Consider the following 55,022-nt stretch of genomic DNA (forward strand, 5'->3'; position numbering starts at 1 on the left):
GAGTTCCCGGACTACCCCACCAGCGAGTCCCTTCGCGACCGGGCGGAGGGCACGCCCGACCACGACCGCGAGTACGCCCCCGGTGCCCCGGGCTCGGGCGGCGGTGCGGCGCGCGGCCTGCTCTGGGTGCTCGGCGCGGCGGCGCTGGCGGTGGTGGTGCTGCTCGGCGTGCAGGCCACCGGTCTGCTGCCCGACTTCCGCAACCCGTTCGCCAAGGAGCAGACCGACCGCAGCCAGCCGCCGCTGCTCAAGTCGATCCGTGACCTGAGCCGCTACGTCGCCGCCGAGGGCAACTTCCAGGTCGTGGTGGACGTGCAGAACGACAGGCGCAACGTGCCCGACTTCCTGCTCAACGAGCGCACGCTGTTCGTCGGGGCGGGCCGGGTCGAGGCGTACGTCGACTTCACGAAGATCGCCGACGGTGCCGTGGTGGTCTCCGAGGACGGCAAGTCCGCCGAGATCAAGCTGCCCGCGCCGCAGCTCGGCGAGACCGATCTGGACATGGACAAGAGCTACGTGTTCGCCGAGCAGCGCGGTCTGATCAACCGGCTCAACGACCTGGTGGCGGGCGACCCGAACCGGCAGCAGCAGATCTACAAGCTCGCCGAGGACCGGATCACCGCCGCCGCCCGGGACAGCGGGCTCACCGCCCGCGCCGAGGAGAACACCCGCAAGATGCTCGAAGGGCTGCTGCGCTCCCTCGGATACGAGAAGGTGACAGTCACCTACGCGGCACCCTGAGCTTCCTGCTCTGACGCCGCGCGCCCGCCCCGAGGATCCGGGGCGGGCGCGTCGCGTGTGTGCCGGCGTCCCGGCTCGTGTCGCGTCAGCGGGTGGCGAGGTAGCGGTCCTCGTTCGGCATCAGGACCCACAGGACCAGGTAGATGATGACCTGCGTGCCGGGCAGCAGCAGCGACAGCAGGAACAGCAGCCGGACCATGCCGGCCGACATGCCGAACCGCTGCCCCAGGCCGGCGCAGACACCGGCGATCATGCGCCCCTGGCGGGGCCGGACCAGTTTGCGACTCATCGTCGTCTCCCACTTCTGCGGCGATCCGCCGCGCTGATTCCACGGTAGAAAGGGGTACGCGCCGCGCCCTCAGCCCCGAGGAGGATCGGCGACCCGGGCACCCGTAGGTGCTTACCCCGGCCCCTCCCCGCCAACGCACCCCCGCTCCCCGCCCCGCTCCCCGCCCCCCGCCTCCCGCCCTGCTCCGCTTCCGCGATCTTGCAGTTGCGGCCCATGTTCTGCCCCATTCGCGCCCTTTCTGAGGGCCGCAACTGCAAGATCGCGGGATTGGTGGGATGGCGCGGCGTTCGGCTGGACCGCTGCGTCGAGCGCGTTCCGCCTCGCCGGGAGCCGGGATGGATGCGTCGATCTTGGAGTTGTGGCACCTCGCGAATGCCGTTAATCGGGCATCCTGGGCGCCATAACTCCAAGATCGACCGGGCGGGGCGGGGCGGGACGGGGCGGGAGGGGGGCGGCGGGTCGGGTATGTGGCGGAGTGGGGGCGGGTATTCACGGGGGCGAGGTAGGCTCGCCGGTCGGGCGCCCCCACCCCGGGCGCCGGCCGTCTACCCGCCCGGCGGGCGCGGCACCTACGCACCGGCTCGGATCCGCACAACGGGGACGACGGCGAGGAAACAGCAAATGATCAGTGTCTTCGATCTTTTCAGTGTCGGTATCGGGCCGTCCAGCTCGCACACCGTCGGGCCGATGCGGGCCGCCCGTACGTTCGTGGCGGGCCTGAAGGCCGACGGGCAGCTCGCCGACGTGGCGCGGGTACGGGCGGAGCTGTTCGGTTCGCTCGGCGCGACCGGGCACGGGCACGGCAGTGACCGGGCGGTGCTGCTGGGGCTGGAGGGCGAGGTCCCGGAGACCGTCGACACCGACTCGGTGGGGCCGCGGGTGGAGCGGATCCGCACGCAGCGGCGGCTCGACCTGTTCGGCAGCCAGGGGATCGACTTCGACCCGGACACCGATCTGGTGCTGCACCGCCGGCGGTCGTTGCCGTACCACCCGAACGGGATGACGTTCGCGGCGTACGACGCGGCCGGGAACGAGGTGCGGACGCGCACGTACTACTCGGTCGGTGGCGGGTTCGTGGTGGACGAGGCGGCGGCCGGGGCGGACCGGATCAAGGCGGACAGCACCCGGGTCCGGCATCCGTTCCTCACCGGCGCGGAACTGCTGACCGTCACCTCCGAGACGGGTCTGTCGATCAGCGAGGTGATGCTCGCCAACGAGTTGTCCTGGCGCAGCGAGGCGGACGTGCGGGCGGGGCTGCTGGAGATCTGGCGGGTGATGCGCGAGTGCGTGGAGAGCGGCTGCACCCGCGACGGCGTACTCCCGGGTGGGTTGAAGGTCCGGCGGCGCGCGGCGGAGATGCGGCGCGGCCTGGAGGCGGAGACCGGCAGCGGGGATCCGCTGCGCGCGATGGACTGGGTGACGTTGTTCGCGTTGGCGGTCAACGAGGAGAACGCGGCCGGCGGGCGGGTGGTCACCGCGCCGACGAACGGGGCTGCCGGGATCATCCCGGCCGTGCTGCACTACTACACCCGGTTCGTACCGGGTGCCTCCGAGGAGGGCGTGGTCCGGTTCCTGCTGGCGGCGGGCGCGATCGGTGTGTTGTTCAAGGAGAACGCGTCGATCTCCGGGGCCGAGGTGGGCTGTCAGGGCGAGGTCGGTTCGGCGTGCTCGATGGCGGCGGCCGGGCTGGCCGAGGCGCTCGGCGGTACGCCGGAGCAGGTGGAGAACGCCGCCGAGATCGGCATGGAGCACAACCTGGGGCTGACCTGCGATCCGGTGGGCGGCCTGGTGCAGATCCCGTGCATCGAGCGCAACGCGGTGGCGAGCATCAAGGCGATCACCGCGGCGCGGCTGGCGTTGCGGGGCGACGGGGTGCACCACGTGTCGCTGGACAAGGTCATCAAGACCATGCGGGAGACCGGCGCGGACATGAAGGTCAAGTACAAGGAGACCGCGCGCGGCGGGCTCGCCGTCAACGTGATCGAGTGCTGACCTCGTTGGGGTGATCCCGGCCCGCACCCGGCCCGGGAGCGCGACTGACAAAGCGACCATCATGCGGTGACGTCAGGCGTCGCGGCGCTCTGGTCCGCCCGCACCTCGCTGCGCATCCTGGTCCGCCGGGATCTCGCGGTGAAGTACCAGCAGTCGGTGCTGGGCTACTTCTGGTCGCTGATCGAGCCGCTCGGCATGGGCCTGATCTACTGGTTCGTCTTCGGCGTGCTCTACTCCGGCGCGACCCGGCGGCACCTGGGCGAGGCGGCCGGGTCGTACCCGCTGTTCCTGATCACCGGCATCTTCGCCTGGATGTGGGCGAGCTCGGCGCTGACCGAGGCCGCGAACGCGCTCACCGGGCAGTCCCGGCTGATCACCACGATGAACCTGCCTCGGCCGATCTTCCCGATCGGGCGGGTCGCCGGCCGGTTCGCCGAGTACCTGGCCGGGTTGCCGATCCTGGCCGCCGTCGCGGCGATCTATGCGAGCCAGGGGAAGATCCGCCCCGGCTGGAGCCTGCTCGCCCTGCCGCTGGCGGTGTCGGTGCAGTTCGTGCTGCTGGTGGGCCTGGCGTTGCTGCTGTCGGCGGGCAACGTGCTGATGCGCGACATCGAACGCACCATGCGGTTGATCATCCGGCTGCTGTTCTACGCGACGCCGATCATCTATCCGCTCGGCCTGGTGCGGGAGTCGGGCATGCCGGGCTGGCTCAAGATCGGGTACGAGCTGAACCCGCTGGTCGGGATCTTCCAGCTGCACCACGCGGTCTGGTATCCGGACGAGTTCCCCGATGCCCGGCTGCTCACGATCACGGTGTCCGGCAGCGTGCTGGTGCTGGCGCTGGGCTGGTGGGCGTTCCACCGCCTCGAACCGGCAGTGCTGAAGGAACTCTGAATGGCTCCGATCATCGAGGCGGACGGGCTCGGCATCCGGTTCGTCCGCAACCGGCGCCGTCAGCTGCGGCTGCGGGAGCTGATCGTGCACCGGGGCGCCCGCGACCCGGACGCGGGCCGGTTCTGGCCGCTGCGTGACCTGTCGTTCCGGGTCGAGCCGGGCGAGACGGTGGGCGTGGTGGGCCGCAACGGCACCGGCAAGAGCACGCTGCTGCGGCTGATCGCCGGTGTGCTCATCCCGGACGAGGGCTCGATCCGGGTGCACGGCCGGGTGGCGCCGCTGCTCGAACTGTCCGCCGGGTTCTCCGGCGACCTGACCGGGCGGGAGAACCTCTACCTGGTGGGCGGGCTGCACGGGCTGTCGTCGGCGTACCTGCGGGAGCACTTCGACGAGATCGTCTCGTTCGCCGGTGAGCAGGTGGAACGGGCCATCGACACGTCGGTGCGGCACTACTCGTCGGGGATGAAGGTGCGGCTCGGGTTTGCGGTGATCGCGCACCTGCCGCACCCGGTGCTGCTTGTGGACGAGGTGACAGCGGTCGGGGACGCGGAGTTCCGCGCGAAGTGCTATGCGACCATCGAGCGACTTCTCGCGGAAGGGCGCACGCTGGTGCTGGTGTCACACAACGACAAGGACCTCACCCGGTTCTGCCGTCGGGGGCTGTACCTCGACGCCGGACGGCTGATCGTCGACGGGACGATCGACGAGGCGCTGGCGGCCTACGCCGACGCGGCGAAGCGGTGACGCTCGCGATCGTGCTCGCCGCCGAACCGGCGGCGGGCCACCTCACCGAGCCGCCGGGCCGTCCGGCCGAGCCGGGCCGTCCGATCGAGCCGACAGCGGGCCGACCTGCCGGGGAACCACTCACCGAGCGGCTGGCCGCGCAGTGGCGCCGGGCCGGGGCGGACGACGTGCGTATTGCCGCCGACCTGACCGAGCTGGCCGACCTGGTGGCCGGCGCGACCGGGCCGGTGCTGGTGAGCGGCGCTGACCTGGTGGCGCACACCGCCGTACTCAAGCACCTCGCGACCAGCCCGGTGGGGCCGACGGTGGCGCTGGTGCTCACCGATCCGCCCGCTCCTGGGCAGGCCACGGTGCGCGAGGAGCGCGGGCAGGTGGTCGAGGTCGGCGCCGCCGACCCGAGCGGCGTGTTCGGCGGCGCGCTGCGGGTGGGCGCGGCCGACCTGCCCGCGCTCGCCGAGGCCGCCCGCCGCGCCGCGGGTACCGTCCCCGACGTGCCGCCGTCCGACCTGGCCGCCCCGGCCGCGCCCGGCACCGCCGGGGGCGGGCCGCTGGACGCGGTGGACCGGCTCGTGGCCGGCCTCGCCGCCCGCGGCACGCTGATCTTCGCCCACCGGGTACGTCTGCTCGTGGCGCACCGGGTGGGCGACGAGGCGCAGCGGGCGGCGGCCGAGGCGGCGGTGGCCGCCGTCGACGAGGACCGCGCCGAGTTGAAGCTGTCGGTGAAGGAGCGGGACGACTTCTTCACCACGTTCTTCGTCAGCACCTGGTCCCCGTACGTCACCAAGGCGGCGGCACGCATCGGGATCGGTCCGACCGGGGTCACCCTGGTCTCGGTGGCGTTCGCGGTGGCCGCGGCGGTGCTGTTCGGCACCGGTGGACGGCCGGCGCTGGTGGCCGGTGCGGTCCTGCTCTACCTGGGTTTCGTGCTGGACTGCGTGGACGGGCAGCTCGCCCGCTACACCCGGCACTTCAGCGCCTGGGGCGGCTGGCTGGACACGATGGCCGACCGGTTCAAGGAGTACGTGGTCTACGCCGGTCTCGGCTTCGGCGCCACGCATGCCGGATTCCGCTACGGCTGGGCGCTGGCGCTCGCCGCGATGACGTTGCAGACCGTGCGGCACATGACCGACACCTGGTACGGCGCGCTGCACGACGAGGCGGCCCGGCGGCCGAAGGTGGTGAGCGCCGACGCGGGCGGCATCGGCGGGAAGCTGAACGCCGCGTCGACCCGGGTGCAGGCGGACACCGGCTCGGTGTCGTACTGGCTGAAGCGCACTGTGGTGTTCCCGATCGGGGAGCGGTGGGCGCTCATCGCCATTGCCGCCGCGCTGTTCGGGCCGCTGGTGGCGCTGGTCGCGGTGCTGGTCTGGGGGACGCTGGCGTTCGCGTACACCGGGGGGTTGCGGACCTTGCGGGCGCGGTGGATGCGGGTGCCGGTGATGGCCACCGTGGACGCGGCTCTGCACCGGGACGACGGCCTGCTGGCCCGGACGCTGCCGGTCGCACGACGGCCGCTGCTGCTGGCGGTGCTCGGCGCGCTCGGCGCGGCCGGGACGCTGGTGTGGGCGCTGCTCGCGGTGCACGGCGGCGGCGACCTGCCGATCTGGGTGCCGGTGCTCGCGCTGGTGCTGCTGCTCGGTGCGGCCCAGGGCTCGCGGGCGTCGCACGACGGGTCGCTGGACTGGCTGGTGCCTGCTGCGCTGCGAGCCGCCGAGTACCTGTTCGCGATCGCGATCGGCGTGGCGGGCCGGGCGCCCGCGTGGCTGATCTTCGGGTACGTGCTGGTGCTCACGCTGCTGCACTACGACCTGACCGCCCGGCTGGAGAAGCGGCAGTCGGCGCCGCCGTTGCACGCCGCCACGCTGGGCTGGCCGGCACGTTCGGTGTTGCTGGTAATCGGGCTGATCGCCGGATATGCGAGTATCGCTCTGGCTACACTCGGTGCGTACCTTCTCGTGGTTTTTGTCGCGAGCGTGGTCCTCGCCTGGGTGGTCCTGCCGGCCCGCGCCCGTGGGGGTGTGCGCTCGCCGGGCTGACGGAGGGCGGGCCGGGGTGACCTTGATCAGCTTCGTCGTGCCGGCCTTCAAGGTGCAGGGCTACCTGCGGGAATGCCTCGACTCGATCCTCGACCAGCCGTTCGGCGACATCGAGGTGATCGGTGTCGACGACGCCTCCCCGGACGACAGCGGCGAGATCCTGGCCGAGTACGCGCTGCGTGACCCCCGGGTCCGCCCGGTGCGGCTCGCCGAGAACGTCGGGCTCGGTCCGGCCCGCAACATCGGGCTGGACCGGGCCGTCGGCGAGTACGTGTGGTTCGTCGACGGGGACGACTGGCTGGTGCCCGGCTGCCTGCCGCACGTCGCGGACCGGCTCCGCGACACCGCGCCGGACGTGCTGATCGTCGACCACGTCCGGGCGCACTGGAACAACATCGGCACCCGCAGCGCGATGCGCGACGTGTTCCCCGACCCGCCCGGCGCGACGACGTTCACGCTGCGGGACCGGCCGGAGACGCTGAAGCTGCTGCACACCGCGTGGAACCGGGTGGTACGCCGGGAGTTCCTGCTCGAACGCGGGCTGCGCTTCGAACCGGGCTGGTACGAGGACGTGTCGTTCAGCTATCCGGCGCTGATGGCCGCCGGGCGGATCGGCGTACTCGACCGGATCTGCCTGAACTACCGGCAACGCCGCACCGGCGCGATCACGAAGACCCGGGGGGACCGGCACTTCGAGGTCTTCGCGCAGTGGCACCGGGTGTTCGGGCTGATGGACCGCTGGCAGGTGACCGGACTGCGGCCGGCCGTCTTCGAGCGGATGATCTGGCACTACCTCACGGTGCTCGGCAACGGCGACCGGATCGCGCCCGAGCTGCGGGCACCGTTCTTCGCCCAGATGCACGCCGACTACGTGCGGTTCCTGCCGTCCGAGGGCTACCCGGTCCCGCCCGGCCCGGAAGGGCTCAAGCACCGGCTGGTGGCGGCCGGGCGCTGGCGGACGTTCAGCGCGTTGCGCGAGGCGCACCAGGCGGGGGAGACGGCCCGGCGGACCGCCCGGCGCGCCCGGCGGCGGATGACGCCTGTGGTGCGGCGTACCGCCCGGCGGGCGCGTGACCTGGCGCTGGGCGAGTACTACCGGGCCGAGTTGCACCGGCCGATCGACCCGACACTCGCCGTGTACGCGGCCTACTGGTACCGGGGCTACTCGTGCAACCCGGCGGCGATCTACGAGGCGGCCCGCCGGCTCGCGCCGCAGGTACGCGGCGTGTGGGTCGTCCGCCGCGACCGGGTGGCCACGTTGCCGCCGGGCGTCGAGTACGTGGTGGCCGGCAGCCGCGAGTACCACCGCGTCCTGGCCCGCGCCCGCTGGCTGGTCAACAACGTCAACTTCCCGGACTTCGTGCGCAAGCGGCCCGGGTCGGTGCACGTGCAGACCCACCACGGCACGCCGGTCAAGGTGATGGGCCTGGACCAGCAGCGCTACCCGGTGGGAGCGATGGGGATGAACTTCGCCGGCCTGCTGCGCCGGGTCGACCGCTGGGACTACAGCATCACCTCGAACAGCTTCTCCACGCAGATGTGGGAGCGGGCGTACCCGGCGGACTACACCACGCTCGAGGTCGGCTACCCGCGCAACGACCGGCTGGCGCTGGCCACCGCCGAGGACCGCGGCCAGGTCCGCGCGGCGCTGGGCATCGCACCCGACGAGTACGTGGTGCTCTACGCGCCGACGCACCGGGAGCACCTGCCCGGGTGGCGGCCGCCGTTCGACCCGGACCGGATGCTCGACGTGCTCGGGCCCCGGGGCCGGCTGCTGATGCGCAGCCACTACTTCCACGACCGGGAGCGGCATCCCCGGGGGCCGGCGGCGGACGGCGTGCTGGACGTGAGCGCGTACGAGCGGGTGGAGGACCTCTACCTGGCGGCGGACGTGCTGGTCACCGACTATTCCTCGGCGATGTTCGACTACGCGGTGCTGGACCGGCCGATCGTGGTCTACGCGCCGGACTGGGACGCCTACCGGGTCGCCCGTGGCGTCTACTTCGACCTGCTGGCCGAGCCGCCCGGCGCGGTCGCGCGGGACTTCCCCGGGCTGCTCGACGTGTTCCGTTCCGGCGCGGTCGACGACGAGGCGGCCGAGTTGGCCCGGACGGCGTTCCGGTCGCGGTTCTGCGCGCTGGACGACGGCCACGCCGCCGAGCGCGTGGTGCGCCGCGTGTTCCTCGGCGAATCGCCGTAAAAGGGGTTACCGGCAGGTCACTTAACGACAGAGACCGGCGAATACCGCTTAATAGGACTGTCACGAGCTGAACATGGCACGTTTACCCGATGTGCGAATCAGATGATCCTGGTCACAGTCATTCCCGGGTTTGGGGCGAAGAACTGGGGAGGTGACGGTGGCGACCGTCGCGCTCAAGGATGTCACCAAGGTGTTCCCGGACGGAACAGTCGCGGTCGACACCATCAATCTGGACGTCAACGACGGCGAGTTCATGGTGCTGCTCGGCCCGTCGGGATGCGGCAAATCGACAGTGCTGCGCATGGTGGCCGGGCTGGAGGACCCGTCCTCCGGTGCCATCATGCTCGGCGGTGAGCTGGCGAACGACCTGCCACCGCGCGACCGGAAGATCGCCATGGTCTTCCAGGACTTCGCGCTCTATCCGCACATGACGGTCGGCGACAACATCGGCTTCCCGCTGCGCCTGAGCGGCGTCGAGCCCGCCCCGCGCGGCGAGCGGATCCAGGACGTGGCGAGCGCGCTCGGCATCGGCGACGTGCTCGGGCGCAAGCCCAGCCAGCTCTCCGGCGGCCAGCGGCAGCGGGTCGCGATGGGGCGGGCGATAGTGCGCCGGCCCGGCCTGTTCCTGATGGACGAGCCACTTTCCAACCTGGACAGCGGGCTGCGCGCCGAACTGCGGGCGGAGATCTCCGGACTCACCCGCGAACTGGGCGTAACCACCATCTACGTGACCCACGACCAGGCCGAGGCGCTGACCATGGCCGACCGCGTCGCCATCATGCGCAAGGGCGTGCTCCAGGACGTGGGCACCCCCACCCAGGTGTACGGGCGGCCGGCCACGCTCTACGTCGCCGCGTTCCTGGGCAGCCCGCGGATGAACCTGCTGGAGGCGTCGGTCTACGTCCACCTCGACCGGTACGTCGCGCTGAACCTCGGTGAGCAGTCGCTCTACCTGCCCTGGGACGACATCCGCAGCCGTGCGGTGGCGCACTACCACGGTGAGCGGATCGTGGTCGGCATGCGCGCCGAGGCGCTCACCCCGGTCGCCCCGGACACCGCCGGTGACGTGCTGCACGGGCGCATCCGCTACCTGGAGCACCACGGCCACGAGTCGCTCGCGTTCCTCGACATCGGCGCGACCGCGATCGTGGTGGACGAGATGGGCACGCCGGTCGAGCAGGCCGCACCGGGCCAGCGCGGCCTGCGCCGGTTCAACCAGGTGATGCAGCGGCTCACCGGCCGCGCGACGGAGTCGTCGGCCCCGGCCCCGGAGGCGGGCGGAGGCGGCGGCAACCGGACGAGCGTGCTGCCCGACCCGGGCCGCCACCACCGTCGTCCGGCGGAACTGGCGGTACGGCTCGCGCCGTACCCGCAGGTGTCGCCCGGGCACCCGCTCGCCGTGCAGGTGCGGATGGACGCGCTGCACTTCTTCGACGAGCGAGGCGACCGTATCGACGTCGGCTGGCGGTGAACTGCCGGTCGCATCCGCGGACGGGCGGACGGCTCATCCGCGGATGATCGGCCGCCGGTGCGGGCCCCAGGCGACGAAGCGGGCGAACATGTCGGCGGGGGCGGGCGCGTCGTCCGGGTTGAGCCGGTAGAGGTCGCGCGTGGCCTCGTAGAACAGCCCGCACAGGTAGATGGCCAGGCCGATCTGGTTGTCCTCGTACTCGGTCTTGAGCAGCAGGCGGGCCATCGGGCACGGCCACGGCTGGCCGCAGGCCCGGCAACACCACATCGGACGCAGCGGCGTGTGCGGGGTGGCGTGCAACGGATACGGCCGGGGACGATCGGGCCTGGGCCCGTCCGGCGGCTGCCCGAGCTGGTGGCTGATCACCGGCGCTCCTCGTGGTGGCCGTCTCGCCGGTTGTCGGCGTCGCCTCCGCGCTGCTCCGGTACGGACCAGCGACCGCCGTTCGCCCGCCACTGCTGGGCCGGGGTGAGGTTGCCGACCCGGCCGGGGCCCATCGTCGGCAGTGGACGCGTCGGCTGCCGCATCCACTCCGGCAGGTTGTCGCCCCGTACCCGGTGGGGCAGTGTCGGTGCCGACGCACCCCGGCAGCGGAACCAGCGCAGTCGCACGGCGCAACTCCTCTCGGTAGCGGGAACCGGACGAATTCGGCTCCACTGCGTGACAGTCTCGTCACCGCGCCGCTAGGGTCGGAAGGCGTTCCACCCCCACCTTCCCGGCCGTCCGACCGGCCGATTTCCGTGTGCAGCCGTGTGCAGAGGTGTGCAGATGATCCGTGTGCCGTTGTGGGAACTGTTCGCCGGTGAGCTACGCCGGTTACGTACCGATGCGGGGCTTACCCAGGAGGCGCTGGGCGAGCGGGTGAGCTATTCGGCGTCGCTGGTGGCGGCCGTCGAGCAGTGCCGCCGCGCGCCGCGCGCCGAGTTCACCGAGCGCTGCGACGAGGTGCTGAACGGCGGCGGCCTGCTGGTGCGGATCCGGGACGCGCTGATGCAGGAGGCGCTGATGCCGTGGTTCCGCGAGTGGGTGAGCATCGAGCAGGAGGCTGCCTCACTGCGTAGCTTCCAACCGCTGGTGGTGCCCGGCCTGTTGCAGACCGAGGAGTACGCCCGTGCGCTGCACGAGGGCGCTAGCCCACTTGTCGGTGATGCGATGGAGCAGCAGGTGGCCGCACGGATGGCGCGGCAGGTGGTGCTGGATCGCCCGGCTCCGCCGCAGTTCGTGGCAGTGCTCGACAATTCGGTGCTCACTCGCGCCGTCGGCGGCCCAAAGGTGATGCGGGAGCAGTTGGCGCATCTGGTCGAGGTGGGTCGTCGGCCTCGCGTGCACCTGCACCTGGTGCCGGAAGCGGTCGGTGCCTATCCGGGGCTCAACGGTGCTTTCGTGCTCGCGACCCCCGCCGACGGTGACGACGTGGGCTACCTGGACAACCAGTTGCACGGCACGATTGTGGAGCGGCACGCGGACGTAAAATCACTTCGGCAAACCTGGGAGTCGGTGCGTGCGGAAGCTATGCCGCACGGGGCGACTCTGGCGGCGATCTCGGAGGCGGCGAAGCGATGGAGTTGACCGGCGCGATCTGGCGCAAGAGCACCCGCAGCAGCGGCAACTCCGGCGACTGCGTCGAGGTGGCGGACAACCTGCCCGGTGTGGTGGGGGTGCGGGACAGCAAGGACCGGCAGGGGCCGGCGCTGACGTTCACGCCGTCGAGCTGGGCGGCGTTCGTCGCGCACACCAAACGGGCGTGACCGACGTACCGGATCTCGGTCCCCCGCCACGGCGCACCGCCGTCGACGTGGCGCAGGTGCGTCGCCTGGTCGCCGACCAGTTCCCGCACCTGGCCGAGCTCCGGATCGAACCGGTCGCCAAGGGCGGCTGGGACAACTGGACCTTCCACCTCGGCCCCGAGCTGCTGGCGCGCCTGCCCAGCGCTGCCGAGTACGCCCTGGCTGTCGAGAAGGAACACCTGTGGCTCCCGGCCCTCGCCGCTCGGCTGCCGCTACCAATCCCCGCACCGCTGGCGAAGGGCGAACCGGGTGCGGGCTACCCGTATCCGTGGTCGATCTACCGCTGGCTCGACGGCGAGACCGCCGCCGTGGGCCGGATCGCCGACCCGGTGCGGTTCGCCCTCGACCTGGCCGGATTCCTTGCGACCCTGCGGGACGTCGACGCCGCCGGTGGTCCGCAGTCGGGCGTCCACAACTGGTTCCGGGGCGGCACGCTGCGCACGTACGACAAGAAGGTCGAGGATGCGCTCGTGGCGCTGGACGGCCACGTCGATGCCGCGCTGATACGCGAGATCTGGGCGCGAGCGGTCGGCGCCCGCTGGGACGGGGTGGACCGCTGGTTCCACGGCGACATCGCCCCGGGGAACCTGCTGCTCGCGCACGGCCGGCTGGCGGCCGTCATCGACTTCGGGACATGCGGCGTCGGTGACCCGGCCTGCGACCTGGCGATCGCCTGGACGTTGCTGACCGCCGAGGGCCGGGCGGCGTTCCGCGAGCGGCTCTCGGTGGACGACGCGACCTGGGCGCGCGGACGTGGCTGGGCCCTCTGGAAGACGCTTTCCACCTACTCCCGCACCTTCGACGACCCCGAGGACGCGGAGGAGTCGGCCGAGGCGCAACGCATCCTCGGGGAGATGTTCGCCGAATAGGCGGCCGGTCTCTCAGCCGGCGGCGGCCCGCTTCTCCGGCGCGAACGGCCACTCCTCGAACGACACGCACCGGCCGTCCTCGGCGAACCGCATGATCCAGAGGTCGCGCCACTCCTGGTGCACGGGGTCGCCGTACCGCACCTGTACCCGGGCCACAGCGGTGTCGCCGTCGACCGCGACGATCTCCGATGTCATCTCGAAGACCTCGTCGGGTCCGTCACGCTCGCTGTCCCACATGCGGGTGATGGCGGGCAGGCCGACGACCGGATCCCGGTACGGCCCCTGCCGATAGGTCGCGTCGGAGGTGAACATCGTGCCCAGCGCCGCCGTTCCCGGTGTGCGCCACGCCTGCTCGTACGCCGCGATCCAGGCGGCCACCCGATTCCTGTCCATGATTGCCAGCCTGCCACCCGGGTGGGTCCGGGTCTCCCAGATCGGCTGCCGGGGATCGTCGTTGTGCACGACGACGTGGGCGTGCTCGGCCGGGCGGGCCGTGGCGAAGTAGAGCCGCTGGGCGGGCAGGTAACGCTCCCGCCAGCGCCGTTCCACGTCGGCTCTCGCTGACACGCGGCTCTCGCGGATCACGGCACGATCCACCGTCTTGTCGAGCGCGGTGGACACGAAGACGCGCAGCTCCCACCGGTCGAGCAGTTCCGGGCGCAGGAGGAAGACGCCGTCGAACACCAGCACGGCGTCGGCGGGAGCGGTGGTGAGCGGCGGGGACAGCACCTCGTCGGTGGCGTGGTCGTAGACCGTGTGCCGGAAGCGCCGCTCGCCGCCCGGACCGAGCGGATCGAGCAGCACCCGCTTGAGCGTCCCGTGGTCGTGGGTGTCGACGTAGCAGCCCTGCGCCGAGAACTCGCCGCGTCGGTAGCGCCGTGCCCGGGGGAAGAGGAAGTCGTCGACCGTCGCCCGGATGACGTACCGGCCGCGGGCCCGCAGGGCGGCGGCCAGCTCGTCGGCGAGCGTGGTCTTGCCGGCGGCGGGCGGCCCGTCGACGGCGACCCGCGTCGGGTGCGCCACTGTGACGGACCCGACCGCGTCGGCCAGGAGGTCGATCAGCCGATCGCGGCGGGGATAAATGGATTGCCCCCGCGCCGGGCCGGGAGTTTGACTGCCGTCCATGCCGTCCCCCTCACCGGTCTTCGTCGCGGGCACTGGTCGTTCGGGCACGTCGCGGATCGCCGACGTCATCGGCCAGCATCCGCTGATCCACCGGATCCCGATGGAGACCAAGTTCCTCGTCGAACCGGGTGGCCTGCGGGACCTGGCCGACGCGCTCACCGACCGGTACGACCCCATCGTCGGCGAGGACGCGCTGCACCGGCTGAGCGACTTCCTCACCGTACGCGTGCCCGGGCGGCGTGACGACCGAGGCAAGACCGTGCCCGAGCTGGTCGGCGTGGGTCGGTACCGGGACGCCGTACACCGGCTCTGGCCGCAGCTCATCGCGCACGCCTTCGAGGAGCCCGCGCCCGCGGAGGGCTTCGGCGACGGCGACCGGCCCGCCGGGCCGTTCGGGCCGGCCAGCCGACGGCGGGCCGTCCCGAGGTACTTCAGTGACCGGAGCGAACTGATCGGCGTCCTACGGGGCCTGGTCGACACCCTGTTCGGTGGGGCGGCGGCCGACGCGGGCAAGCCGACCTGGTGCGAGAAGACGCCGTTCAACCTCTTCAACCTGGACTTCCTCTGGGAACTGGTGCCCGAGGCGACGATCGTGCACATCAAGCGTCACCCGGTCTCGGTGCTCGCCTCCCACCTGGCCCAACCGTGGGCGCCGTCCACTGTCGACGGGGTGCTCGCCTACCTCGTGCCGGTCTACCACCGATGGCTGGCCTGGAGGAACGCGGCCGACCTGACGGGCCGGCGATACGTCGAGGTGAAGGCGGAGGACCTCGCGGCCGACTGGCCCGGGCAGCGGCGGGCCCTGTTCGAGCGGCTCGGCGTCGAGGACGCCGTCACCGCGTTGACGTTCCAGGCGGACAAGCTGGCGCACCGCGACGACCAGTTCGACGCCGGCACCCGCGCGTACGTCGAGCGGGAGTTGGGCGAGATCATCCCCGCGATGGGGTACGAGTGACGGCCGCGATGGCTCCCCGGATCACGCCTTGTGGCGCAGTTCGCGGAGCACGCCGTGCCGGCGCAGGGCCCACCCCAGCCGTCGCGCGCTGGGGTGCCTGACGAACAGTACCGCCGCCCGGCGGATCAGCCCGAACCGGTTGTCGCTCACCTGGTCGTCGACCGCCCGCCAGATCAGCTCGCGGACGTCGGCGCTGTCCAGCATCGCCCGTACCTCGTGGCGTACCCGGGGATCCTCGGCCGCGGACGTGACGGCGGTGACCAGGCCGGGCCGGTCGGCGAGCGGCTCCACCGCCGCGGCGACGAGCGGCCGGCGTACGGTGTCCCGCTCCAGCAGCAGCAACACCGCCTCCCGGACCTCGGTGCTGTCGAGCCCGGACCGCAGCAGGCCCAGCGCGCTGCGCTCGACCTCGCGGTCGCGGTCCGGAAGGGACAGCGCGGCCAGCAGCACTGTCACCTCGTCGAGGTCGACGAGGTGACGCAGCCCGTCGCGGAACTCCGGCAGCGCCCACGCCACCGTCAGCCCGCGCGCGAGATCGCGGTTCATGGGCCACTCGCTACCCGGAGTCGGCAGCCGCCGAAACGCCGCTGGACTGATCACCGGGCCGGACAGCGCCGTGAAATGGACCGTGGTTACAACCGCTCACCTGAGCCGGTCGTATTGGCAGCCTCGGTCGCGAGAACGACCGGCATGGCCGGATAGGGGTCGCTGATCGGCTTGCGCTGAGCATGGACCCGTTCCCGCACCATCACCAGCGTGGGACCGGCGACGTAGTGCCTTCCCCGCCGTTCGCCACGTGCTTCCAGTAGCCCGTGCTCGACAAGGTTGGCCAGATCACGAGATGCGGTCCGATCCTCGACATCGGCAAGTTTGACGTACCCGGAGCGGCGGATGCGATAGCCCAGGACTGCCTCGTAGAGCAGATCGGTCACCCGCTCAGGGAGCCTGTTCTCGCCAACGATCGCGTCCAACTTCGACCAGATGCCAGACGCCTCATCGAAGCGGCGCGCGACGGTCTGCGCCTGCATGTGATGGGCGCGCAGGTTGAACGACACCCAGAGGTGCGCCGAACCCTCGGGGTTCCAGCGGCCCCGTCCGGTAACCGCCAGCACTCGGTAGTAGTCCTCCGTGTTGCTGCCCAGCCATTCCTCGATGCTGGAGAAGGCTGGCTCAACGATTGCGCGGCGGGAAAGCACCAGCGTCTGAAGGGCGCGTGCCATCCGCCCGTTGCCATCGCGGAACGGATGGATCATCACCAGGTTCAGATGCGCCATGGCTGCTTTGACGAGCGGGGAGGCGGTCACGTCCGACCGTAGATCTTCGGCTAGTTCCTCCATGAGGTGAGGTACGTGGTCAGCCTCCGCGCCCTCGTACACCCGCTCATCGGTCCGCTCATCGTGTACATAGATCGAGCCCTTGCGATATTGCCCCGGGCTCTTGCCCAAATCGTGCGAGAGCATCATGTAGTGCATGCTGCGGATCACCGACGTCTCGAAGCGGAAGTGCGAATCCCCGGCGGTTTGCAGCACGTATCCCAGAGCCTGCCGATAGCCCCGGATCTCGGCGAAGGTCCGGTCGTCGGCGCTCAGCGGTTCCTCGCCGTCGAGCGCGGCGGCGGCGTCGTCCTCGGCGACCACGTAGCCCTCAATGCTGTTGGAGCCGAGAATCGCGCGGGCCAACATCGTGCGTCGGAGGCCACCGGTCCACCGGCGAGGAGTGCGCAGGACATCGGCGAGGGTGCGGCGCATGTCATGCACCTCCGCCAGCACGGTCTCGTCGTGATCGCTGAGTTCTGGGGTGGCGTAGATCATCTCATGTCCTAATGTCTCTTAATAAGAGACAAGCCTAGCGTTTGTCGACGCGGATGTCACTTAGTTAGTGACATTGGGACATCGTGACCCGATGCCTTGCCGGGGAAGTTACTGGCGAGTAGCGTTCGGGCATGAGTATCGACTCTCGCCAGGTGGCGGCCGGTCTCCTCGAAGCCGTGCCGTTCGCCCGCACGCTCGGAATCGAGTTCGTCGAGGTGGCGCCCGAGGCCGAGGGCGGGGTCCGGGCCGTGGTCCGGCTCCCCGACGACCCGGCGCACCACAACCACGTGGGCGGCCCGCACGCCGGGGCCATGTTCACGCTGGGGGAGACCGCCTCGGGCGCTGTTGTGCTGGCCGCGTTCGGGCAGGTGCTCGACCGGGCCGTACCCCTGGCCGTGACCGCGACCATCCGCTACCTCAAGGTGGCGATGGGGCCGGTGCTGGCGACGGCGCGGCTCGGCGGCGTACCCGCCGAGGTGCTTGCGGAGCTGGACGCCGGACGGCGGCCGGAGTTCCCGGTCGAGGTGGAGGTCCACACCGAGGACGGCACGCTCACCTCCTCGCTCACCGTGATCTGGACGCTGCGCCCGAACCGCTGAGCGCCGAATGGTGTTTGCCCGGCGCGGGGTCTGGTTAGATTCAAGCGATGCTGGGCCTCCCCGCGCACGTGCGCGCTTGTCTCTTCGATCTGGACGGTGTGCTGACGCAGACCGCCAAGGTGCACAACGCCGCCTGGGCGGAGACGTTCGACGCGTACCTGCGGCGACGGTCGGCCGAAACCGGCGAGCCGTTCCACCCGTTCGACCCCGGACCGGACTACAACCGGTACGTGGACGGCAGACCGCGCGCCGACGGGGTGCGCACATTCCTGGCCTCGCGCGGCATCACGCTGCCCGAGGGATCGCCGGACGACCCGCCCGAGGCGGACACCGTCAACGGCCTCGGCAACCGCAAGAACGTCGTCCTGCTCCAGCAGATCGAGCAGCGCGGCGTCGAGGTGTACGAGGGTTCGGTGCGCTACCTGGAGGCAGCCACCACGGCCGGGCTGCGCCGCGCGGTCGTCTCGGCCAGCGCCAACTGCGCCGCCGTCGTGCACGCCGCCGGGCTGGACCGCTGGCTGGAGGCGCGGGTGGACGGCGTGGTCGCCCGCGCGAGCGGGCTGCGCGGCAAACCGCACCCCGACACGTTCCTGGAAGGCGCCCGGCTGCTCGGCGTCGAACCGGCGCAGGCCGCCGTCTTCGAGGACGCCCTCGCCGGGGTGGCCGCCGGGCGGGCCGGCGGATTCGGGTACGTGGTCGGCGTCGACCGGGTCGGCCAGGCCGACGAGCTGCTGGCGCAGGGCGCCGACGTGGTGGTCACCGACCTCGCCGACCTTCTCGCCCCGGAGCCGGCCGCGTGATCCGGGAACGGGCGTACCCGGTCGAGCCCTGGCACGTCCGGGAGATGCAACTCGACATGGACGTGCTGGCCCAGTCCGAGTCGGTGTTCGCGCTGTCGAACGGCCACATCGGGCTGCGGGGCAACCTCGACGAGGGCGAGCCGCACGGGCTGCCCGGCACCTACCTGAACTCCTTCTACGAGCTGCGCCCGCTGCCGTACGCGGAGGCGGGCTTCGGTTTCCCCGAGTCCGGGCAGACCATCGTCAACGTCACCAACGGCAAGCTGATCCGGCTGCTCGTGGACGACGAGCCGCTCGACGTGCGCTACGGCGAACTGCTCGCCCACGAGCGGGTCCTCGACATGCGGGCCGGCACGCTCCACCGGGACCTGCACTGGCGCTCGCCGGCCGGCCGCGAGGTCAAGGTCCGTACCACCCGGCTGGTGTCGTTCACCCAGCGCTCGGTGGCCGCCATCCACTACGAGGTGGAGCCGGTCGACGGGCCGCTGCGGCTGATCCTCCAGTCCGAGCTGGTCGCCAACGAGTCGCTGCCGCCGCAGAGCCGCGACCCCCGGGTGGCCGCCGTCCTGGAGTCGCCGTTGCAGGCCGAGGAGGAACTGACCACCGACGACGGCGGCCAGCTCATCCACCGGACCAAGGTCAGCGGCCTGCGGGTCGCCGCCGCGATGGGCCACGACGTCGACGGGCCCGAACGCACCACGATCGAGAGCGAGGGGTACGAGGACTGGGTCCGCACCACCATCGGCTGCGTGCTCAAGCCCGGCCAGAAGCTGCGGGTGGTCAAGTACCTCACGTACGGCTGGTCCAGCCGCCGGTCCCTCCCGGCGCTGCGCGACCAGGTCGGCGCGGCGCTCGCCGCGGCCCGGCTCGACGGCTGGGACGGCCTGCGCCGGGCCCAGCGCGAATACCTGGACGCGTTCTGGGACGCCGCCGACGTGCGCGTCGAAGGCGACCCCGAGGTGCAGCAGGCCGTCCGCTTCGGCCTCTTCCACGTCCTCCAGGCCGGCGCCCGCGCGGAACGGCGGCCGATCTCGGCCAAGGGCCTTACCGGCCCCGGGTACGACGGCCACGCGTTCTGGGACACCGAGATGTTCGTGCTGCCGGTGCTCACGTACACGCAGCCGGGAGCGGTCCGGGACGCGTTGCAGTGGCGGTACGACACGCTGGCCCAGGCGCAGGAACGCGCCCGCACGCTGAACCTCGAAGGCGCTGCCTTCCCGTGGCGCACCATCGAGGGGCCGGAGTCGTCGGCGTACTGGCCCGCCGGCACCGCCGCGTTCCACATCGCCGCCGACGTCGCCGACGCGCTGCGCCGCTACGTGCTGGTCACCGGCGACGAGGCGCTGGAACGGGAGATCGGGCTGGAACTGCTCGTCGAGACCGCCCGGCTGTGGCGTTCGCTCGGCCACCACGACCGCGCCGGGCGGTTCCACATCGACGGCGTCACCGGCCCGGACGAGTACACGGCGGTGAAGAACGACAACGTCTACACCAACCTGATGGCCCAGCGGAACCTGCGTACCGCCGCGGACTGCGCGATGCGCTACCGGGACCAGGCGCTCGACCTCGGCGTCACCGAGGAGGAGGCCGCCGCCTGGCGGGACGCCGCGAACGACATGCACGTCCCGTACGACGCGGAGACCGACGTGCACGAGCAGGTGGAGGGATTCACCCGCTTCCAGGAGTGGGACTTCGAGCACACGCCGCCGGAGAAGTACCCGCTGCTGCTGCACTATCCGTACTTCGACCTCTACCGCAAGCAGGTCGTCAAGCAGGCCGACCTGGTGCTCGCCATGCACTGGCGGGGCGACGCGTTCAGCGCCGCCGAGAAACTGCGCAACTTCGTCTACTACGAGCGGCGCACCGTACGCGACTCGTCGCTGAGCGCCTGCACCCAGGCGGTGCTGGCGGCCGAGGTCGGCTACCTCGAACTGGCCCACCGCTACCTGCGCGAGGCCGCGCTGATGGACCTGCACGACCTCAACGAGAACACCCGCGACGGCGTGCACATGGCATCACTCGCGGGCGCCTGGATCGCGCTCGTCGCCGGGTTCGGCGGGCTGCGGGACCACGACGGGATGCTCTCCTTCGCGCCCCGGCTCTCCAGCCGCCTCAGCCGCCTGGAGTTCTCGCTCCAGTGGCACGGGATGCGGCTGCGGGTCGACGTGCGGCCGCACCAGACGACGTACTCGCTGCGCAACGGCGGCCCGGACACCGTCGTCGAGCTGCGGCACCACGGCGAGCCGCTGCGGGTCACCTCTGCGCAGCCGGTGACCGTGGCGGTGCCGCCGGCACACCCGAGCGGGGCGCAGCCGGAGCAGCCGCAGGACCGCGCGCCGCTGATGCACCTGCCGGAACGCGCGAACTGAGCGGCCCCGCCACGACGGGCGGGACCGCTCGGTACGCCTACCTCAGAACTGGCGGCCGTTCGACGGACGCCCGCCGGCGTCGCGCGGCGCCGTGGCCCGCGGATCGTCGGACGTCCGCGCCGTCGAGGCGCGGTCGGCCCAGTCCGGCGAGTCCTTCAGCTCCTGCTTACGGCGTTCCTGGTCGGTGAGTTCCTGTTCCCGGGACCTGTCCTGTTTCGCCATGACGATCCTCGCGATCGGTCGGGGTCCGTGGTCACCCCGCCGCGTTCCCGCCCGGCGGCGGCTCAACCGTCCGGGTGCGGGCTCAACCGTCCACGTGCTGGGCGAAGCTGCGCCGCAGGTGGTCCTTGGGGCGGGAGCCGACGATCGAGCCGACCACCTCGCCGTCCCGGAACACCAGCATGGTCGGCGCGGACATGATCCGGTGCGCACGTGCGGTGGCCGGGTTCTCGTCGGTGTTGAGGGTGACGAAGCGCAGCGCGTCGCCGAACTCCTCGGCCAGCTCGGCCAGGTGCTTCGACACCACCCGGCACGGCGGGCACCACTCGGCCCAGAAGTCCACCACCACCGGCCGGTCGGCGGCCAGCACGGTAGCCGCGAACGTGTCGTCGGTGACCGGGTTCAGCCGGCCGGTCCCCGTGTCCTGAGGCATGTTTCCTCCCGTTGGGCGATCGCGTGGGCGAGCTGGTCGTGCAGCCGGCGGCGGACGTCGCCCAGCCGGTCGAGGTAGTCGTCCACCTCGGCGAGCTTGCGCCGCAGCACCGCCACCGAATCGGGGCAGACGTCACCGGAGTCGTTTCCGGCGCGCAGGCAGGCCACGAACGGGCGGATGTCGTCCAGGCCGAAGCCGATCGCCAGCAGGGACCGGATCTCGCGGACGACGCGTAGTTCCGCCTCGTCGTAGACCCGGTATCCGTTGGCGGACCGGTTCGGCCGGACCAGGCCGTGGGCCTCGTAGTAGCGCAGGGTGCGGGTGCTCGTACCGGCCCGCTGCGCCAGCTCCCCGATCCGCATCCGCCGCCCCCCCGTCCCTCACTGCCAGGCTGACGCTAAACCTTGCCGCCGACGTCAACGCAACCCCGCGCGCGTCCGTCTTCCCCTGCTGTCCCCGTAGATCATGAAGTTGACGGCGTTGTGGATCTCGGAATCTGCCGCCAACTTCATGATCAACCCGATAGGGGGCGGGGGCTTTCTGGGCCGTCAACTTCATGATCGTCGGGGTGGGGGGTATGCCGTGGGGGAGAGCGGGGGTGGGCGAGAGGGGGGTGGAGGAGATGCGTGAGGTCTCGGTGCCTGTGGTGGACGGCGGGCTCGTGGGAGACGTGGTGGTGCCTGCCGAGGCGCGGGGGGTGGTGCTGTTCGCTCACGGGAGCGGCAGCTCGCGGCACAGCCCGCGCAACACGGCCGTCGGGCGCGCGCTCAACGAACGCGGGCTCGCCACGATGCTCGTCGACCTGCTGACCGCCGACGAGGAGGCCCGGGACGAGATCACCGCCGAACTGCGTTTCGACATCGGCATGCTGGCCGAGCGCCTGGCCGGGATCGTCGACTGGATGGGTGCCGACCCGGAGCTGAGGCGGCTCCCGATCGGACTGTTCGGCGCCAGCACCGGCGCCGCCGCCGCACTCGTCGCCGCCGCGGCCCGGCCGGACCGGGTGGGCGCTGTGGTCTCCCGGGGCGGCCGGCCCGACCTGGCCGGCAGCTCACTGACCGCGGTACGCGCACCGACGCTGCTGCTCGTCGGCGGCCTGGACGAGCAGGTGATCGTGCTCAACGAGCAGGCCCGGGACGCGCTGGGCGAGGTCGTCGAGCTGCGGATCGTGCCCGGCGCCACGCACCTGTTCGAGGAGCCCGGCACGCTGGAGCAGGTGGCCGACCAGGCAGGTACGTGGTTCACCACGCACCTGCGCCAGCCACACCCCGCCTGACCGGCGCCGTCAGCCCGCCGCCTCGGCGGCGCGGCCCGGGTCGGCGGTCGGTGCGGGAACGTCGGAGCCGCTCCGCTCGGCGGCGCGGTGCCGCTGGACGGTGTCCAGCACCCGCCACAGCACCGCCGCGATCGGCACCGACACGAACGCCCCGGCGACCCCGGCCACCAGCGTGCCGGCGGTGACCACCACCAGGATGACCGCCGGGTGCAGCTGCACCTGCCGCCGCATCACCAGTGGTTCCAGCAGGTTGCCCTCGATCTGCTGGACGGCGATCACGGCGGCCAGCGTCAGCAGCGCGGTGGTGGGACCGTTCGCGGCGAGCGCGACGAGCACCGCCACCGCACCGGCCACCGTGGCGCCGATGATCGGTACGAACCCGCCGAGGAACGTGATCAGGGCGAGCGGCAGGGCCAGCGGGACACGCAACACCACCAGGGCCAGCCCGATGCCGATGGCGTCGATGGCCGCGATGATCATCGTGCCCCGGCTGTACGCGCCGAGCGTCCGCCAGCCCGCCCGTCCCGCCTCGGCGGTCAGCTCCCGGCGCGGGCCGGTGAGCCGGCGCAGCACCCAGCGCCACATCGAGCGGCCGTCCTTGAGCAGGAAGAACAGCAGCACCAGGGCGAGCAGCACCGCGCCCGCCACCTCGGCGACCTTGCGCGCACCGGCGACCGGGTCGGGCGCGCCGCTGCTCAGGCCCTGCCGGATCTGCTCGACGAGCCGGTCGAGCTGCTGGTCGGTGACCGGCAGGCTGGACGTGACGAAGTCCCGGGTGCGCTGCAACCCCTCGTCGAGTTGCTGGCTCAACTCGCTGAACTGGCTCGCGGTGAGGTTCCAGACCAGGACGCCGGCGCCGCCCAGGATGCCGAGCAGCAGCAGGATGCTCAGCAGTGCGGCGAGCCCGGCCGGCACCCGCAGCCGGCGCAGGCGTACCAGGATCGGGTCGAGCAGCGCGGCGAGGAAGAGCGTGCCGGCCAGCGCCACCGCCAGCGGCGCGAGCAGTACGGCGATCTGCCCCAGCAGCCACAGCCCGGCGGTCACCACCAGCAGGCAGGCGCTCCAGGTGACCGCCGTCCGTACCGGCCAGGGAAGTCCCGCCCAGGTCTGCCGCGGTCCGGCGGTCGGTGCCCGCCCGGTTATGCCAGCGTCGTCGTCCACGTCGCCCTCCTCGATCCGGGCCGTTGGTACCCGACGCGGGCCGATCCGACACCAGGGACGTAACCGCCCACCCGGTGTTTGTGCCCCCGGCCTCCGGGAAGGCATTCACCGTATCGAAGGGAGATCGGGCATGAGTGACTTCATGGACAAGGCCAAGGACTTCGCCGACAAGCACGACAAGCAGGTCGACCAGGGCATCGAGAAGGCCGGTGACGCGGCGGACAAGCGCAGCGGCGGCAAGTACGACGCGCAGATCGACAAGGGCGTCGACATGGCGCAGCAGCGCACCGGCGACGGCGACACCGGCCGCTGACGTACCTCGACGGCGGGCCGGCCCCCCAGAAGGGGACCGGCCCGTGCGGGTCAGGAGCTGTAGCCGCGGCCGGCGATCCAGTTGGCCAGCTCGGTCACGTCCATCCAGTACGTCGGCTCGTCCGGCCGGGCCGGGTCGGCGATCAGCACCCGGTCGCCGTCGCCCTCGTACCGCACGACAGTCACGTAGTGGCCGGGGTAGCTGTGCTCCACCCCGTCGATGTCCCGGGCGCCGCCCAGGATGTTCGCCACCACCGGGCGGTCGTCGTCCACAGCGGTACGGATGTCCGCGCGCAGACGTTCGACCTGGTCCCGGGTGGCCACGTCGTCGCGGATCTCGGTGGTCCTGTACTTGCCACCCGTGTACTCGTTGAGCACGCGGGTGATGTCGATGGCCGAGTCGGTGCCGTTCTCGGTGGTGCCGAGCTTCGTCGCCAGCTCGTCCTGGCTGACGTCCCTGCCCTCGGCCGACAGGGCGATCCGGGTCGAGGCGGGACCGCAGTAGAAGTAGTTCGGCTGTGCCTGGTACTCGTAGTCGGCGGCACGGTCGCCCTTGCCCTTGACCGGGGCGGCGTGGGCGGCGGCCGGACCGGCCACGGCACCGCCGGCCGCGGCCAGACCGGCGACGGACAGCACACACTTACGGATGATCGGGTTCATGGTCGAGGCTCCATTCGGGGGTCGACGGCTCCGTGCGGGAGACGCGGCACCAGGAGTGGCACTCGGCGTACGGAGAGTTCAACCGCCCTGCCGCTGCGGCTCATTTCCGGCCGTGACCGGTGCCACCGCGGAACCGGACAGACGCCTCAGTCGGGGAGGCTTCCCAGGAGCCCGGTCACCGCGATCTCGATGACCACCCGTTCCGGATTCGGGCGCGGCGTGCGATACCGCTCGGCGTACCGGCGCTCGGCCTCGGCCACCGACTCCGGGTCGCGGCGCAGCACCGCGCGGCCCTCCACCGTCAGCCACCAGCGGCCGTCGACCTGGCACACCGCGACCGGGACGCCGTCCGGCCCGGCCGCCGCGACGTGCCGGGCCTTGGCCGACCCGGCTGAGGTGATCACCCGGGCCAGCCGGGCCGCGGGATCGAAGGTCACTCCCACGGGTACGACGTGCGGAGTGCCGTCGGCACGCGGAGTGGTGAGCGTGGCGAGGTGCCGGTCCGCGAAGAAGCGGGCCACCCGCTCGTCGTTCGGATCCAGCCGGTGCCGTGCCGCCATGTCGTCTCCTCGTTCCGTGCCGGTGACGTCTCAGCGGCGGGGTGCCGCGCCGGGCGGCAACGTCGCCACCGGAGACTCCCCGGCGGCCCGCTGCTCGGCGCGGTGCTTGGCGACCAGCCGGCCCAGGTAGAACAGCGCGCCGGCCAGCACGCCCATGTCGTCCAGGTAGATCGGGTCGGGCAGCAGGTCCACCGGCAGGATCGTGTAGATCAGCGCGCCGTAGAACGCGACCTTGCCGCCGGCGCCGAGCGCGCCGAGCATCCGGCGGGTGCGGACCACCCGGATGGCGAGCAGTACCGCCCCGGCCAGCATGGCCGCCGCGAGGACGGCGGCGAGGACGACCAGCACCCAGGCTTCACGGGACACGCCACCACGCTAGCCGAGCCGGGCCCGGGCCGCGCGGTGTCGAAGCTCCGAGCCTCCCCGTTCTCGGTGGTGTCCGCTACTTCCTGTAGCCGCCGCCGACAAACGGCTCGGAAGTCATCCATCCGCGAGCCCGGGCCACGGTGCTCTCAGGCCACGACCGCCGCCCGGCCCCGGGCCACCGGGGTCGGCTCGCGAGTGGTCTCCACGCCCGCCGCGGTCGGCAGTTCCCGGGTGGCCTCGGGGCCGGCGAACCCGACGATGGAGAGTTCCGTCTGCGGCTCGGCGACCGGGTGCAGGGCCGCGAACGCCTCGTCACGCAGGCTCTGCGCCGCCGCCGCGGCCAGCTCGGCCGCCTGCCAGGCGGCCTGCTCCCGCTGCATCGCGGCCCGGTGCCGGGCCGCCATGTTGTCCCGGACCAGCCGGCGCAGCAGCAGCTCCTGCTCCACCGGATGCCGGCTCGGGTCCCAGCCGTTGCCGCCGAGGATGTCGCTGAGCTGCCGCACCGTGATCTCGTTCCGCCACTGGGCGTCCATCGCGGCCCGGTGCAGCCAGCGCTCCCGGTCCGCGTACTCGGCCGGGGTCCGGGCGGTCCGGGGCAGCGGCAGCGCCGCGGCGGCACTCAGGCGACGGACGTCCTCCTCGGCCGCCTGGTACGCCTGCCAGGCGGCCTCGGCCTCCTCCTGGGCGGTCAGCCACTCGGATCGGCTCCGCTCGGCGGTCGCCGTGGCACGGGACGCGGCCACCGCCACCTCGTCGGCGTAGCGGATCTGCTCCTGGCCCCGTACGCGGGCACGCTCGGCCCGATCGATGCTGCTCGGCCGGGCGGCGTCGCTGATCCGGTCGATCAGTTCCGAGCGGAACCGGGACGGGCGGACGATCAGCGCGGTGACCACTGTCGCAGCCACGGCGAGCAGGACCAGCCAGATCACGGCGACCGCGGGCATGTCGGGCAGGACGGAGGAGAAGACGGTCTGCATCACCAGCACCTCGTGGTGGAACGAAGGACGATAAACGGTCGTGGCCCGGACATCCGGGTGGGTGCGCGTCGTGACTCGGACGCGACGGGACGCGCGGCAGGGCGCGAGGCGTGCGGCCGGTGGGGCCGCGCCGGGGCGTACCGGAAGGGGCGCCCGGTCAGGCGCGCGGCGGACCGCGACGGGCGATGTCCGCCCGGCCGGGGTCGGCGGCGGCGACGACCTCGACGCCGGGGACGCGCCCGGCGGAGTCGGTGGAGAGGGCTTCCGTGACGGCCGGGCCGGTGCCGGGGCCGGTGGTCCGCGGGGCAGCGGTCGTCGCGTCGGCGGCCGGGAGGCCGGCGGAACGCGCGGCGCCGGTCGTGACCGCCTGCCGCGCCGCGACGTGCTCGATCGCGACGGCGTGCGAGACGACTGTGGCGTGCGAGGCCGCAGCGGTGTGGGCGGGTGCGGCGGCGATGCCCTGGAGGCCGACGATGATCACCAGGCCGGCCACAGCCGTGCGGGCGATCCGGCGCAGCGTCGCCGTCCAGGTGGACGGGGTGAACGCTACGGGCAGCACCTGTTCAACCTATCGGTCGACGGACGATCCCGCAGCTCAAGGATCTTGCGGGTTACGTGAGCCACCCCACGGGTCGGTGTGGACGGACATCCGCGCAGGCCCGACGCGCAACGGCGCGGCGCCCCTTCCGGGGTGCCGCGCCGTCTCGTGAAGGCCGGGCTCAGTTGCCGCCGAGCACCGGCGGCGGGGCGGCGTCGCCGTCGCTCCAGACCATCTCGTCCTCGGTGAGCCAGGTCAGCCGGCCGTCGGACTCGTCGTCGCCGTGGCCGCCGCGCCCGCCCAGCACGCCGCTGCGGCCGGCCATCGCGGGCCGCCCGGTGGCGCCGCCGGTGCGCTCGGCGCCCTTGCTTCCGGCGTCGACGACGAGGCCACGACCGGAGGTGAGCCGGCCGGTGCCGGCCGCCGAGCGGTTCTCCGCGCCGGACATGCCGCCGAAGCGGGCCGAGGACGCCGCGTTGGTGCCGGTGCCCGCGAGCGAGCCGGTGCTCAGCACACCGGGGGCGCCGTAGAGCCCGCCACCCGGTCCGCCGGCGCTCATCGTCGTCGGGCCGGCACCGCCTGGACCGAAGCCCGGGCCGCCGCCGATCGTCGGACCACCGACGGTGCTGGTCAGCGGCGCGGCACCGGCCAGCGAGGTGCCGCCCGGGTCGACGGTGCCGCTGGTCGGCACCGAACCCGGAGCGCCGGCGCCGGGCTGGCCGCCCGGAGTGCCCGCACCGGGCGTGCCCTCGCCCGGCGTACCGCCGGTCGGGGCCGTGTGGTGCACGCCCGACGAGGTGGCGGTGGCGTTGGCGCCCGGGCCGAAGCTGCCCAGGCTCGGGCCGGACGACGGCGTCTTCACCGACGGGCCGTTCTGCAGCGTCGGGTCGCCGTTGCTCGTGTGGCCGGGCAGTTCGGTCTCCGGCGGGTCCGGCACGACGATGCGGCCGTACGCCGAGAAGTCGTAGCCCTCGGCGAGCTTCGCCACGACCTGCACCATCCGCTGGTGCGCCTTTTCCTGCTCGGCCTTGTCCTGCTGGTGGCCGACGATCCCGCCGATCACCGCGCCCGGGGCGCCGCCGATCAGGAAGCCCTTGCCGGCGCCGGAGAGCAGCTTGTCGTTGTCGTCGGTTTTCTCCGGGCTCTCCGCCTTGGACTGCGCGGCCCGCAGCTCGCTGGACATCATGTCCAGGCCCTGCCGGATGCCGGTCATGCCCTCGGACAGGTTGCCGGAGTAGCGGACGACCATGTCCAGCCGACGGTGGAACTCCCGCGCGGCGTCGCCGGTCCAGGTCTTCGCCAGCGCCTCCAGGTCGGCGGTCAGGTCGCGGCCGAGGTCGTCGAGCGTGCCCTTCAGGGAGGTCCACTGGGCGCTGAGCGCCTCGATCTGCTTCGGGTCGCCGGCGTTGACGCCCTGGTAGAGCTCCTCGTGGCTGACGTGCTCGTAGCGCCGGGTGTACTCAGACACGCGGGTCCTCCTTCGGCTGCTTCATCGCCTCGTTGAGCCCGGAGAGGGCGGCGGCGATGTCGGCCGCGGCGGCGGCGTTGCGGGCCTCGGCGGTCTTGTAGTTCGTCATGATCTTGTGGGTCGCCTCGCGGGCGGCCAGGATCGCCCGGCGCAGCCGGTCGACGTGGTTGACGTAGCTCTGGTGCGTCTCGGAGTAGCGACGTGCGTTGTCGGTCGCGTCGGTGAACGTGCCGAGCGCCGGCGGGCGGCACTGCATCTGGGTGTTGAGCTTGCGCAACACCGACTCCGCCTCGTGCAGGCGCCGCTCGAGCCGCTGGTGGAAGTCCTCCAAGGACAGTACGTCTACCGTCGTGCGCCCCGTCATGGCTGCATCCCCGTAGTCATCGTCGATAACCGTTCGCCGTACTCAGGTTAGTCGAAGCGAGCCAACCCGGGCGACCCGTGACGGGGTTCCTCCACTTCGGATCGGCCGACGGCCGTTCAACCGCCCTGGACCTGCGCCGCCGCGCCCCCGGCCGAGGGCGTCGCGGTGGCCCCCGGGGGTGCCGACACATCGAAGTAGGTCATCGCGTCCTCGCGGGACAGCGTCGGGCCGGTCGGCACCAGCGCCAGCAGCGAGGCCGGTACGGCCACTGGCGTCACGTCGCCGTACCCGAGCGCGCTCTTCGCGTCGCCCCCGGCGGTGCCGAGCGGATAGCGGATGCCCTGGGCGGTGATCAGGTAGACGGTCGAACCGGCCGCCGCCTTGCCGCTCTCCCCGGCCGTGGCCTGCACCAGCACGCCCTTGCCGCCCGGTAGCAGCACGTTCTCGGCGGTGCGTACCGCGTCCCGGGCGCCCTGCCGGGCCGGCATCGCGGTCGCCGAGGTCAGCTCGGCCGGCGGGGAGTCGAAGACCTCCAGCGTGGTGGTCGGCGGCTGACCGGCCGGGCCGGGCCGGTAGGTGGCGCACAGCACGGTGCGGCCCGGCCGGACCTCGTGCAGCGTCGGCAGCCGGGCCGGCAGGCCGTCCGCGTCCAGCCGCTGGTCGGTGAGGAGCCGGCCCGCCTCGTCCGGAGTGATCTGCGTCACCTCGCCGCCGCTGCCGAGCAGCAGCAGCGCGGTGACCTCGCGGACTGTGGCCAGGCCCTGGCGGGTGAGCACGTAGTACTGGCCGGCGGCCTGGTAGACCTGGCCGATCCGGGCCGGCCGGTCGGCCACCGTGAGGCCGCTCGCGCTGCCGTCCCCGGCGATCGTGGGCTTGCGCAGCACCGGGCCGACCGGCACCGCGTTCAGCAGTTGCTGCCCGACCGTCAGGTTCGTCGCGCCGGCCATCTTCAACGCCACCAGCGCCTGCTCGTCGCCGGCGACCTGCAGCCGGGAACCGCCGGTGAGCAGGTAACGGGCGTCGCTGGTCCGCACCACCACGGCCCGGTCGGTCAGTGCCGTGCCGCCCGGCAGCGCGCGGTCGATCACCAGGTGTGTGGTGGAGCGCTGCGGGTCGTTCGGATCCGGTACGTCGCACACCGACCACGGCAGCCCGACCAGGGACTTGCGGTCCGGCAGGTCGTCCGGGGCGCCCACGATGCCGACCAGCCGCCCGCGTGGACGGTCCTTGATCGACGCCTGGGACATGGTGCGCGGCTGCGCCGCCGCGTCGTTGACGATCAGCCGCGCCGAGGCGTAGTTGAGCGTCGGGCGCAGCACCTGGTCCTCGCCGAAGTAGTACGTCGCGCCGGTCTCCCGCTCGATCACCAGCGTGTTCGGCTCCAGCGGCGCGGAGTTGCTGGTGAGCTGCCCGTACGCGCCCACACCGCCGAGCACCACGGCGGCCGCGATGACGCTGCCGAACACCGCCATGCCGAGGCGGCGCATCGGCAGGTCGTTCGTCTCCGGATCACCGGAGAGCAGCGCCGAGACGATGCGGCGGGTGACGAAGCGGTACGCCTGCACCTGATCGCGGCGGGTCCGCATGACTAACCTCCGGCGGGGGTGGGTCCGCGGCGACAGGTCCGAACAGCGCCGTGGGCTTCCCTACGATAAGGGGCCGTCGGGGGTGCGCCGGACCCCGTCCGCCGCCCGAACGACCGCACCCGCCCGGCGGATGCCCAGGATGTCCAGAAGGGACGCACACCGATGACGCAGCTCCAGGCGCCACCCGGTCGTACCGCCACCGCTCCCGCCGTGCCGCCGGACCGGCCGGTCACCCCGGCCGACAAGCGCCGCCGGGGACGCCTCGGCCCGGTCGTGGTCGGGCAGCTCGTGGTGGTGGAGTGCGCGGCGCTCGCCGTCTGGTTCGCCACCGCCGGCCCGGCGTGGCTGCTCGCGGCGGTCGGCGTCCTGGCGCTGCTGGCAGTGGCCGCGGCGTTCGCGCGCCGGGGCGGCCGCTGGTGGTACGAGGACCTGATGCTCCGCCGCCGGCTGCGCCGGCGCCGCGACCGGGCCCGGGGCGCGGCGCCGGGCGGTGACCCGCGGCTCGCCGCGCTCGCCCCCGAGCTGACGGTGGTGGAGCTGACCGAGCGCGGCACCCGGCTCGGCATCGGGCAGGACGACCGGGGCTGGTTCGCCGCGCTGGCGCTGACCGGCCGTCCCGGGGGGCCGGCCGGCTCGATCGATGCGGCGGTGGTGGACCGGGCGCTCGCGGTGCTCGCCGACTTCTCCGGCCCGGTCACCCAGACCCAGGTCGTCTCGCACACCCTGGTCTGGTACCCGGCACCCGGCGCGCCGCCGTCGGCGTACCGGACCGTGTGGGTGGCGCTGCGCCTGTCGGTGTCCGACGCGCGGGCCGAGGCGGTGAGCCGGGGCGGCGGCCTGCGCGGCGTGCACCGCACGGTGGCGGCCGGGGTGGGCCGGCTCGGCAAGGCGCTCAACGCCGCCGGCCTCGGTCACCGGGTGCTCGACCGCAACGAGCTGCACGCGGCGGTGGTGTCCGGCGCCGGGCTCGACCTGGCGCCGGAGTCCCCGGTGGAGACGTGGACCAGCCTGCGCGGGGGCGGCTGGACGCAGCGCTGCCTGGCCCTGCGGGTACGCCCCAACGGCTCGCTCGGCGCGCTGGTGGACGCGGTCACCTCCACCTCCGCGCCCTCGCACACGGTCGCCGCCGTGGTGCTCCCGGGCGGCCGGCGGGTGCCGCCGCTGCTGCGGGTGGCGGCCATGGACGGGCACGCCGAGGCGCTGGTGAAGGCGGTCCGGGAGATGGCCCGGCGTGCCGGCGTGCCGGCCCGCCCGCTGGACGGCCAGCACGGCCCGGGCGTCTACGCCACCGCGCCGGTCGGCACCGCGATGGGGACCGTCACGGTCGAAGGTTGACGATCCAGCCGTACGCGCCGCACACCCAGACGGCCAGCGGCACCAGCGCGATGATCAGCAGGATCTCGACGATGTCCAGGGTCCGGCCCCAGACCGGGGAGATCCGCTTGCCGGCCACCGTCAGGCCGTAGACCAGGCTGATCACGGCCACCACGGCCAGGCCGCCGAGGATCAGGCCGAGCCGTACCGCCAGTGAGCCGGCGGCGAAGGTGGCGGCGGCGACCAGCCCGAGACCGACGGTGCCGGCCAGCAGCACCGGCGTGCGCTGGGCGCGGCCGAGGAACGGGCGGGCCCGCAGCAGCGACAGCAGCGCCAGCACCAGGCAGAGCAGGACCGCCGGGAGCCGGCCGTCCTCGGCCAGCACCACCTCGCCGCCGAGCACCAGCAGCGAGACGGTCCACAGCAGGCCGGTGAGGAACGCGTCCGCGCGCTCGCTGTTGCGCAGCACCGACGGCCCGTCCACCGACTCGGTGTCGGTCTTGAGGTCGTCCGGGCCGGTGGGGATGGACGGCACCGGCAGCCGGGCCAGGCGGTAGGCGAGCATCGGCAGCGCGGGCAGCGCGCCGAAGGCGACAGTCGCCACGACCGCCGCCGAGGCCGCCGCGCCGATGTCGAAGGACAGGCTGAGCACCGCACCGAGGCCGACCGCGCCGCCCACACCGACCGCGCCGAGGAACAGTGGCAGGCGGTCGCCGACCGCCAGCGCGGCGATCGCGCCGAAGACCACCACCGCGGTGCCGGCGAGCAGGACGTGCGGGCCGGCCAGCTCGCCGAGCGTCCGTTCACCGGCGAGCACCAGCAGGCCGCCGACGCCCGCGTACCCGATTCCGACCAGGGCCAGCACCGCGCCGGTGCGGCTGTCGCCGGCGGCGCGGGACAGCACCGCGGCGCCGACCAGCAGTGCCACCGCGACCACGAACGCGGCCGCCGCGCCGGGTAGCTGTGGCGGGCCGGTGAGCAGCGTCGCCACCGCGCCTCCGGCCAACGCCGAGGCGGCCAGCAGGACCGCGAACGCCCGGGTGGTGCCCACCTGCCAGGCGCCCGCCCGCTGGGTGGTGGAGGTGGCGACCGCATCCACCACGTCGTCGAAGACGATCTCGGGGGCGGTCGCGGCACGCGGGTTGAAGTAGAGCACCTCGCCGTCGCGGACACCGAGCTGCGCGGCGGTGCGGCCACCGTCGAGCGGTTGACCGCCGAGCCGGGACAGGGCCCAGCCGCCGTGCCGTACGCCCTCGTCGGCCAGGTCCTCGCCCGCGTACCGCAGCAGCGTGGGGAGCAGGTCGGCGAGCGGCACGTCGGACGGCAGCGCCAGATCCATCCTGGTACGCGGCGCCACGATGGTGATCCGGCTCAGCCCGCCGGTCGCCGTCTTCGTCGCCACAGTGGCCTCCTCGTGCTCGCATACGATCCGCTGGGCCGTCGGCGTCGCGCCCCACGGGTCCACGACGCCTGACGGAGATTACCTACGATGGCGGTCGCACAGGTTGCCCACCCGACGCTCACCGGCGGTGGCAGACCACGATCAGGGCCGCTTCTGGGGAGGGGAGAGCCGTGAGTACGGTGGTGTTCCGCCGACTTCCGCGTCAACCGGGGCCCGCGCTGCCGCGCGGCGAGGTGCTGCTGGAATCCCCGCCCGAACTGCCGGAGCCGCAGGCCAAGGGCATGGGCCAGGTGCTGATGATCCTGCCGATGCTCTGCGGCGTGGGCGCGATGGCGTTCCTCTACGCCGGCCGGGGCGGCGGCATGATGACGTACGTCGCGGGTGGTCTGTTCGGTGTGTCCATGTTGGGCATGGCGATCGGCACGCTCGGCAACGGCGGCAAGGACAAGGCCGAGCTGAACGCCCAGCGGCGCGACTACATGCGTTACCTGGCGCAGATGCGCAAGCGCACCCGGCGGGCGGCCGAGCAGCAGCGCGCCGCGATGACCTGGCGGCACCCGGAGCCGGACGCGCTCTGGTCGATCGCCGCCTCGCGCCGGCTCTGGGAGCGGCGGATCACCGAGGACGACTTCGGCGAGGTGCGGATCGCACTGGGCCCGCAGCGGCTGGCGGTGGAGATCGTGCCGCCGGAGACCAAGCCGGTGGAGGACCTGGAGCCGATGAGCGCGATCGCGCTGCGCCGGTTCGTCCGGGCCCACTCCAGCGTGCCGGATCTGCCGACCGCGCTGTCGCTGCGCGCGTTCAGCCGGATCGCGTTGCGCGGCGACCGGGAGCCGGTGCTGGACCTGACCCGGGCCGCGCTGGGCCAGCTCGTCACGTTCCACGCCCCGGAGGACCTCCTGGTGGTCGTGGTGGCGGCGCCGGACCGGCAGGCCGCCTGGGACTGGGTGAAGTGGCTGCCGCACGCCCAGCACCCGGGGCGTACGGACGCGGCCGGCGCGCGCCGGATGGTGTTCGCCGCGCTGGACGAGGCGGAGACCGCGCTGGCCCAGGACCTGGGCGGACGGCCCCGGTTCGCGCCGGAGGCGAAGCCGCTGACCACCGCGCCGCACGTGGTGGTGGTGCTGGACGGCGGTGAGGTCTCGGCGACCTGCGCGCTGACCGGGCCGGGCCTGCTCGGCACGACGGTGTTCGACCTGTCCGGCGCGGTCCCGCGCGACGCCGGCCGCTGGCTGCTCTGCCTGGACGCCGGGGACGGCACCGGGCTGGACCTGGTGCGCGGCACCGCCACGTCGCGGCTCGGCCGGCCGGACCGGCTCTCCCTGAGCGCGGCCGAGGGGCTGGCCCGGCAGATCGCCCCGTTCCGGCTCTCCCAGCAGCAGGGCGCCAGCACCGAGGAGCCGCTTGCCCGCAGCATGGAGCTGCCCGACCTGCTCGGCGTCGGCGACGCGGCGACTGTGGACACCCGGCAGACCTGGCGTCCGCGCAGCCACCGCGACCGGCTGCGCATCCCGCTCGGCCTGGGACCGGACGGCAACGTGGTGGAGCTGGACTTCAAGGAGTCCGCGCACGAGGGCATGGGCCCGCACGGCCTGGTGATCGGCGCTACCGGTTCCGGCAAGAGCGAACTGCTGCGTACGGTGGTCGCGGCGCTCGCGGTGACGCACTCGTCCGAGGAGCTGAACTTCGTCCTCGTCGACTTCAAGGGCGGCGCCACGTTCGCCTCGCTGGACGCGTTGCCGCACACCAGCGCGGTGATCACCAACCTGTCCGACGAGCTGCCGCTGGTCGACCGCATGCGGGACGCGCTCGCCGGTGAGATGAACCGCCGGCAGGAGGTGCTGCGGGCGGCGGGCAACTACGTCTCCCGGTACGACTACGAGAAGGCGCGGGCCGCCGGTGAGCAGCTGGAGCCGATGCCCAGCCTGCTGATCATCTGTGACGAGTTCTCCGAGCTGCTCGCGGCCAAGCCGGACTTCATCGACCTGTTCGTGATGATCGGCCGCCTCGGCCGGTCGCTCGGCGTGCACCTGCTGCTCGCCTCGCAGCGGCTGGAGGAGGGCAAGCTGCGCGGCCTGGACACGCACCTGTCGTACCGGATCGGTCTGCGCACGTTCTCGGCGGTGGAGAGCCGGATCGTGCTGGGCGTGCCGGATGCGTACGAGCTGCCCAGCGCGCCCGGTCACGGCTACCTGAAGACCGACACCGCGACCATGCTGCGGTTCCGCGCCGCCTACGTGTCCGGCCCGTACCGGGCGCCCGGGCAGGTGCAGCGCTCCACCCGGGCGCAGGTGCAGCGCCGGATCGTCCCGTACGGCATCGACTACGTGCCGGTGCCGGCGGCGCCGAGCCCGGCGGAGGCCGCTCCGGAGCCGGAGCAGAGCGGCGACGGCAAGGCCGTGGCGATGCTGGACGTGCTGATCGACCAGCTCAAGGGCCGGGGCAAGCCCGCACACCAGGTGTGGCTGCCGCCGCTGGCCGAGCCGTCCGGGCTGGCCGAGCTGCTGCCGAAGCTGAGCGTGCACCCGACGTACGGCCTTACCACCGCCGACTGGCCGGGCCGCGGCCGGCTCGCGGTGCCGGTCGGCATCGTGGACCGTCCGTACGAGCAGCGCCGCGACCCGATGATGGTGGACCTGGCCGGGGCCGGCGGCAACGTGGTGATCGTCGGGGCGTCGCTGAGCGGCAAGAGCACCATGCTGCGCTCGATGCTGGCCTCGCTGGCGCTCACCCACACGCCGCGCGAGGTGCAGTTCTTCTGCCTCGACTTCGGTGGTGGCGCGCTGCGCAGCCTGGACGGGCTGCCGCACACCTCGGGTGTGGCGGGGCGGCGCGACGTCGAGGCGGTCCGGCGGACGGTGGCCGAGGTGGTCGCCGTGATCGACGAGCGGGAGAACCGGTTCACCCAGCACGGCATCGACTCGGTGGCGAGCTACCGGCGCCGCCGGGCGGCGGGTGAGTTCACCGACGACCCGTTCGGTGACGTCTTCCTCGTGGTGGACGGCTGGAACACGCTGCGCCAGGAGTACGAGGAGCTGGAGCAGACGATCACCAACCTGGCGAATCGGGGCCTCGGCTTCGGCGTACACGTGGTGATCACGGCGGTGCGCTGGGCGGAGATCCGGATCAACATGCGGGACCTGCTCGGCACCAAGCTGGAGCTGCGGCTCGGTGACCCGTCGGAGTCGGAGATCGACAGGCGGGCCGCGCAGAATGTGCCGGTGGGCGCGCCGGGTCGCGGTCTGACCCGGGACAAGCTGCACTTCCTGACCGCGATCTCGCGGATCGATGGCAAGCGTGACATCGAGGACCTGACCGAGGCGTCGGTGGCGCTCGCCGGTCACGTCGCGGCGAACTGGCCGGGACAGCCGGCGCCGAAGGTCCGGCTGCTGCCGCGCAAGCTGGCGGTCAGTGAGCTGGCGAAGGTCGTCGACAGGTCCGCCCCGGGCATCCCGATCGGCGTCAACGAGTCGGCGCTCGCCCCGGTCTACCTGGACCTGGCCGGCGAGCCGCACCTGACCGTGTTCGGCGACGCCGAGTGCGGCAAGACGAACCTGCTGCGGCTGATCGCCCGGGGGATCGCCGAGCGCTACACCCCGGCCCAGGCGCGGCTGGTCATCGCCGACTACCGGCGTGGTCTGCTGGGCGCGGTCGAGGGGGATCACCTGCTCGACTACGCGCCGTCGAACCAGGTGTTCAGCCAGGGCCTCGGCTCGATCCGCAGCGCGTTGCAGAACCGGCTGCCCGGCCCGGACGTGACCACCGCGCAGCTGCGTGACCGGAGCTGGTGGAAGGGCCCGGACCTGTACATCCTGGTGGACGACTACGACCTGGTCGCCTCCGGTGGCAGCAACCCGCTGAGCGCGCTGCACGAGCTGCTGCCGCAGGCGCGGGACATCGGCCTGCACCTGATCGTCACGCGCCGGGTCGGCGGTGTGGCCCGGGCGCTGTACGAGCCGGTGCTGCAACGCCTGCGCGAGCTGGACTCGCCGGGCCTGCTGATGTCCGGCAGCAGGGAGGAGGGCGCGGTGTTCGGCAACCTGCGGCCGACCCCGCAGCCGCCGGGCCGGGGCACGCTCGTGCGCCGCCGCGACGGCCAGCAGCTGATCCAGACCGCGTGGACGGAACCGGCCTGACGGGACGGACGGCGGGCCGCCCGTCCGGTAGCGTCGGCCCGATCGACAGCCGCGAGTGGAAAGGGGCGCGTCCATGAGCAGCCCGTCGGGTTTCGGTGCCGCCGTGGAGGGTCTGCTGCGGCAGGCGCAGGAGCAGCAGCGCCGGCTGGCCGAGGTCCAGCGGCAGCGCGCCGAGCTGCGGGTGACCGGGGAGAGCCCGGACGGCCTGGTGCGCGTGACGGTCGACGGCGACATGAAGGTCGGCGACGTCGAGCTGAACGCGCGGGCGATGCGGCTGGACAGCTTCTCCCTGGCCGAGGCGATGCAGGCGGCGATCGACGCGGCCTACGCCGCCTTCGAGGAGCGGCAGCGGGAGATGCTGGGCGAGATGCTCGGCGACTCCGAGATGGTCCGCCGGGCGCAGGACGGCACGCTCACCCCGGAGGACTGGTTCCGCCAGTTCGGGGTGGACCTGTCCGACCCGACCCGCAATCTGCGGCGCTGAGCGAGAGGAGCCGACGATGCCGAACACGGTCGACGTCGACGCGATCCGGAAGGCCGGGCAGCGGCTCGACGCCCCGGACGGCCCGATCCAATACCTGCGCAACGTCGAGACGTTGCTGGCCGAGGTGAAGCTGCCCGGTGGCGCGCTGAGCTGGTTCGGCACCGGCGCGGTGGAGCGGCACAACGCGGCGGTGGACGGGCACCTGGACAACGTCCGCACCGGCGTGGAGCATCTGCGCAGGGCCGCCGCGCAGCTCGAACAGAGCGCGAAGAACTGGGAGAAGTCGGATCAGCCCTGGGTGGTCAAGTGATCGGCCGGGTCCGCCACGGGAAGGACGCCTGATGCCACCGGAGATCCTCATCGCCAATGCGTCCGGGACGGTGACCGGCTCGGTGTCGGTCGCGCAGACCACGGCGCCGGTCCGCTCGGCGGCGGCCATCGCCAAGGGCAACCTGGTCTGGATCGCCGCCTCGGCGGCGCTGATCGGCACGATCCTCTACCTGGAGTCGTTCGACAACCAGGAGGTGAACGAGTCCATCAAGAAGTGGGACGAAGCGGCCCGTCTGCTCGGCGCGGACCAGTTCGGCGCGGCGATGGCGGCTGTCCCGCCGGACGCGGCGGAGTGGGACTTCGACGACCGGGACGCGTTCGACCTGTTCCTGCGCAAGCTCGGTGCGGAGATCAACTCGCTGGCCGAGGCGTTCGCCGCCAACCGGGACACGCTCACCGCCGCCCGGGACGCGTACAACGACGCGGTCTCCGGTCTGGCCCAGGCGCTCATGCCGATCCTGGTCGCGGTGATCGCCTCGATCGCGCTCCAGTTCTTCCCCGCGACCACCGCGCTGGCTCAGGCCATCGGCATCGCCGGCCTGGCCGCCACCGCCGCCATCCTGGTCCTGGTCTTCGGCGAGATCAGCGCGTTGCTGCACGCGCTGATGGCCGCCTTCCACGCCGACAGCAGGTTCACGTTCACCGCGGACTCCCGTCCCGGCTGGGCGCCGACCGGCTCCGACCCGGACATCAAGGACATCAAGATCGACTGGGTGCGGGACTCCAAGTTCTACGGGTGACGGGAGCGACGCGTGGACACCCTGCTCTTCTCGCTGCTGCTGTACGTCCTGCTGACCATCCCGGTCTTCGTGGTCCTGATGCTGTTCGCCGGGCTGAACCGCTCGGCGCGGTTGCGACGGGCCGCCGAGATGGTGGCGCTGAGCACCTGCGCGGCGCTGCTGGTGCTGTCGTTCCAGCGCGCGTTCGAGAAGCCGGTGCTGTGGGTCGTGGTGGTGATGCTGGTCGCGGTGCTGGCCTTCGGCGTGTCGACGATCGTCAAATCATCACGCGATCGGTCCTGACCTCGCCCTCGACCGTCCACCTGGTACGGAGGGGGTGCGGTCCGCGACCGTCGACAGTGGCATGTCGGAATACGACGATGGGCCAGCAGGGCTGCGCGGGTTGGACGTCGTCCGCTACGGTTCGGATGAAGTGTCCGTCGGTGGGGTGTGTACGCCTTGCCGCGGGGGAGGGCGCGGCGGAACCGCCGCCACAAGATGACGGAAGGGTGTGAAGCATGGCGTTCGAGGTCAGTGCAGCGACTCTGCACACCGCCGCGAGTGACGTGCGGTCCACGCGCAGCGACGTCGACGGCGAGCTCAAGAAGCTGTGGAACGTGGTCGACGACCTGGCGATGGCCTGGAAGGGCCAGGCGTCCACGGGCTTCCAGAGCCTGATGACTCGCTGGAACGAGGACACGACGAAGCTGCTGACCGCGATGGACAACATCGCGGACCTGCTCGACAAGTCGGGCACCACGCACCAGGTCAACGACGAAGAGCAGCAGCAGATGCTGGACAAGTTCCACGCTGCGCTCAACCCGTGATCCGCGAAGACAGGCAGAGGAGGAATCGATGAGCATCAAGGTTGACTACGCTGTTCTGGAGAGCAGCAACCAGCAGATGCAGGCCATCTCGCGGACCATCGACGAGAAGCTGGACACGCTGCGGGCGATGCTGACCAAGCTCGAGTGGGAGGGCCAGGACCGGGCCGCCTACCAGCAGCACCAGGCCCAGTGGGACGCCGCAGTGCGGGACATCAACAAGGTCCTGAACGAGATCGGTGGCGCGGTGGGCATCGCGCGCGAGAACTACATGACCACGGAGATGAGCAACTCCAAGGTCTGGGGCAACTGACCCCCGACCGGTCCACAGCGGCTCCGCTACGGCTCGCGCCGGGCGGAGCCGTCGTGCATCGTCAGGCGTCCTGCGGGACGTCGCGCCGGCCCGGCCGCCACCCGCGCCGCCGTCCGCGTACCAGGATGGGCCGCAGCGTCAGCAGGACGCCGGCCAGCAGCGCGCCGACGACGGCGACCCAGATCGCGACGGTACGTTGCCAGGCCAGCGGGTCGGCCGGCGGCGCCGGCGGCGGCATCGCGCCCAGCGGCGGGTCGCTGCGGGTGCCCAGCAGGCTGGTGACGGCCCGGTACGGGTTGACCATCCCGTAGCCGACCTCGGCGTTGTGCCCGTCCGGCGGGCTGTCGGCGGTGCGGGTCAGCCGGTAGGCGACCTCGTCGGCGCTGATGTCCGGGTGCGCGGCCCGCACCAGCGCGGCCACCCCGGAGACGTACGCGGTGGCGAAGCTCGTCCCGCCCTGCGGCTCGCCCCGGTAGCCCGGCCCCTGCGGCGCGGGCCCGACGATGTTCAGGCCGGGGCCGGCGATGTCCACGTAGTCCCCGCTGACCGAGCTGCCGACGTGCCCGCCCTGCTCGTCGATCCCGGCGACGGCGACGACACCCTCGTACGCCGCCGGATAGGCGGGCCGGTCCTCCCGGTTCTCCTGCCGGTTGCCGGCGGACGCGACGATCACCACGTCCTTGCCGAGCGCGTACTGCACGGCGGACTTCAGCGCCGGGTCGTCGAGCGTGACCAGAGACAGGTTGATCACGTCGGCGTCATGGTCGACGGCCCAGCGGATCGCCTTGCCGATCTCGGCCGGCACGTCCGGGTCGAAGTTCTCCTTGTTCTCGGCCAGCACCCGCAGCGGCAGGATCTTCGCCTCCGGCGCGATGCCGGTGTACGGCGTGCCGGTGCCCTCCCGGCCGGCGATGATGCCCGCGACCAGGGTGCCGTGGCCGACCAGGTCGCACTGCCCCTTCAGGCGGACGAGCTGGTTGAAGTCCTCACCCGGCAGCACCCGCCCGCGCAGCAGGGGATGGGTCGGTGAGACCCCGGAGTCGATCACCGCGACGGTGATGCCGGCGCCCTTGCCGAGCCGCCAGGCGGCGGCCGGGTCGAGACGGCTCAGCGCCCACGGCACCTCGGTGGGTGCGGGGCCGCCGGCCGGGCCGCACTTCGGGGCCGCCAGCGCGGGCGCGGGCACCGCCAGCGTGCCGCCGAGCAGGGCGGCCACCGCCGCTCCGGTAAGGACGGACCTGATCCGGTGTCCGGCCCGGACGCGTCCCGTGGTCGCGCCCGGCCGCAAGCTGTCGCGCACGCGGTGAGATTACCCGCCGCGCCCGTCCGCGCGGGGCACACGTGGTGCCGGCCGGGTCACCGGCCGGCGGCGGCGTCCCCGGCGGGCTCGGCGGCGAACAGGGCCAGTAGCGCGCCGACCTGCTGGTCGGCCTCGGCCGGGTGCCGGAAGCGGCCCTTCGGGTTGATCGTGTACTCGTTGCGCCGTCCCACCCGCGTACGCCGCAGGTAACCCCCGGCTTCCAGGTCGGCCACGATGGCCTGGGCCGCCCGCTCGGTCACGCCCACCTCGTCCGCCACGTCCCGCAGCCGGGCGGTGGGGTTGCGTGCGATCGCCAGCAGCACATGGCCGTGGTTGGTGAGGAAGGTCCAGTTACGGCGGCTCCCGTCCTCAACTGGTGTGGTCGCCATGATGGTCATGCTATGGCCACCCGCGCCACCGGCCGAATCGGCGCGTGCCGGTGCGTCCGGCGACGGGGAAAGTATGAAATGCGTATCACGAATCTTGACGGACCCCGAGGGGCGTGTGACCGTGGGTCGCGAGGCCGTTCGGCCTGGTGGTTCCCCAGGTAGACGAGGTGAGGGACATGACGCCGAGCACCCCGGAACAGGCACTGACCGAGCTGCGTGCCGGTAATCACCGGTTCGTCACGGGCGTCCCGCAGCATCCGAATCAGGACGCCGGGCACCGGGCGGCGGTGGCCGACGGCCAGCACCCGTTCGCGGTGATCGTCGGCTGCTCCGACTCGCGACTCGCCGCCGAGATCATCTTCGACCGCGGTCTCGGTGACCTCTTCGTGGTGCGTACCGCCGGGCACACCGCCGGGCCGGAGGTGCTCGGCAGCGTCGAGTACGCCGTCACCGTGCTGGGCACGCCGCTCGTGGTGGTGCTCGGGCACGACTCGTGCGGCGCGGTCCAGGCCGCCCGGGAGGGGGTCCGGACCGGCGCCGCCCCGGCCGGTCACCTGGGCGCGGTGGTGGACGCGGTCTCGCCGAGCCTGCTGCGAGCCGCCCGCCAGGGCGTCGAGGACCTCGACGGCATCATCGACGTCCACATCGCGCAGACCGTGGAGACGCTGCTGGCCCGGTCCGCCGTGCTGGCCGAGCGGGTGGCCGCCGGGCGCTGCACGGTGGTGGGCATGTCGTACCGGCTCGCCGGTGGCGAGGTGCGGACCGTGGCGCAGTCCCCGGCCCCGCTGCCCGCCCCGGCCGCGCCCGCCGACCCGGCGCTGGCGGGCTGACCCGTACGGACGAGAAAAAGGGCCGCCCTCGGGCGGCCCTTTTTCGTGGTGCCCGGATCAGAGCAGCGACATGTGGACGTGGTCGGTGTGGTTCGACGGCCCGCTGTACGAACTCCAGCCGGTGGCCGGGAACCAGATCTGCCGGTTCCAGATGACGTAGTAGATGCCCAGCCGGTCGGCGTTGCGGATGAGGAACGCGGCCACCTCGTTGCCGTACCGGCGGGTGTCGTTGTTGTGCCAGGGCGCGAAGCCGCTGTTCTGGAGCGACCAGTCGCACGCCTTGCCCTTGGGGTGCTCCCACGGCCCGCCGGGCCGGTAGCAGCCCACGAAGCGCTTGAAGCCGGCGCGCCGGACCTCCTTGTACGCGTGCAGCGTGCGCGGCGTGACGCAGCCCGAGGTGGTCGGGTCGTCCTCGCTGCACGACTCGGCCTTCCACCCGCCGTCGGAAGTGCGGCCGGGAGCGATCTTGGCGACCGGTGAGGTGGCGGAGACCAGGCCGCCGGTGAAGCCGAGACCGCCGACGAGCTTCAGTGCGCGCTCGGCCTGCACCTTCTCGCGCTCCATCGCGTTCTTCTGCTTCTCCTGCTCACGCACCTCGGCGTCGAGCGCGATCTTGGCCTGCTCGGCGCGGGTCTTGACCGCGTTGATGGCGGCCAGGCGCTGCGCGTTGAGGAGGTTCAGCTCGTCCAGGGCGTTGACCCGGCGGACGAACGAGTCGGGGGAGTTGCTCTCCAACAGCATCGCCATCGCACCCATCCGGCCGGTCCGGTAGGACTGGGCGGCGAGCTGGTTGACCTGCGGGCTGAGCGCGTCGAGTTCGGCCTGTGCCGTCTTCACCTCGGCCGCCAGCCGCCGCTGGCGGTCCTGGGACTTGGCGAGCTTCGCCTTGGCCTGGAGGAAGTTCCGGTTGGCGGAGTCGATCGCCTCGGTGATGAGTGGCGGATCGCCGTCCTCCTCGTGGCCCGAGGGGGTGCCGGGGGCCGCCGCGGCGGGGGCCGCGGTCGCCGGGTTCGGGCCGGCCAGCACTGCTAGCGAGGCCAGCACGGCCACCACGGGTGTCAGCCAGCGGCGCAGGGGTGCCGTCACAGTGTTCCCTTCCGTCGGCCGCCGACCGGGTTAGCTGACGGGTTCGGGACGGAAGTGGCCCCTACCGCTGTCGCGGATTCACCCCATGTACCTGGTTCCCCGGTTCGCCCGTGGGCGATTGGGCGGCGGCACCGCTGGCGCCGGTGCGCGCCTTCGGCGGTGACCGGCAGCGAGGTTACCTGACAGCACTCGTGAGGATCTACGTCCGGAAGCCGACCAATAGCGAGATTTCGCCGTGGCACACCGTGACCAGCGTCGCGTTTAGATTCGATGGTCACGCTGCGGAGTGTCACCATGCGGCCTCCGTACTCTTCCCGCCGCCGAGCGCCTCCAGTGCGTCGTCCCGTCCGGCCGGCGGCCGGGGCGCGGCGGGCGCCGGCTCCGCGCCGGGCGAGCGCCGCCCGGCGGTGGTCACGATCGCGGCCAGTCCGGTCGTCAGCGGTACGGCGGCGATCAGGCCGAGCGTCGCCACCGCGCTGCGGACGATCTCCTGGGCGAGGAACTCACTGGTGAGGATCTCGCTCACCGGGCGGGAGTCGGCGACCAGGAGGAGCAGCAGCGGCAGTGAGGCGCCCGCGTACGCCAGCACGATGGTGTTGACGGTGGACGCGATGTGGGCCCGGCCGACCCGGGTCGCGGCCCGGTAGAGCTGCCGCCGGGACAGTCCGGGGTTGGCGTGCGCCAGTTCGGTGACGGTGGCCGCCTGGGTGACCGTGACGTCGTCCAGCACGCCCAGCGAGCCGATGATGATGCTGGCCAGAAGCAGTCCGTGCAGGTCCACGCCGCCCTGGAACATGGACAGCGTGGTGGCGTCCTCGCTGCCGAAGCCGGTCAGGTGGGTGGCGGACGTGGCGAGCAGGCCGAGCACGCCGGTGACCACCAGGCTGCCGAGCGTGCCGAGCACCGCGACGGACGTCTGTGCGGTGATCCCGTGGGTCAGGTAGAGCACCACGAACATGATCAACGCGGCGCCGACGATCGCGACGAGCAGCGGCGGCTGGCCGGCGCCGATACCAGGCAGCACGAAGCCGAGCAGGATGGCGAAGCTGGCCACCAGGCCGCCGAGCGCGGCGAGCCCGCGCCACCGGCCGAACGCCACGATCGCGGCGGCGAACAGCACCATCAGCCAGATCAGCGGCGTACCGCGCTGGTGCTCGGCGATGTTGTAGGACTTCACCGCCGGGTCGGCCGGGTCGGTCAGTTCGACCAGGACGACCTCGTCGCCGACCGCGACCCGGGGCGCGCCCGGCCCGGCCGGGATCGGCGTCTCGACCTGCCGGCCCGCGTCCGGGCCCTGCTCGGCGGTGACCGTCACCGTGCCGCACGGGCCACCGCCGCCCTCCGGGGCCTCCGGCGTCGGCGGGCAGGGCTCGGTGACCACCCGGGTCACCGTGCCGTGGTAGCGGGGGACGTCCGCGCCGCCGACCGGCTCCCGGTCCTGCCGGGGCCAGAGCACCAGCGCCGCGATCACGGTGAGCGCGAACAGCGGCACCACCACGGCGACGAGCAGCCGTCGTACGCCCGGCGGCGCGGCGGGTGCGGGGCGGGTGTGGTCGGCACCCATGAGGTCTCTCCCAACGGTCGCGGCGACGCCTGGTCCGCCGGACCGGTCTGGTCACCCGGCCGGGGCGGACGTGTCGACCACGTCCGGGTCGTCGCCCGCACATGGTAGGCAGCCCGGCCGTCCGGTCCCGCACACCGTGGCCGTTGACGCTCGCCCCGCGTGGTCAGGCCAGGCCGGCCCGGCGTCGCCGGTACTCGTCCTCGTCGATCTCGCCACGGGCGTACCGCTCGTCCAGGATGCGCCGCGCCGTCGTCGGGCCCAGGTACTGCGGGCCGGTCCACCGCACGGCCGCCCAGACGAGCCCCGCCAGCACGGCGAGCACCAGCAGGGGCCAGATCCACATCCAGCCCATCATCGGGCTCTGCCACATCATCGGGCCGCCCTCCGTCCGTCACCGCGGGTCCGCCGGGCCGGCCTGCCCGCCACGTCGACGGTACGTCCGCCCGGGTGCGCCGGCACGGGTCGATGTGCCCTGGTCCGAGGGTCGGAGGTCCCCGCTCAGCCGCGCTTCATCAGGCGGCCGACGGCGGCCATCATCTCGGTCGCCATCTCGTCGGCCCGGCCCTCGGCGGCGCCCTCGTGCATGCAGTGCCGGGCGTGGCCGTCGAGTAGACCCAGGCCGACCTTGTCCAGCGCCGCCTGGATGGCCGAGATCTGGGTCAGCACGTCGATGCAGTAACGGTCGTCCTCGACCATCTTCTCGATGCCACGGACCTGGCCCTCGATCCGGCGGAGCCGGGCGAGGAGTTGGTCCTTGCTGGCGGTGTAGCCCCGGGTCGGGCTGGACGGCGCGGTCATGAAACCGAGGATAGCGTACCCCTCGGGGGTATGCTAACGTTCCGAACGTACCCCTGGGGGGTATCAGATCGGAGGGCGAGATGGAGACCACCTACCAGGTGAGCGGCATGACCTGCGGGCACTGCGTCAACTCGGTGAGCACCGAGCTGAGCGCACTTCCGGGCGTCACCGACGTCCAGGTCGACCTGGCCGGCGGCCGGGTCACCGTCACCAGTCAGAACCCGCTGGACGTGGACGCGGTCCGCGCGGCGGTCGACGAGGCCGGCTACGACCTCGTCGGTGCGTGACGGGTCCGACGACCCGTAGAAACCGAGGAGACACCATGAACACGGCGACGAAGCTCAGCGGCTTCGCCCTCGGCCTCGTGGCGGTGTTCGGCGCGGCGTACGGGATCGGCAACCTGGCCGATCCCGTCGCCCCGGCCGCCGAGACCCGACACGACGACACCGACAGCGAACACGGGGCCGGCGACACCGGCCACGGTGACGAGAGCGGCGCCTCCGCGCACCTGCCCGGCGGGCTGCTCGTCTCCGAGCGTGGCTACACGTTCCAGCCCGCCGACGCCCCGGCCGGGCAGTTCGCCTTCCGGATCACCGGCCCGGACGGTACGCCGGTCACCCGCTTCGAGGTGGCCCACGACAAGCGCATGCACCTGATCGTCGCCCGCCGGGACCTGTCCGGGTTCCGGCACGTCCACCCGGAGATGGCCGGCGACGGCACCTGGCGGGTCGCCTCACCGCTCGGCGGCCCCGGCGTCTGGCGGGCGTTCGCCGACTTCACCCCCGAAGGCGGCGAGCCGCTGACGCTCGGCCTGGACGTCACGGTCCCCGGCGAGCTGACCGCCCGGCCGTTGCCGGCGCCGGTGACCAGCACCACAGTCGACGGCTACACGGTCACCCTGACCGGCACGCCGGAGCCGGGCCGCACCAGCCGGCTCACGCTCTCCGTCAGCCGCGACGGGCGGCCGGTCACCGACCTTGCGCCCTACCTCGGCGCGTACGGCCACCTGGTGGCGCTGCGGCAGGGCGACCTGGCGTACCTGCACGTGCACCCGGAGGGCACGCCCGGCGACGGGCGCACACCTGCCGGTCCGGCGGTCACGTTCGCCGCCGAGGTGCCCTCGGCCGGGGCGTACCGTCTCTACCTGGACTTCCGGCACGGCGACGCGGTGCACACCGCCGAGTTCACCGTCCTCGCCGGCGACCGGACCGCGCCGCCGCCCGCCGCGCCGGCATCCACCACCGCACCGACCCCGGACGCCGGACACGGCACTCCGGGGCACGGGCACAGTTGAGCGCCGGAGGTGCCGCGATGACTGCCACGGGAAAGGCGCTGCCCACCGCGCCGAACCTGATCGAACTGGCGATCGGCGGGATGACCTGCGCGTCCTGCGCCGCCCGGATCGAGAAGAAGCTCAACCGGATGGACGGCGTCGAGGCGACGGTGAACTACGCCACCGAGAAGGCCACCGTCCGGTACGCCGACGACATCGCGCCGGCCGACCTGATCGCCACCGTCGAGAAGACCGGCTACACCGCTGTGGTGCCGCCGCCCGAGCAGGCGGAGGCGGCAGCGGCCGGGGAGCCGGTGGACGAGCTGCGCACCGCGCGTACCCGGCTCTGGGTCTCCGCCGTGCTCACAGTGCCGGTGATCGTGCTCGCCATGGTTCCGGCCTGGCAGTTCGACTACTGGCAGTGGGCCTCGCTCACGCTGGCCGCCCCGGTGGTGGTCTGGGGCGGGCTGCCGTTCCACCGCGCCGCACTGGTCAACCTGCGGCACGGTGCGGCGACCATGGACACGCTCGTCTCGCTCGGCACGCTGGCCGCATTCGGCTGGTCGCTGTGGGCGCTGTTCCTCGGCGACGCCGGCATGCCCGGGATGAAACACCCGTTCAGCCTCGACATCACCCGCGGCGACGGCGCCGGCAACATCTACCTGGAGGCCGCCGCCGGGGTGACCGTGTTCATCCTGGCCGGGCGGTACTTCGAGGCCCGCTCCAAGCGCACCGCCGGGTCGGCGCTGCGCGCCCTGCTCGAACTCGGCGCCAAGGACGTGGCGGTGCTGCGCGACGGGCAGGAGACCCGGATCCCGGTCGGCCGGCTCGCGGTCGGGGACCGGTTCGTGGTCCGGCCCGGCGAGAAGGTCGCCACGGACGGTGTGGTCGAGGAGGGTACGTCGGCGGTCGACGCCAGCATGCTCACCGGCGAGTCGGTGCCGGTCGAGGTGGGCCAGGGCGACGCCGTGGTCGGCGCCACGGTGAACGCCGGCGGGCGCCTGGTGGTCCGCGCCACCCGGGTCGGCGGGGATACCCAGCTCGCCCAGATGGCACGGCTGGTGGAGCAGGCACAGACCGGCAAGGCGGCGGTGCAGCGGCTCGCCGACCGGATCTCCGGCGTGTTCGTACCGATCGTGATCGCGCTGGCCGCCGGCACGCTCGGCTGGTGGCTCGGCACCGGCTCCGGGCCGACCGCCGCGTTCACCGCCGCGGTGGCCGTCCTGATCATCGCCTGCCCGTGCGCGCTCGGCCTGGCCACCCCGACCGCGCTGCTCGTCGGCACCGGCCGTGGCGCGCAGCTCGGCGTGCTGATCAAGGGGCCGGAGGTGCTGGAGTCCACCCGCCGGGTCGACACCGTGGTGCTGGACAAGACCGGCACCGTCACCACCGGCCGGATGGCGCTGGCCGAGGTGCTGCCCGCCGACGGCGAGGACGCCGACGAACTGCTCCGGGTGGCCGGCGCGCTGGAGGCCGCCTCCGAGCACCCGATCGCGCGGGCCGTCGCCGAGGCCGCGGCCGAAGCCGGACCGCTGCCGCCGGTCGGCGAGTTCGCCAACGCCGAAGGGCTGGGCGTGACCGGCACCGTCGACGGCCGGACCGTGGTGGTCGGCCGGGCCCGGCTGCTGCGGGAGCGGGGTCTCGACGTACCCGAGGAGGTCGTGCGGGCCGCGACCGGCGCGGAGGCCGCCGGGCGGACGGCGATCCTGGCCGGCTGGGACGGGCGGGCCCGGGGTGTGCTCGCGGTGGCCGACGCGGTGAAGCCGACCAGCCGGGCGGCCGTCGCGCGGCTGCGTGAGCTGGGCCTGAAGCCGGTGCTGCTCACCGGCGACAACACCACTGTGGCGAAGGCGGTGGCGGCCGAGGTCGGCATCGACGAGGTGATCGCGGAGGTGCTGCCCGCCGACAAGGTCGACGTGGTCGAGCGGCTCCAACGCGAGGGCCGCGTGGTCGCCATGGTCGGCGACGGGGTGAACGACGCCGCCGCGCTGGCCCGCGCCGACCTCGGGCTGGCCGTGGGCACCGGCACCGATGCGGCGATCGAAGCGGCCGACCTGACGCTGGTCCGGGGCGACCTGATGGCCGCCCCGGACGCCATCCGGCTCTCCCGGCGGACGCTGGGGATCATCAAGGGCAACCTGTTCTGGGCGTTCGCCTACAACGTCGCGGCGCTGCCGCTGGCGGCGGCCGGACTGCTCAACCCGATGCTCGCCGGGGCGGCCATGGCGTTCTCGTCGGTGTTCGTGGTGGGCAACAGCCTGCGGCTGCGGAGCTTCCGCCCGATCGGGTGAGGGGATTGAGCCGACGGCCGAGGGGGTAACAAGTTGTCGTCAGGCAAGCGCATCAGTGGAGGTCATCATGGGTCTGGACGACAAGATCGACAACGCTTCCCAGGACACCGCGGGCAAGGTCAAGGAGGGCGTGGGCCGGGCGACCGACAACGAGCGCCTCGAGGCCGAGGGCCGCAACGACCAGGCGGGCGCCAAGCTCAAGCAGGCCGGCGAGAAGATCAAGGACGCCTTCAAGAGCTGAGTACGCGACGCACACACACCACCGGGTCGGCCCACGGGCCGGCCCGGAGTGCTGTCCGGGCGCGGGTCAGCGCGGCCGGTCACCGGCCAGGCGCGCGGCGCGTACCTCCAGATAACGCCGCTCCGGCAGGCTCGTGGTGGCCCGCGCGGCGGCCAGGTACGCGGCCCGGGCCTCTGCACGGTCACCGGCCAGGTCGAGCAGGTGTGCGCGGACGGCGGCGAGCCGGTGGTGCCCCGCGGTCCGGTCGTCGCCGTCGAGCGTGGCCAGCAGCGCCAGCCCGGCACGCGGGCCGTCCACCATTGCCACCGCGACGGCCTGGTTGAGCGTGACCATCGGGTTCGGCGCGACCTGCGCCAGCACCCGGTAGAGCGCGACGATCTGCCGCCAGTCGGTGTCCTCGGCGGTGGGCGCCTCCGCGTGCACAGCGGCGATCGCCGCCTGCACCTGGTACGGCCCGGGCGCCGACCAGGTGAGCGCCTCGGTCACCAGCGCCACCCCCTCCGCGACGGCGTCCCGGTCCCACCGGCTGCGGTCCTGCTCCGCCAGCGGCACCAGCTCGCCGTCCGGCCCGGTACGGGCGGCCCGGTGCGCGTCGGTGAGCAGCATCAGCGCCAGCAACCCGGCCACCTCGCCGTCGTCCGGGAGCAGCCGGCGCAGCTCCCGGGTCAGCCGGATCGCCTCTGCGGTCAGCTCGGCCCGGTGCAGCGCCTCGCCGCTGGACGCGGTGTAACCCTCGTTGAAGACCAGGTAGAGCACCCGCAGCACGGCGGCCAGCCGCTCGTCCCGGTCAGCCGGGGACGGCAGCGTGAAACGCGCGCCGGACGCCTCGATCCGCTGCTTCGCCCGGCGGATCCGCTGGCTCATCGTCGCCTCCGGCACCAGGTACGCGCGGGCGATCTCGGCCGTGCTCAACCCGCCCACGGCGCGCAGCGTGAGCGCCACCTGCCCGCTCACCGGCAACGCCGGATGGCAGCAGAGGAACAGCAGCTTCAACGTGTCGTCGCCGCTCGGGGTCTCCTCGTCGGCGGGCGGGACGACAGCCGCGTACGCGGGCTGCCGGACCGCGACAGCCACCTCGCGTTCCCGGCGGGCGTGCTCGCTGCGCCACTCGTCGGTGAGCCGCCGGGTGGCGACGGTGACCAGCCAGGAGCGGGGGTGGTCGGGCAGGCCCTGCTCCGGCCACTGCACGGCGGCGGCGAGCAGCGCCTCCTGGACGGCGTCCTCGCAGGCGTAGAACTGGCCGTGCCGGCGGACGAGCACGCCGAGGACCTGCGGCGCGAGCGTACGCAGCAGGTCCTCGACCACAGGTGATGTCACATCTCCGTCCCGGCCTGCTCCATCACCGCGCGCACCTCCAGCACACCGAAACCGTGCCGTACGTCCGGCCAGCGCGCGGCGATCTCGGCGGCCCGCTCCGGGGTCTCGCAGTCGACGGTCAGGTAGCCGGCGAACTGCTCCTTGCTCTCCATGAACGGCCCGTCGGTGACCTCGGCGCCGCCACCGGCCGCCGGGCGGGCCGTGCGGGTCTGCGAGGGGTGGGCCAGCGCCTCGCCGCCGACCAGTTCGCCGGACTCGGTCAGCTCCTTCATGATCTCGTCGACCTCACCGAAGATCGCGGTGCGTTCCGCCTCGGACAGCTCCTCCACGAAGCCGGGCCGGTTCCAGATCAGCAGCATGTACTTCACGGTGTACTCCTCGGGTGCGGGCCACCGGCGGTGGCGCCTCGCAGACGGGTCGGAGCCGGTCCGCCCGATCCGACATCATCACCCGGGAAGGTCAGCGGCCCCCGCGAACCGGACGGCGTGCCGGACGGCCGGGGTCGAGCGAGGCGCGGTCGGCCGCGCTGGTGCCGGAGACCCAGCCCTGCTCGTCGCGCACCTGGAGGCGGTGCCGGGTGGTACCGGGAAAGAGCTGGTCGACGCGTTCCCGGACGGCGTCGGAGCGGGCCGCGAGCACCGGCAGCAGCCGGTCGTCGGCGAGTTCCTCCGCTGCCGCCGCGCTCGCCTCCCGCAGCCGGTCGCCGACGCGTAGCGCGAACGCGTTGAGGAACGACTCGTCGTAGCCCTTGGTACGCCGCCCGCCGGCCCTGCCGCGCTCGCCCCGGCCGCGCAGCATCGCGGCGGTGGCCTGCACGAGCAGCGAGGTGTGCAGCAGTTCGACAGCCGCCAGATCGGCCGGGAAGCCGAGCACCGTGGCGAAGCCCAGGTCGTCGGACCAGACCGACTCGCACCGGTTCGCCGCCGCGACCTCCTGGATCAGCAGCGCCTTCGCGGCCGCGTACGGGGCGTCGACGCCGATCCGCACGCCACCCGGGCCGCCGGTCCGGTCGGCCCCGGCGTCGAGCAGCGCCGCGTCGATGCTGTGCCGGGCCATCAGCTCCTGCGCCTTCGCGGTGAACGCCTCCGCCTCGGCCGGGTAGCCGGTCGACTCGGCCTTCGCCAGCAGCGCGCGTACCCGGTCGAGCATCCGGGAACCGCTCGGTGTCGTGGCGGCCAGGGCGGTACCGGCCGAGCCGGGCGGCGGCCGGAGCACCGCGATCGGCGGCAGCCCCACCACCAGGACGACCGCGTCGACCGCGTCCCGCAGCGCGGTGATCCGGTCGCCGTAGGCCCGCCGGTCCAGCCAGCCCGCGTCGTCGTCCCAGCGGGCGCCGGTCTCGGTGAGCTGCTCGTCGAACCAGGCCGGGACGGGCGCGGGCAGCGTGCGCCGCTGCGCGGCCATCGCGTCGCGCAGCAGCCGGGCACCGCGGGGAGTGAGCCGCCGCGTGGCGAGCCGGTCCAGGTCGGCGGGCTGCCAGCCGCGCGGCCAGAGCCGTCCCACGTCCCGCGTGAGCCGGGCGAGCAGCGCCGCGTCGACCGCCGCGCCGTCGGCCACCACGAGGCCGTCGAGGGCTCGCTCGGCAGCGCGTACGTCGGTGCCGCGCGCGGTCGCGACGGCGGCGTCGAGCAGTCGCTCGGCTGGTGACACGGGTGGCTCTCCCTGGACTCCGACAGGCGGCAGGTCGCCCACCCCGGCACCGACGGTACCCGGCCCGCCGTTCAACCGTCCGGGCCCGCCGTCCGTACTCCTGCCCGGAGCGGGGCGGCGCGACGGACGGAGATCACGTGGGCGGGCACGACCGGGGGCTGCACCGGCGACGACGGAGGCCGCGATCACCACGGGTCCTGGCGGTGGTCCTGGTCGGTGCCGCGCTCGCAGCCGGGGGGTACGCCGCCCGGCACCCGGACCTGCTGGACCGCATCGACGTGCGGCGGACCGTACAGGCGGCGGCACCGAGCGCGCCCGCGCCGGACGCGCGTCCCACGCCGACGGTCGCGCCGACACCGGTTCCGGCGGCCGGCCGGGTGGCCCCCGGCATCGGCTACCCGGCCCGGGGCGACGGCACCTTCCGGACCGCCGACACGGTCGGCGCGGTCGCCGGGCGCTCCGGTGAGCTGCTGCGCTACCGGGTCGCGGTCGAGGACGGCATCCGCAACGTGGACGTGGAGCGGTTCGCCCGGGACGTCGCCGCCACCCTCGCCGACCGGCGGGGCTGGACCGGCGACGGCCGGTGGCGGCTGCAACGGGTGGGCCGCGACGACCGCGCCGACTTCACAGTGCTGCTCACCACGCCTGTCACCAGGGGGCGGCTGTGCGGCGACCCGAGCGACAGCTACACGTCCTGCCGCAACGGCGACCAGGTGGTGATCAACGTGGCCCGCTGGGTGTACGGGGTGCCGCACGTCAGCGATCTCTCCCGATACCGGCAGTACCTGCTCAACCACGAGGTCGGCCACCGGCTGGGCCGCGGCCACGAGCGCTGCCCCCGGGCCGGCGGTCCGGCGCCGGTCATGGTGCAGCAGACGCTCGGCCTGCACGGCTGCACACCGAACCCGTGGCCGATCGTGGGCGGCGAGCCGCTGTCCGGACCGCCCGGCCAGTACGACGACCCGATCCCGGCCGGGGACCGCTGAGCCCTCGCCCGGCGGCCGCCCCGGCCCTTCACCGGGAGAACGAGGCCCAGATGTTCTTGGTCTTCTCGGTGGCGTACCAGCCCACGTCGAGCGAGACCGACTGCGCCAGGAACAGACCCCGCCCGCCCGAGTCCGTCGGACTGATGTCGGTCAGCTCCGGCACCGAACTGACGTCGTGGTCGGCCACGTCGAGCAGGAACCGGTCGTCGGTGGTGAGCAGCGTGACGATGGTGGGCGGCCGGCCGTGCCGCAGCGCGTTGCTCGCCAGCTCGGTGGCGACGAGCACTACCAGGTGTGGCACCTCGTCCAGATTCTCGCCCTGCACCAGCCCGTGCCGGTTCAGCGCGTCACGGAGCGAGGCGCGCAGCCCACGAAGATCCTCGGGACTGTCGAGCACCCACTGCTCCAGCTCGGTGGCCTGTGGCGGCGGCGGCGAGGTGCGCAACTGTCCCATGATCTGCCTTTACCCTGCGTAGCCGCTCGTTAAGCAGCTCAGCGGCGCAGTAGCGCGAAGACGCCCCACCCCATGTACTCGCGCTGGAAGCGGACGTACCGCACCGGGTCCTCGGTCAGCTCCCGCCGCAGCTCCGGGGCCAGTTCGTCGTCCGGGTTGGCGTCCAGCCAGCGGCGCAGGTTCAGCCAGTGCGCGGCGGCGTACCGGTCCCAGCTGTCCTGGTCGGCGAGGACCATCTCGACCAGATCCCAGCCGCACTCGCCGAACGACGCGACCAGGCCGGGCAGGTCGGTGAACTCGTCGCGGGACCGGGCGTGCGAGCCGGTGACCGCCTCGTCGTCCGGCGGGTCACGCCGCCAGTAGGGCTCGCCGACGAGCGCCATGCCGCCCGGCCGCAACGCCCGGCCGAGCAGCTCCAGCGTCCCGGGCACCCCGCCGCCGATCCAGGTCGCACCGACGCAGGCGGCCATGTCGACCGGACGCTCCGGGATGTACGCCGCGGCGTCGCCGTGCACGAAAAGTACCCGGTCGGCTACACCGAGTTCGGTGGCGCGCTCCCGGGCGGCGGCGGTGAAGGCGGTGCTCAGGTCGACCCCGGTGCCGGTGATCCCGTGGTCCCGGGCCCAGGTGCAGAGCAGTTCCCCCTTGCCGCTGCACAGGTCGAGCACTTCGTCGCCGGGGCGCAATCGGATCGCCCGGCCCAGTGTGGCCAGCTTGAC

General features: G+C 72.8%; 60 protein-coding genes, 1 pseudogene and 1 riboswitch (2 of these 62 only partly in view). Of the genes and pseudogenes, 30 read left to right on the plus strand and 31 right to left on the minus strand.

Going from position 1 to position 55,022, the window contains the following annotated elements:
• A protein-coding gene (locus O7611_RS00575) for a DUF4230 domain-containing protein (protein WP_269695991.1) crosses the window boundary here: on the plus strand, nt 1-741 show its 3' portion. The gene continues 36 nt to the left of window position 1, outside the view; the window shows 741 of its 777 coding nt (coding positions 37-777); its start codon lies off the left edge, out of view; its stop codon occupies nt 739-741.
• Between the two features lie 85 nt (nt 742-826).
• On the opposite strand, the gene O7611_RS00580 is transcribed toward O7611_RS00575, so the two are convergent.
• Nucleotides 827-1,030: a PspC domain-containing protein gene (locus tag O7611_RS00580; RefSeq protein ID WP_135242981.1), complete on the minus strand. Its 204-nt coding sequence runs from the start codon at nt 1,028-1,030 to the stop codon at nt 827-829.
• A gap of 621 nt (nt 1,031-1,651) precedes the next feature.
• Here O7611_RS00580 and O7611_RS00585 point away from each other — a divergent pair.
• From O7611_RS00585 to O7611_RS00610, 6 genes are all read left to right on the plus strand, one after another.
• Complete coding sequence (locus O7611_RS00585) at nt 1,652-3,022, plus strand: L-serine ammonia-lyase (RefSeq protein WP_194798879.1); 1,371 nt, start codon at nt 1,652-1,654, stop codon at nt 3,020-3,022.
• Between the two features lie 66 nt (nt 3,023-3,088).
• Entirely contained in the window at nt 3,089-3,916 is an 828-nt protein-coding gene (locus O7611_RS00590; RefSeq protein WP_194798878.1) for an ABC transporter permease, read from the plus strand.
• Nucleotides 3,917-4,660 (plus strand): ABC transporter ATP-binding protein, encoded by a 744-nt coding sequence (locus O7611_RS00595; protein WP_013283732.1) that lies wholly within the window; start codon nt 3,917-3,919, stop codon nt 4,658-4,660. It abuts the gene before it with no gap.
• Nucleotides 4,661-4,743: 83 nt separating this feature from the next.
• A complete protein-coding gene (locus O7611_RS00600; protein WP_269698034.1) occupies nt 4,744-6,696 on the plus strand; it encodes a DUF5941 domain-containing protein in 1,953 nt (650 codons plus the stop codon).
• Between the two features lie 16 nt (nt 6,697-6,712).
• Complete coding sequence (locus tag O7611_RS00605; protein ID WP_269695992.1) at nt 6,713-8,896, plus strand: bifunctional glycosyltransferase/CDP-glycerol:glycerophosphate glycerophosphotransferase; 2,184 nt, start codon at nt 6,713-6,715, stop codon at nt 8,894-8,896.
• 157 nt (nt 8,897-9,053) lie between these two features.
• Nucleotides 9,054-10,367, plus strand: a complete 1,314-nt coding sequence (locus O7611_RS00610) for an ABC transporter ATP-binding protein (protein ID WP_194798876.1) — start codon at nt 9,054-9,056, stop codon at nt 10,365-10,367.
• A 33-nt stretch (nt 10,368-10,400) separates the two neighbouring features.
• Here the strand turns inward: O7611_RS00610 and O7611_RS00615 are convergent, their stop codons facing one another.
• Together O7611_RS00615 and O7611_RS00620 are read right to left on the minus strand one after the other, a co-directional pair.
• Nucleotides 10,401-10,733, minus strand: coding sequence for a hypothetical protein (locus O7611_RS00615; protein ID WP_194798875.1), 333 nt, complete (start codon nt 10,731-10,733; stop codon nt 10,401-10,403).
• Complete coding sequence (locus O7611_RS00620; protein WP_194798874.1) at nt 10,730-10,978, minus strand: hypothetical protein; 249 nt, start codon at nt 10,976-10,978, stop codon at nt 10,730-10,732. The genes O7611_RS00615 and O7611_RS00620 overlap by 4 nt, the downstream gene beginning before the upstream one ends.
• Before the next feature lie 157 nt (nt 10,979-11,135).
• Here O7611_RS00620 and O7611_RS00625 point away from each other — a divergent pair, with 157 nt between their 5' ends.
• Genes O7611_RS00625 through O7611_RS00635 form a run of 3 tightly spaced genes read left to right on the plus strand, consistent with a single transcriptional unit; the run spans nt 11,136 to nt 13,023 of the window.
• Nucleotides 11,136-11,936: a helix-turn-helix domain-containing protein gene (locus tag O7611_RS00625; protein ID WP_269695995.1), complete on the plus strand. Its 801-nt coding sequence runs from the start codon at nt 11,136-11,138 to the stop codon at nt 11,934-11,936.
• Complete coding sequence (locus O7611_RS00630) at nt 11,927-12,115, plus strand: DUF397 domain-containing protein (protein WP_194798872.1); 189 nt, start codon at nt 11,927-11,929, stop codon at nt 12,113-12,115. Before O7611_RS00625 ends, O7611_RS00630 begins: the two co-directional genes overlap by 10 nt.
• Nucleotides 12,112-13,023, plus strand: coding sequence for an aminoglycoside phosphotransferase family protein (locus O7611_RS00635; protein ID WP_269695996.1), 912 nt, complete (start codon nt 12,112-12,114; stop codon nt 13,021-13,023). The genes O7611_RS00630 and O7611_RS00635 overlap by 4 nt, the downstream gene beginning before the upstream one ends.
• Before the next feature lie 12 nt (nt 13,024-13,035).
• Here O7611_RS00635 and O7611_RS00640 read toward each other — a convergent pair whose 3' ends face one another.
• Complete coding sequence (locus O7611_RS00640) at nt 13,036-13,416, minus strand: YybH family protein (protein WP_228531403.1); 381 nt, start codon at nt 13,414-13,416, stop codon at nt 13,036-13,038.
• A 27-nt stretch (nt 13,417-13,443) separates the two neighbouring features.
• Nucleotides 13,444-14,148 (minus strand): annotated as a pseudogene (locus O7611_RS00645) (AAA family ATPase); the annotation flags it as partial.
• Here O7611_RS00645 and O7611_RS00650 point away from each other — a divergent pair.
• Nucleotides 14,147-15,103 carry a sulfotransferase family protein gene (locus tag O7611_RS00650; protein WP_228531256.1) on the plus strand — a complete coding sequence of 319 codons (957 nt, stop codon included), beginning with the start codon at nt 14,147-14,149 and terminating at the stop codon, nt 15,101-15,103. The pseudogene O7611_RS00645 and the gene O7611_RS00650 sit on opposite strands and share 2 nt — an antisense overlap.
• Nucleotides 15,104-15,124: 21 nt before the next feature.
• On the opposite strand, the gene O7611_RS00655 is transcribed toward O7611_RS00650, so the two are convergent.
• Together O7611_RS00655 and O7611_RS00660 are read right to left on the minus strand one after the other, a co-directional pair.
• Complete coding sequence (locus O7611_RS00655) at nt 15,125-15,649, minus strand: hypothetical protein (RefSeq protein WP_194798868.1); 525 nt, start codon at nt 15,647-15,649, stop codon at nt 15,125-15,127.
• A gap of 86 nt (nt 15,650-15,735) precedes the next feature.
• Nucleotides 15,736-16,914: a Fic family protein gene (locus O7611_RS00660; RefSeq protein ID WP_269695999.1), complete on the minus strand. Its 1,179-nt coding sequence runs from the start codon at nt 16,912-16,914 to the stop codon at nt 15,736-15,738.
• A 131-nt stretch (nt 16,915-17,045) separates the two neighbouring features.
• Here O7611_RS00660 and O7611_RS00665 point away from each other — a divergent pair, with 131 nt between their 5' ends.
• The 3 genes from O7611_RS00665 to O7611_RS00675 are packed head-to-tail and all read left to right on the plus strand — an operon-like array spanning nt 17,046 to nt 20,682.
• Nucleotides 17,046-17,513, plus strand: coding sequence for a DUF4442 domain-containing protein (locus O7611_RS00665; RefSeq protein ID WP_194798866.1), 468 nt, complete (start codon nt 17,046-17,048; stop codon nt 17,511-17,513).
• A 47-nt stretch (nt 17,514-17,560) separates the two neighbouring features.
• Nucleotides 17,561-18,313: an HAD family hydrolase gene (locus O7611_RS00670; protein WP_269696001.1), complete on the plus strand. Its 753-nt coding sequence runs from the start codon at nt 17,561-17,563 to the stop codon at nt 18,311-18,313.
• A complete protein-coding gene (locus O7611_RS00675) occupies nt 18,310-20,682 on the plus strand; it encodes a glycoside hydrolase family 65 protein (protein ID WP_269696003.1) in 2,373 nt (790 codons plus the stop codon). The genes O7611_RS00670 and O7611_RS00675 overlap by 4 nt, the downstream gene beginning before the upstream one ends.
• Before the next feature lie 42 nt (nt 20,683-20,724).
• On the opposite strand, the gene O7611_RS00680 is transcribed toward O7611_RS00675, so the two are convergent.
• From O7611_RS00680 to O7611_RS00690, 3 genes are all read right to left on the minus strand, one after another.
• Nucleotides 20,725-20,904 (minus strand): hypothetical protein, encoded by a 180-nt coding sequence (locus O7611_RS00680; protein ID WP_071097001.1) that lies wholly within the window; start codon nt 20,902-20,904, stop codon nt 20,725-20,727.
• 82 nt (nt 20,905-20,986) lie between these two features.
• Nucleotides 20,987-21,334: a thioredoxin gene (trxA, locus tag O7611_RS00685; protein ID WP_228531255.1), complete on the minus strand. Its 348-nt coding sequence runs from the start codon at nt 21,332-21,334 to the stop codon at nt 20,987-20,989.
• On the minus strand, nt 21,304-21,696 hold the full coding sequence (locus O7611_RS00690) for a MerR family transcriptional regulator (RefSeq protein WP_013283752.1): 393 nt from the start codon (nt 21,694-21,696) through the stop codon (nt 21,304-21,306). The genes trxA and O7611_RS00690 overlap by 31 nt, the downstream gene beginning before the upstream one ends.
• Before the next feature lie 251 nt (nt 21,697-21,947).
• Between O7611_RS00690 and O7611_RS00695 the strand changes: the two genes are divergently transcribed.
• Nucleotides 21,948-22,610 carry a dienelactone hydrolase family protein gene (locus O7611_RS00695; protein WP_442929384.1) on the plus strand — a complete coding sequence of 221 codons (663 nt, stop codon included), beginning with the start codon at nt 21,948-21,950 and terminating at the stop codon, nt 22,608-22,610.
• A 9-nt stretch (nt 22,611-22,619) separates the two neighbouring features.
• Here O7611_RS00695 and O7611_RS00700 read toward each other — a convergent pair whose 3' ends face one another.
• On the minus strand, nt 22,620-23,771 hold the full coding sequence (locus O7611_RS00700) for an AI-2E family transporter (RefSeq protein ID WP_194798861.1): 1,152 nt from the start codon (nt 23,769-23,771) through the stop codon (nt 22,620-22,622).
• Between the two features lie 130 nt (nt 23,772-23,901).
• Here O7611_RS00700 and O7611_RS00705 point away from each other — a divergent pair, with 130 nt between their 5' ends.
• On the plus strand, nt 23,902-24,084 hold the full coding sequence (locus O7611_RS00705) for an antitoxin (RefSeq protein ID WP_194798860.1): 183 nt from the start codon (nt 23,902-23,904) through the stop codon (nt 24,082-24,084).
• A gap of 50 nt (nt 24,085-24,134) precedes the next feature.
• Here the strand turns inward: O7611_RS00705 and O7611_RS00710 are convergent, their stop codons facing one another.
• The 8 genes from O7611_RS00710 to eccB form a co-directional block, all read right to left on the minus strand.
• A complete protein-coding gene (locus O7611_RS00710; RefSeq protein WP_194798859.1) occupies nt 24,135-24,743 on the minus strand; it encodes a C39 family peptidase in 609 nt (202 codons plus the stop codon).
• Nucleotides 24,744-24,889: 146 nt separating this feature from the next.
• Complete coding sequence (locus O7611_RS00715) at nt 24,890-25,303, minus strand: pyridoxamine 5'-phosphate oxidase family protein (protein ID WP_194798858.1); 414 nt, start codon at nt 25,301-25,303, stop codon at nt 24,890-24,892.
• A gap of 30 nt (nt 25,304-25,333) precedes the next feature.
• Complete coding sequence (locus O7611_RS00720) at nt 25,334-25,669, minus strand: YkvA family protein (protein WP_013283759.1); 336 nt, start codon at nt 25,667-25,669, stop codon at nt 25,334-25,336.
• Nucleotides 25,670-25,815: 146 nt separating this feature from the next.
• Nucleotides 25,816-26,646 (minus strand): hypothetical protein, encoded by an 831-nt coding sequence (locus tag O7611_RS00725; protein WP_269696009.1) that lies wholly within the window; start codon nt 26,644-26,646, stop codon nt 25,816-25,818.
• A 157-nt stretch (nt 26,647-26,803) separates the two neighbouring features.
• Nucleotides 26,804-27,205: a hypothetical protein gene (locus O7611_RS00730; RefSeq protein WP_269696010.1), complete on the minus strand. Its 402-nt coding sequence runs from the start codon at nt 27,203-27,205 to the stop codon at nt 26,804-26,806.
• Nucleotides 27,206-27,365: 160 nt separating this feature from the next.
• Nucleotides 27,366-28,652, minus strand: a complete 1,287-nt coding sequence (locus tag O7611_RS00735; protein ID WP_194798855.1) for a WXG100 family type VII secretion target — start codon at nt 28,650-28,652, stop codon at nt 27,366-27,368.
• On the minus strand, nt 28,645-29,016 hold the full coding sequence (locus tag O7611_RS00740) for a hypothetical protein (protein WP_013283763.1): 372 nt from the start codon (nt 29,014-29,016) through the stop codon (nt 28,645-28,647). The genes O7611_RS00735 and O7611_RS00740 overlap by 8 nt, the downstream gene beginning before the upstream one ends.
• A gap of 116 nt (nt 29,017-29,132) precedes the next feature.
• Entirely contained in the window at nt 29,133-30,602 is a 1,470-nt protein-coding gene (gene eccB, locus O7611_RS00745; RefSeq protein WP_194798854.1) for a type VII secretion protein EccB, read from the minus strand.
• A 162-nt stretch (nt 30,603-30,764) separates the two neighbouring features.
• On the opposite strand from eccB, the gene O7611_RS00750 reads away from it, so the two are divergent.
• Nucleotides 30,765-31,937: a type VII secretion protein EccE gene (locus tag O7611_RS00750; RefSeq protein WP_269696012.1), complete on the plus strand. Its 1,173-nt coding sequence runs from the start codon at nt 30,765-30,767 to the stop codon at nt 31,935-31,937.
• Here O7611_RS00750 and eccD read toward each other — a convergent pair.
• The gene (eccD, locus tag O7611_RS00755; protein ID WP_194798852.1) at nt 31,921-33,318 is read right to left on the minus strand and encodes a type VII secretion integral membrane protein EccD; all 1,398 of its coding nucleotides are present in this window, start codon (nt 33,316-33,318) and stop codon (nt 31,921-31,923) included. The genes O7611_RS00750 and eccD overlap by 17 nt on opposite strands.
• 170 nt (nt 33,319-33,488) lie before the next feature.
• Here eccD and eccCa point away from each other — a divergent pair, with 170 nt between their 5' ends.
• From eccCa to O7611_RS00790, 7 genes are all read left to right on the plus strand, one after another.
• Nucleotides 33,489-37,454, plus strand: coding sequence for a type VII secretion protein EccCa (gene eccCa / locus O7611_RS00760; protein WP_194798851.1), 3,966 nt, complete (start codon nt 33,489-33,491; stop codon nt 37,452-37,454).
• A 73-nt stretch (nt 37,455-37,527) separates the two neighbouring features.
• Complete coding sequence (locus tag O7611_RS00765) at nt 37,528-37,938, plus strand: YbaB/EbfC family nucleoid-associated protein (protein ID WP_269696014.1); 411 nt, start codon at nt 37,528-37,530, stop codon at nt 37,936-37,938.
• Between the two features lie 16 nt (nt 37,939-37,954).
• The gene (locus tag O7611_RS00770) at nt 37,955-38,248 is read left to right on the plus strand and encodes a hypothetical protein (RefSeq protein ID WP_194798849.1); all 294 of its coding nucleotides are present in this window, start codon (nt 37,955-37,957) and stop codon (nt 38,246-38,248) included.
• 31 nt (nt 38,249-38,279) lie between these two features.
• A complete protein-coding gene (locus tag O7611_RS00775; RefSeq protein WP_269696015.1) occupies nt 38,280-39,008 on the plus strand; it encodes a hypothetical protein in 729 nt (242 codons plus the stop codon).
• Nucleotides 39,009-39,020: 12 nt separating this feature from the next.
• Nucleotides 39,021-39,290, plus strand: coding sequence for a hypothetical protein (locus tag O7611_RS00780; RefSeq protein ID WP_269696016.1), 270 nt, complete (start codon nt 39,021-39,023; stop codon nt 39,288-39,290).
• 215 nt (nt 39,291-39,505) lie between these two features.
• A complete protein-coding gene (locus O7611_RS00785) occupies nt 39,506-39,814 on the plus strand; it encodes a WXG100 family type VII secretion target (protein WP_013283772.1) in 309 nt (102 codons plus the stop codon).
• 28 nt (nt 39,815-39,842) lie between these two features.
• Entirely contained in the window at nt 39,843-40,124 is a 282-nt protein-coding gene (locus O7611_RS00790; protein ID WP_013283773.1) for a WXG100 family type VII secretion target, read from the plus strand.
• A 61-nt stretch (nt 40,125-40,185) separates the two neighbouring features.
• Here the strand turns inward: O7611_RS00790 and mycP are convergent, their stop codons facing one another.
• Together mycP and O7611_RS00800 are read right to left on the minus strand one after the other, a co-directional pair.
• Nucleotides 40,186-41,424: a type VII secretion-associated serine protease mycosin gene (mycP, locus tag O7611_RS00795; protein ID WP_269696018.1), complete on the minus strand. Its 1,239-nt coding sequence runs from the start codon at nt 41,422-41,424 to the stop codon at nt 40,186-40,188.
• Nucleotides 41,425-41,480: 56 nt separating this feature from the next.
• The gene (locus tag O7611_RS00800; RefSeq protein WP_194798846.1) at nt 41,481-41,822 is read right to left on the minus strand and encodes a helix-turn-helix transcriptional regulator; all 342 of its coding nucleotides are present in this window, start codon (nt 41,820-41,822) and stop codon (nt 41,481-41,483) included.
• A gap of 167 nt (nt 41,823-41,989) precedes the next feature.
• Here O7611_RS00800 and O7611_RS00805 point away from each other — a divergent pair, with 167 nt between their 5' ends.
• The gene (locus O7611_RS00805; protein ID WP_194798845.1) at nt 41,990-42,643 is read left to right on the plus strand and encodes a carbonic anhydrase; all 654 of its coding nucleotides are present in this window, start codon (nt 41,990-41,992) and stop codon (nt 42,641-42,643) included.
• Between the two features lie 57 nt (nt 42,644-42,700).
• Here the strand turns inward: O7611_RS00805 and O7611_RS00810 are convergent, their stop codons facing one another.
• From O7611_RS00810 to O7611_RS00825, 4 genes are all read right to left on the minus strand, one after another.
• Nucleotides 42,701-43,729: a coiled-coil domain-containing protein gene (locus O7611_RS00810; RefSeq protein ID WP_194798844.1), complete on the minus strand. Its 1,029-nt coding sequence runs from the start codon at nt 43,727-43,729 to the stop codon at nt 42,701-42,703.
• A gap of 4 nt (nt 43,730-43,733) precedes the next feature.
• A riboswitch (cyclic di-AMP (ydaO/yuaA leader) is annotated at nt 43,734-43,864 on the minus strand.
• A 154-nt stretch (nt 43,865-44,018) separates the two neighbouring features.
• Nucleotides 44,019-45,293 (minus strand): YibE/F family protein, encoded by a 1,275-nt coding sequence (locus O7611_RS00815; protein WP_269696021.1) that lies wholly within the window; start codon nt 45,291-45,293, stop codon nt 44,019-44,021.
• Between the two features lie 163 nt (nt 45,294-45,456).
• Nucleotides 45,457-45,636 carry an SHOCT domain-containing protein gene (locus O7611_RS00820; RefSeq protein ID WP_269696023.1) on the minus strand — a complete coding sequence of 60 codons (180 nt, stop codon included), beginning with the start codon at nt 45,634-45,636 and terminating at the stop codon, nt 45,457-45,459.
• A 155-nt stretch (nt 45,637-45,791) separates the two neighbouring features.
• Nucleotides 45,792-46,091, minus strand: coding sequence for a metal-sensitive transcriptional regulator (locus tag O7611_RS00825; RefSeq protein WP_013283780.1), 300 nt, complete (start codon nt 46,089-46,091; stop codon nt 45,792-45,794).
• A gap of 80 nt (nt 46,092-46,171) precedes the next feature.
• On the opposite strand from O7611_RS00825, the gene O7611_RS00830 reads away from it, so the two are divergent.
• The 4 genes from O7611_RS00830 to O7611_RS00845 all read left to right on the plus strand — a co-directional run bounded on the left by O7611_RS00830 (nt 46,172) and on the right by O7611_RS00845 (nt 49,896).
• The gene (locus tag O7611_RS00830) at nt 46,172-46,378 is read left to right on the plus strand and encodes a heavy-metal-associated domain-containing protein (RefSeq protein ID WP_269696025.1); all 207 of its coding nucleotides are present in this window, start codon (nt 46,172-46,174) and stop codon (nt 46,376-46,378) included.
• A gap of 35 nt (nt 46,379-46,413) precedes the next feature.
• Entirely contained in the window at nt 46,414-47,385 is a 972-nt protein-coding gene (locus O7611_RS00835; protein WP_269696026.1) for a hypothetical protein, read from the plus strand.
• Between the two features lie 17 nt (nt 47,386-47,402).
• On the plus strand, nt 47,403-49,655 hold the full coding sequence (locus O7611_RS00840) for a heavy metal translocating P-type ATPase (RefSeq protein WP_269696028.1): 2,253 nt from the start codon (nt 47,403-47,405) through the stop codon (nt 49,653-49,655).
• Between the two features lie 67 nt (nt 49,656-49,722).
• Nucleotides 49,723-49,896: a CsbD family protein gene (locus O7611_RS00845; protein WP_013283784.1), complete on the plus strand. Its 174-nt coding sequence runs from the start codon at nt 49,723-49,725 to the stop codon at nt 49,894-49,896.
• Nucleotides 49,897-49,962: 66 nt separating this feature from the next.
• Here O7611_RS00845 and O7611_RS00850 read toward each other — a convergent pair whose 3' ends face one another.
• The 3 genes from O7611_RS00850 to O7611_RS00860 all read right to left on the minus strand — a co-directional run bounded on the left by O7611_RS00850 (nt 49,963) and on the right by O7611_RS00860 (nt 52,863).
• Entirely contained in the window at nt 49,963-51,213 is a 1,251-nt protein-coding gene (locus O7611_RS00850) for an RNA polymerase sigma factor (protein WP_194798840.1), read from the minus strand.
• A complete protein-coding gene (locus O7611_RS00855) occupies nt 51,210-51,572 on the minus strand; it encodes a YciI family protein (protein ID WP_228531393.1) in 363 nt (120 codons plus the stop codon). Before O7611_RS00855 ends, O7611_RS00850 begins: the two co-directional genes overlap by 4 nt.
• 100 nt (nt 51,573-51,672) lie before the next feature.
• Entirely contained in the window at nt 51,673-52,863 is a 1,191-nt protein-coding gene (locus O7611_RS00860) for a DUF2786 domain-containing protein (RefSeq protein ID WP_194798838.1), read from the minus strand.
• A 203-nt stretch (nt 52,864-53,066) separates the two neighbouring features.
• Between O7611_RS00860 and O7611_RS00865 the strand changes: the two genes are divergently transcribed.
• Entirely contained in the window at nt 53,067-53,849 is a 783-nt protein-coding gene (locus tag O7611_RS00865; protein WP_194798837.1) for a DUF3152 domain-containing protein, read from the plus strand.
• Between the two features lie 28 nt (nt 53,850-53,877).
• Here O7611_RS00865 and O7611_RS00870 read toward each other — a convergent pair whose 3' ends face one another.
• Together O7611_RS00870 and O7611_RS00875 are read right to left on the minus strand one after the other, a co-directional pair.
• Nucleotides 53,878-54,303: an ATP-binding protein gene (locus O7611_RS00870; protein ID WP_194798836.1), complete on the minus strand. Its 426-nt coding sequence runs from the start codon at nt 54,301-54,303 to the stop codon at nt 53,878-53,880.
• A 38-nt stretch (nt 54,304-54,341) separates the two neighbouring features.
• Nucleotides 54,342-55,022: the 3' portion of an SAM-dependent methyltransferase gene (locus O7611_RS00875; RefSeq protein ID WP_194798835.1), read on the minus strand. 75 nt of this gene lie beyond the right edge of the window; only the last 681 of its 756 coding nucleotides appear in the window; its start codon lies off the right edge, out of view — the gene reads right to left on this strand; it ends in the stop codon at nt 54,342-54,344.

The sequence above is a fragment of the Micromonospora sp. WMMC273 genome, assembly GCF_027460285.1.
Taxonomy (GTDB): Bacteria; Actinomycetota; Actinomycetes; order Mycobacteriales; family Micromonosporaceae; genus Micromonospora; species Micromonospora aurantiaca.

Coding starts and splice junctions, on each gene's coding strand:
- O7611_RS00750 (WP_269696012.1), top strand. CDS start 30,765: ATGACGCAGCTCCAGGCGCCACCCGGTCGTACCGCCACCGCTCCCGCC.
- O7611_RS00725 (WP_269696009.1), bottom strand. CDS start 26,646: ATGCAGACCGTCTTCTCCTCCGTCCTGCCCGACATGCCCGCGGTCGCC.
- O7611_RS00845 (WP_013283784.1), top strand. CDS start 49,723: ATGGGTCTGGACGACAAGATCGACAACGCTTCCCAGGACACCGCGGGC.
- O7611_RS00660 (WP_269695999.1), bottom strand. CDS start 16,914: ATGATCTACGCCACCCCAGAACTCAGCGATCACGACGAGACCGTGCTG.
- O7611_RS00825 (WP_013283780.1), bottom strand. CDS start 46,091: ATGACCGCGCCGTCCAGCCCGACCCGGGGCTACACCGCCAGCAAGGAC.
- O7611_RS00665 (WP_194798866.1), top strand. CDS start 17,046: ATGAGTATCGACTCTCGCCAGGTGGCGGCCGGTCTCCTCGAAGCCGTG.
- eccB (WP_194798854.1), bottom strand. CDS start 30,602: ATGCGGACCCGCCGCGATCAGGTGCAGGCGTACCGCTTCGTCACCCGC.
- O7611_RS00815 (WP_269696021.1), bottom strand. CDS start 45,293: ATGGGTGCCGACCACACCCGCCCCGCACCCGCCGCGCCGCCGGGCGTA.
- O7611_RS00690 (WP_013283752.1), bottom strand. CDS start 21,696: ATGCGGATCGGGGAGCTGGCGCAGCGGGCCGGTACGAGCACCCGCACC.
- O7611_RS00785 (WP_013283772.1), top strand. CDS start 39,506: ATGGCGTTCGAGGTCAGTGCAGCGACTCTGCACACCGCCGCGAGTGAC.
- O7611_RS00790 (WP_013283773.1), top strand. CDS start 39,843: ATGAGCATCAAGGTTGACTACGCTGTTCTGGAGAGCAGCAACCAGCAG.
- O7611_RS00655 (WP_194798868.1), bottom strand. CDS start 15,649: ATGAACCGCGATCTCGCGCGCGGGCTGACGGTGGCGTGGGCGCTGCCG.
- O7611_RS00630 (WP_194798872.1), top strand. CDS start 11,927: ATGGAGTTGACCGGCGCGATCTGGCGCAAGAGCACCCGCAGCAGCGGC.
- O7611_RS00835 (WP_269696026.1), top strand. CDS start 46,414: ATGAACACGGCGACGAAGCTCAGCGGCTTCGCCCTCGGCCTCGTGGCG.
- O7611_RS00870 (WP_194798836.1), bottom strand. CDS start 54,303: ATGGGACAGTTGCGCACCTCGCCGCCGCCGCCACAGGCCACCGAGCTG.
- O7611_RS00740 (WP_013283763.1), bottom strand. CDS start 29,016: ATGACGGGGCGCACGACGGTAGACGTACTGTCCTTGGAGGACTTCCAC.
- O7611_RS00705 (WP_194798860.1), top strand. CDS start 23,902: ATGAGTGACTTCATGGACAAGGCCAAGGACTTCGCCGACAAGCACGAC.
- O7611_RS00775 (WP_269696015.1), top strand. CDS start 38,280: ATGCCACCGGAGATCCTCATCGCCAATGCGTCCGGGACGGTGACCGGC.
- O7611_RS00680 (WP_071097001.1), bottom strand. CDS start 20,904: ATGGCGAAACAGGACAGGTCCCGGGAACAGGAACTCACCGACCAGGAA.
- O7611_RS00595 (WP_013283732.1), top strand. CDS start 3,917: ATGGCTCCGATCATCGAGGCGGACGGGCTCGGCATCCGGTTCGTCCGC.
- O7611_RS00670 (WP_269696001.1), top strand. CDS start 17,561: ATGCTGGGCCTCCCCGCGCACGTGCGCGCTTGTCTCTTCGATCTGGAC.
- O7611_RS00805 (WP_194798845.1), top strand. CDS start 41,990: ATGACGCCGAGCACCCCGGAACAGGCACTGACCGAGCTGCGTGCCGGT.
- O7611_RS00650 (WP_228531256.1), top strand. CDS start 14,147: ATGCCGTCCCCCTCACCGGTCTTCGTCGCGGGCACTGGTCGTTCGGGC.
- trxA (WP_228531255.1), bottom strand. CDS start 21,334: ATGCCTCAGGACACGGGGACCGGCCGGCTGAACCCGGTCACCGACGAC.
- O7611_RS00830 (WP_269696025.1), top strand. CDS start 46,172: ATGGAGACCACCTACCAGGTGAGCGGCATGACCTGCGGGCACTGCGTC.
- O7611_RS00765 (WP_269696014.1), top strand. CDS start 37,528: ATGAGCAGCCCGTCGGGTTTCGGTGCCGCCGTGGAGGGTCTGCTGCGG.
- O7611_RS00840 (WP_269696028.1), top strand. CDS start 47,403: ATGACTGCCACGGGAAAGGCGCTGCCCACCGCGCCGAACCTGATCGAA.
- O7611_RS00715 (WP_194798858.1), bottom strand. CDS start 25,303: ATGGCGGCACGGCACCGGCTGGATCCGAACGACGAGCGGGTGGCCCGC.
- O7611_RS00580 (WP_135242981.1), bottom strand. CDS start 1,030: ATGAGTCGCAAACTGGTCCGGCCCCGCCAGGGGCGCATGATCGCCGGT.
- O7611_RS00820 (WP_269696023.1), bottom strand. CDS start 45,636: ATGTGGATCTGGCCCCTGCTGGTGCTCGCCGTGCTGGCGGGGCTCGTC.
- O7611_RS00585 (WP_194798879.1), top strand. CDS start 1,652: ATGATCAGTGTCTTCGATCTTTTCAGTGTCGGTATCGGGCCGTCCAGC.
- O7611_RS00640 (WP_228531403.1), bottom strand. CDS start 13,416: ATGGACAGGAATCGGGTGGCCGCCTGGATCGCGGCGTACGAGCAGGCG.
- O7611_RS00710 (WP_194798859.1), bottom strand. CDS start 24,743: ATGAACCCGATCATCCGTAAGTGTGTGCTGTCCGTCGCCGGTCTGGCC.
- O7611_RS00770 (WP_194798849.1), top strand. CDS start 37,955: ATGCCGAACACGGTCGACGTCGACGCGATCCGGAAGGCCGGGCAGCGG.
- O7611_RS00625 (WP_269695995.1), top strand. CDS start 11,136: ATGATCCGTGTGCCGTTGTGGGAACTGTTCGCCGGTGAGCTACGCCGG.
- O7611_RS00800 (WP_194798846.1), bottom strand. CDS start 41,822: ATGACCATCATGGCGACCACACCAGTTGAGGACGGGAGCCGCCGTAAC.
- O7611_RS00855 (WP_228531393.1), bottom strand. CDS start 51,572: ATGCTGCTGATCTGGAACCGGCCCGGCTTCGTGGAGGAGCTGTCCGAG.